This is a genomic window from Frankia sp. AiPs1 (assembly GCF_023716945.1).
GTDB lineage: Bacteria > Actinomycetota > Actinomycetes > Frankiales > Frankiaceae > Frankia.
The window spans coordinates 1-53,479 of record NZ_JAMQQF010000005.1 but is presented as its reverse complement, the minus strand read 5'-3'; the positions used below and the strand labels follow the sequence as shown (position 1 = coordinate 53,479).

The following is a 53,479-nucleotide window of genomic DNA, read 5'->3' as shown; positions in this document are numbered from 1 at the left end:
GGACGTCGAGGCTACGGGCGGGACGAACCGGGATCAATCCTTACCGTTGTTTTTTCGCTGGAAGCTACGGGCGGGCCGAGATCCCCGGCCCACCGCCCGCCTGGCCGGACTGGGCGCAGTGGGCGGCCGAGCACTGGCCCACCTGCACCGACAGCTAGAACGCGTATACATTTGCGACCGTTTGCGGACGGGTCTTGTGAGACACCGATCGTGCTGGTGGCGTGATCCACGATCGGCCGCGCGGCGGTGTTCGTAGAACGGTCCCCCAACGAACACCCGACCGCACCCGACCGCAGCCGACCGACGCTGACCGTCAGTGACCGCCACCCCGGGGCCGCCACCACGCGCCCTCGGTCGCCGGCCAGCGGATCGGCACCTCGGTCCGGGCGACCAGGTCCGTCGGCGGTCTCCGCTGAAGCTGTTATCGCGGCCCAGAACGGACCGGACCCGACCGACCCGGCGCCGATCCTCGGCTTACGGCTGCGTCCACGACGCCGGCCGGACGATCCCCGCCGGAAGACGGGTCCGATCGTTGCCCCGGGCGGCGTCCACCTGCTCCTGGATCAACCCCTGGGCCCTGGTGAGGTGCGCCCCGCCCAGCTCGGCGCCGGTGAGGTTCGCCCCGACCAGCCCTGCGCCGGTGAGGTTCGCCCCGTACAGCGCGGCGTCGGTGAGGTTCGCCTGGTCCAGCCGGGCGCGGGTGAGGTTCGCCCCTTCCAGCAGGGCGCCGGAGAGGTTCGCCACGGACAGCCGGGCGCCGGAGAGGTTGGCCCCGCCCAGCCGGGCGCCGGAGAGGTTCGCCCGGTCCAGCTGGGCGCCGGTGAGGTTCGCCCCGGCCAGCCCGGCGCGGGTGAGGTTGGCCTCGGTGAGGTCGAGGTAGTCGAGGCTGGTGGGGCCGGTGAGATCGGCGCCGATGAGGTCGCTGCGGGGAACGCCGTCGCGGTGAGGGAGGCGGGCGAGGACCTGGACGGCGGCGCGGATGTCCGCCGCGGGACGCACCGGCGGCGCCGGAGGCTCGCCGTCGGCGGGAGCGGGTGGGCGCAGCGCGGGATCGGTGCTGCGCGTCCGGATGAAGGCAGAGAGGACCTCAACGACGGTGCGCTGGTCAGGCGGGGAGTCGGTGGCGATGCGTTCCAGGGCATAGATGCCCCCGAGGCGGACCGTGCCGTTGTCCGAACCGAGCTGGTCCACCGCCCGGGTGAACAGCTCCCGGACGTGGGTGTTCTTGTTCGCCTCCCGCTCCCGGGCGTCCGCCGCCTCATTCGCCCGGCGGGTTTCGGTGTTGGCCTGCCGGGTCTCGTCCAGGGCGATCAGCGCGCCGGCGACGGCAACCAGAGCGGCGGCCGCGGTCAGCAGACCGCCCTGCAACGCCGCCCGCGCCTGGACCGCGCCGTCACCGGTACCCGGATACATCCGCGCGGGCAGATGCCAGATCCCCACCACCGCGGCCACCGCACCAAGACCGGCGAGCCCAGCCACCGCCCACAACCACCGCCGACCAGCCCGCCGTGCTGATCCCCCGCTGTCCGCCATGAGTGGGTTGTACGCCACCGAGCGGACCGATCCTGTCCGTTATCGCGACCCTGCACTCGTTTCTGCAGGCCGCGCGGGTGCGCGGGCCCTGCGTCGACATCCTGGGCGTCATGACTCCCCCTCGGCCGGCGCCCGGGGTGCTTCCTGCAGCATTTCCCGAAACAGCCGTCCTGTTGGTCCAGGCGAGCGACCGGGAACGAGAGGGTCCCCGTTGCCCGCGGGGGCCTTCTCACGTCAACGACCCGCATCAACCCCGGAAAATCTTCATCAACCGGTACCGGCGCCCTCGGTCGCGAACAGGGCGGGACGACACTCCCGCCGACACGTAGATGTGCACACCGTCGTGCACGACGCTGTGCAACCCGCCGAATGCGCCCCGGCGGCGGGCCGCCTGGCCCTCGCCGGCGAACCGCGCGACGCTGGACCCATGGCCAAGTCAGGCAGCACGAGCAGCACGCCGATGACGTCGGAGGCCGCCTCGCGGATCCAGTCCGCCGGCGACCGCGACCCCGCCAGCCGCACCGGCCAGACCGGGTTCGGCTCCCGGGCGCAGTCCTCGGCCGCCCACAACGACAACGAGCAGGACGACGACGAGGACTGACCGGCGACGGTCGCGGTAGCAGCCCACCCCGAGCGGCGCACCGCCGGATCCGGGTCCTGGACCCCGCCGGCCCGCCCGGCGCTACCGCTACCGTCCAGCTCAGGGCCTGTCCGAACGGTCTCGCGGCCGCTACCCGGTAGCGGACCCGCCGCTACCCCTCACCGTAGGCACGGCCACCTCGTGATCGTTTCTAGGGGTCCACTTTTGCAAGATCTTTAGAGGACGTCACGATCGTCACGCGTGACGATCGTCAGAGGATCGTGTCCCGTGAGTCGTAGGCGTCCGGTCCCGGGCCGGCCGCGTCGACCAGGACCGGGTCGGGGGCGCAGTCCTGGCACAGCTCGCGGCCGTACGCCTCGCCCGGGACGTGGTTGTAGCCCGGGATGATCGGATCCCCGCTACCCGGTTGACCGCGCACGTCTCGCAGAGTTCGCGCCGGCGCGGCGTGCCCCACGGCAGCGCGGTCACCCCGCCGACGATCACGTCCCCGCAGCCGCGGCACTGCGGCGGAATCTCGTCGTCCTCGTCCCGACAGTCCAGATCCGGCCCGTACAGACAGGCCGCGCACTCCGCCGTCCCCGTGGCGGTCGTGCCGGGCACGAGCAGCGCCCCGCACCGGGTGCACTCCGCCGTCGCCGCCTGGTCCTGGTCCACGGTGCCCCTCCCCGTCGTCGTCGCAGTCCTCACCGCGATGATCCTCCGGTCCAGACCGGCCGGGCGGGGACACCCGTAGGCCCAGCCCCGGCCGGTGACCGGGCCCCTGGCGGAGACGATCGATGCTCCTATGGATGTCAAGGCCATAGGTGGATAGCGATCAAGGATGGGGCTGGATGCTCAACCAGTCGATCGTGGCCGTCGACGGCGTGATTCCGTTGCCGCAAGGCACACCAGCAAGCTGCTGGCGATCGCCAGGATGACGCCGGCAGCGGTGCAGGCAAGGTTCAGGTTCGGAGAGGCGTCGGCCAGGCGCGGGACCGTGTTCAAGGGTGCTACGGAGTAGATCAGGAGCGCGCTCCAGCCGCGCAGGCGTACCGGTGCCAGCCTGGCGCGCAGGCGGCGGGGCACCCGGTCGGCGGCCATCGCCAGTCCGGCGGGCAGCAGGGTGAGCGAGAACAGAACCAGGCCGATCCACTGCCATTTCATGATGCGGGCCGCTCCTCTGTCGGGACACGGGGCATGGCTCTGCCGTGATCCGGGACGCGGGGGCAGGGGCGTTCATCCTCGACGATGGAGGTTCCCACACGATGTCAGGCGGCCGCAGGGAAATCGGCTGGTGTGGCAGGGGCGGTGAGGATCGTGTAGATCTCCCGGGCGACGTAGCGTTTGAGGCAGCGGATGATCTCTTTCTTGGTCTTGCCTTCGGCGGTGCGGCGCTGGGCGTAGGCCTGGGTGGTCGGGTCCCAGCGCAGGCGGCAGAGCACGACGCGGTAGAGCGCGGCGTTGGCCTGGCGGTCCCCGCCGCGATTGAGCCGGTAGCGGTGGGTGCGCCCGGAGGAGGCGGGTAGCGGGGCGACGCCGCAGAGCATCGCGAACGCCGCCTCGGAGCGCAGCCGGTCGGGGTTGTCGCCGGCGGTGACGAGCAGTTGGCCGGCGCTGTCAGCGCCGACACCGTTCACGGCGAGCAGCTTCGGGGCGATCGCGGTGACGAGACGGCTGATGACCTTGTCGAGATCAGTGATCTCACCGGACAGGTGCTGGACGCGGCGCGCGAGGCTGCGCAGGGCCAGGCGGACCGCGACCGCCGGGTCCCCGACCTGGCCGTCCGGGACCTCGATGTCGGCGCACGCGCCGATCAGCCGGGTCGCGGTCAACGTGGACAGCTCGGCGCGGACCGATTCCGGTGCGGTCACGATCAGCGCCTTCATCTGCTTGACCACGTCGGCGCGGTGGCTGACCGCGCCGCGACGGGCGACCCGCAGGGCGCGTAACGCCTCGACCTGCCCGTCCCGGTCCTTCGGTGTCCCGGTGCGCCGGCCGGCCAGCGCCGCGCGTGCGGCGGCGTCGGCGTCGACCGGGTCGGACTTGCCCTGCCAGCGCCGCGTCTTGCGGTCCGGACGGTCGATCTCGACCACCGTGACGCCCGCCGCGCTCAGATGCCGGGTCAGGTTGGCACCGTAGGAACCGGTCCCCTCGACCCCGACCTTCACCACCGTCCCCAGCCCGCGCATCCACTCCAGCAGCTGGCCATAGCCCGCCTCGGTCGCCGGGAACTGCGCCGAGCCGAGCTGACGCCCGGCCGCGTCGAGCACCGCCGCCGTGTGGGTGTCCCGGTGGGTGTCGACACCACCGACGACGCCGACTGCCTGCCGCTGCTGTGCCATCGTCGTCACAGCCGTCCCTTCACCTCGATCAACAGGGGCGGCACGCACCAGCCGGGCAGCGGACAAGACAGTGACGGGGCCTCTGGCCAGGCTCCTATAAAGTCACCCGCCCGTCCGGTGAGCGCACACGAGCCCCGCACCGACACAGCCGGCAGATCGATCGAAGGACACTCTGGTCAATCACGTGACGGGCCAGACCGGCCGGTGCGGGGCTCACCCACATCCTCACTATCACGTGACGGGCCAGACCGGCCGGTGCGGGGCTCACCCACATCCTCACTGTCACGTGATGATCGTCGTTGGCCCGACCCAGGGCCGCGGGGCTGTACGCCCTGCTGTACGCCTACTCGGCGATATCCGCCCGATTTTTCTCCGGTACTACGGCGACCCCGTGTAGGGCCACCGCTCTCGAACATGCTCTGACATCAGGGAGCGGCGGCCGCCCCACCGTGCGGACGGGCCGCGCCGACGGCGCGAGCGAGGGCCGCGACGGCCAGCGACGTGCTGTGGGCGGGCCAGCCGAGCAGCAGGGTGACGGGCTCGGCGTCTGTGACCGGCACACAGGCGAGGTCTTCGCGTAGTGAATTAGTCACGAAACGTGGGACCAGGGCAACCTTGTGGCCCAGTGCGACGAGTTGCAGCAGTTCCGTGAGGTTGCCCGGCTCGGGACCCGTGGCCGGCCCGTGCCGCGGGTGCACGTTCTCGTTGTGGAGGTCGGCGGTGCGCAGGCTGGCCCGCGCGGCCAGTGGGTGCGCGGGTGGAAGCACCGCCATCAGCGGTGCGGTCAGCAGCGGCTCGGTGTCGAGGCCGCGCAGGTCGTCGGCCGGGCTGTAGAGCAGGGCGGCGTCGGCCTGCCCGTCGTGCAGCAGCCCGACCCGGTCGATCTGGAAGACCACCCGCACCGGCAGCGAGCACGGCTCGCGCTCGCAGGCGGTGAGGATCGCCGGGAGCAGGCCTGCGTCCCCACCCGCCTTCATCGCCAGGACCAGGTGCGGGTCATCTGCGCTCGCCCGCCGGGTTCGCCGCGCTGCGGCGTTCACCGCCTCCAGGGCACGGCGCGCCTCCCCGGCGAGCACCTGCCCGGCCGAGGTCAGTGCCACTGCGCGGCTGCTCCGCTCGAGCAGGACGACGCCGAGGCGGCGCTCAAGCTTCTGGACGGTCCGCGACAACGCCGGCTGGGCGATGCCGAGCCTGGCGGCGGCCCGGCCGAAGTGCAGTTCGTCGGCTACCGCCAGGAACTGCATCAGTTCCCGGGTCTCCAGCGGACGGTCCATGCCGCCAGGTTATCGATCACGACCCAGCTGGTCCTGGACGCGCCCCGTCGCCGGTGGTGATCTAGGGCGGCCGGCTCTCCGTGCCGGCAGCAGCGAAAGAGGTGCGCTCCCAACATGGATCCGATTGACCCGACCGCGGACCCGCGCGACGTCCTGGAGCAGTGCCGCCGGGCCGCGGTCAACCAGGCCGTCGACGCCGTGCGACGTCTCTACGCCCTCGACGCGGTCCACGAGTTCCCGTTCACCCCGCCCGGCATGGCGTCCCGGCTCACCGGCCGCGACGAGATCGTGGGCTGGATAGCCGCGGGCTGGCGAACCCTCCCGTTGCGCTACGAGCGGTACCGCACCCTCGCCATCCACGACACCAGGGACCCGCGGACGATCATCGTCGAGCAGGAGGCGATCGGGAGAAACACCTCCACCGGCCGCGAGTTCGCCCTGCCCAATATCGTCGTACTCACCGTCCGCGACGGCCAGATCGCCCACCTGCGCGACTACGTCAACGTCCTGGTGGCGGCGGATGCCGCCGGGCTCGCCGCCGACGCCCTGGGCTGACCGGGCGCAGGGACCACGCTCGACCTTCGGGCGCCGGGGCCGGGGTGCAGGGTCCGTCACGCGCTGCCCAAGCCCTCCGCTGGCCAAGAGGGGCGCGGAGCGCGACTGGAGCAGATGTGTCGCCCGCCGACCCTCTCATGTGGCTCGTGGCCGTACCCGTTGCACTCCTGGGCGCTGTGGGCTGGCGGGGGTCTCCGCCCATGAACACCTCACCACGTCAGGACCCGCGGCCCGCGGCACCGTCCCAGACCGCCGAGCAGCCCCTGCTCCCTCTGCACACGGCGGTGGTCCTGCTCCTCGCGGTCACGGCTGCGGTAGCAGCCGCCGGACTAAGGAACCCGCGGAACCTGGGTCGCCACCTACCGGCGGGCCCACGCCGGCGAGGCGCCGCCACCGACCGCGGACGAAAGCGCCCGGCTGCATGAATTCCGCGCCACCGGCCGGACCCGCCACCAGATCGACGCCGCCCCGCCGCAGACCAGCTAGATCATCGCCGTTTGCGGCTGGTGACACGTTTCCTACCGGCACCCCGAGTACATGTCAGCGCCGCAGCGATCCGACGCACAGGCACAGTGCCAGGAGCCCTTCCCACACCCGTCCGCGGCCGTACCCGCCGAGCAGCGGCGTGGCCTGTTCGCGGAGCCCGATCCGCGCGCCGCCACGATGATCCTGATGGTCGGTCCTCCCGGGGCCAGGAAGACCACCCGAGCCAGGCACGGCTCAGGGGCGGTTCAGGCGAGCCAGCGCAGCACCAGAGGGTTATCCGGTAGCTCGTTGTCGATCAGTACGTCGGCGTGTTCGCGGGGCGCGGCGATGGTCTGGTAAAGCTTCTGGGCGGGCAGGCAGCGCGCTTCGTAGCGTTCCCGGACGGCGGCGGGCGAGCCGAACAGCGCGACGTCGCGGCGCAGCGCTCGGCGCAGTGACTCGGCGGGGCTGATCTGAAGGAACAGGCTGAGCTCCCAGCAGTCGCGGAGTTCTTCGCGCAGGAGGAAGACACCGTCGAGGAGAAGCACGGCGTTGTCCGGCGCCCGGCGCGGCGGCCGGTCCAGCGGGGTGTCGCTGCGGTGGTCGAAGCAGGCGTCGCGGTAGCGACGGTCACCAGCCGGTCCGAGCGGGTCGAGCAGGAGGCGTCGCAGGGCGGTGTAGTCGAACGCGTCGTGGAAGTAGCCCTCGGCGGAGACGGGTCCGCGTTGCCGGCGCATGGCTGCGGGCTGGTGGAAGTCGTCGACGCAGGCCCGCACGACGGGTCGGCCTCGGCGGGCGACCGTGTCGGCGAGTTCGTTGGTTAGCGTCGTCTTTCCCGCGGCGTCCGGCCCGTCGATCGCAACGCGTAGAGCCCGGTCCCCGACCGCGTTCACCAGCAGATCGGCAAGGGCATTCACGACGTGGGTGCGCGACGGCGCCGGACCAGGCTCGCTGATCACGTCAGACGCCTTTTCGCCGAGCAGGCGAAAATATTCTCTGTGTCCATTTGACTGGTGTCTCGCTGGGCTTGGCATTCTTGCGCTTGCAGCCAATGGCTGCCCTTTGGGCTCGACAACACACCGGAAGAAGGATTGTCCGGTGTCGATGTCGCATCGCTGACAATAGCCGACTCCTATTCCAAAGTTGGCTCGCGCCAACGCGGATCGCGGCGCTCCCGGCTCGGCTCGGTCGGCGTTGCGCCAGACGTCGCCGACCGGGCGGCGATCGAGACCGTCGCGGGAATCATGACCATCACCCCGCCCGCCGGCGACCCCGACTCCGACATTCCCGCGGAATTCACCTACCTCGGTCAGGACGGCGCCAGCGGCTGTACGGATCCTCCTCGACCCCCAGATCGGCGGGGCGGGACCTGTGGCCCGCGGCGCGGCGGGCCACAGGTCAGGATTGGCTGATGTCAGCGTCCGCTGTACCGTTGGGGCATGGTCAAGGTCGCGTCGCAGGCCGAGGTGCTCGCCCGGTTCGGTCACGCGCTGTCCGATCCGACGCGGGCGCGGCTGCTGCTGGTGCTGCGGGCCGGCGGGGCCTACCCGTCGGAGCTGGCCGAGATCCTCGGCGTGGGCCGCACGAACCTGTCCAACCATCTCGCCTGCCTGCGCGGATGTGGGCTGGTCGTCGCGACCCCGGAGGGTCGCCGCCAGCGTTACGAGCTCGCCGACGACAAGCTCCGCCACGCGTTGGACGACCTGCTCGACGTCGTCCTCGCCGTCGACACCGAGCACGTGCACTCCGACGGCCGCGCCGTCGCCGCGGCGGTGGTGGCGGCACCGGCCGGGCCCGGGACGGGCGCGCCCGCCGAGGCGTCCCTGGCGGGGGTGGGTGAATCATGACCACGCCCAGCCACGGCCACGGCCACGAGCCGCACGATGACCACGACACGGCCCACGTCCACGAGGCCAGTCACGTCCACGAGGCCAGTCACGGTCACGGGGTCGAGCCCGCCGACGACGGCCGCGGGCCGGGGCGCGGGCACGACCCCGGCCACGATCACGTGCTCGACCACCGGCCTGGGCACCGCCGCCCACACGGCCATGGAGCCGGGCACGGTCACGGAGTCGGGCACAGTCACGGGGTGCCGGCGGGGCGGGGGAGCGCGCGGCAGCGGCGCCGGCTGTGGCTCGCGGCCGGGCTGAACCTGGCGATCGTGGTCGGCCAGGCGGTGGCCGGGTTCGCCGCGGGGTCTGTCGGCCTGCTCGCCGACGCCGGGCACAACCTGACCGACACCGCCGGGGTGGTCCTCGCGCTGGTGGCGCTGACGTTGTCGCAGCGTCCGCCGTCGGCGCGGCGCACGTTCGGCGGGGTGCGCTGGCCGGTGCTCGCCGCGCAGGCGAACGCCGCGGCGGTGCTGGTGGTGACGGCGCTGCTGGCCGTCGAGTCGCTGCGCCGCCTCGGCGAGCACGGCCCGGTCGACGGCCCGGTGGTCGTCGCCGTCGCGCTTGTCGCGGCGGTCGTCAACGCGGTGAGCGCCCTGGCCGTCCACGAACGTGACGCTGATCTGAACACCCGCGCCGCCGTGCTGCACCTGGCCGGGGACGCGGCGGTGTCGGTGGCGGTCGCCGCGTCCGGTCTGGTGATCTGGCTGGTCGGCGGCTGGTACTGGCTGGACCCGCTGGTCTCCCTGCTGATCGCCGTGCTGATCGCCGGGCAGGGGGTGAAGCTGCTGGTCAGCGCGTCGCGGGTGCTGCTGGAGGCGACGCCGGAGAGCCTGGACGTCGCGGCGGTGCGCGCGGACATCCTGCGCGACACCCATGTCCTCGACGTGCACGACCTGCATGTGTGGAGCCTGTCCGACCGGGTGTTCGCCGCCTCGGTGCACCTGGAGCTCGGTCATCTCGACGGCGTGCAGGACGGCCATCCCAGCCTGGCGCAGGCGCGGGCGGTGTCCGACGGGATCAAGGCGATGCTCGCCGAGCGGTACGCCATCACCCACGTGACGATCGAGTCCGAGTGCGAGCCGTGCACCCCCCCGGACGACGACCCGTGCGGCATCGCCCGCGACCGGTCAGCGGCCGGCGAGCCGAGGATGTCCGGAGCTGGCCGCGACTGATCGACCGCCGTCACCGGCCGCGTCCGCGGCGGTTGAACCCGAGGCGGTGGGTGTCGAACCGGGCTCACCGACGAGTCGGTCCCTACGGCTGCTCAGCAGCTGGTTCGATGATCATCCCGCTGTCGGGGCTCACCAGGGCAGGGTTCCGTCGGCGTCGACGTAGGCGCCGGTGGGGCCGTCCGGGCCGAGCATCGCCATGCGGGCGATGATCTCGGCGCCCTGTTCGACGGTCTGGGTGCCGGTGTTGGCGTTGAGGTCGGTCCGGGTGAAGCCGGGCTCCACCGCGTTGATCCGCATCGTCGGGAACGCCTTCGCGTACTGCACGGTGATCATGTTGAGGGCGGCTTTCGACGCCGGGTAGGCGACGCCGGGGTAGGCGTGCCTGGGAGTGCCCGGTGTGGTCAGCGCCGTCAGCGAGGCCAGGCCGCTGCTGACGTTGACCACGACCGGGGCGGCGGAGCGGGCCAGCAGCGGGAGAAACGCGTGGGTGACGCGCACCGTGCCGACGACGTTCGTCTCGAACGTTGCGCGCATCACCGCGGCGGTGACGTCCGCGGCGCCGGGGTCACCGCTGTGCGCGATGCCGGCGTTGTTCACCAGCACGTCGAGCCCTCCGGCGGCGGCGACGGCGCTCACCGCGGCCTGCACGCAGGCGTCGTCGGTGACGTCGAGCTGGACCACCTGGACCCTCCGCGCGCCGAGCCGCTCGGCGGCGAGGCGTCCCCGTTCGGCGTCCCGGCAGGCGAGGTAGACGGTGTGGCCCGCGGCGAGCAGGCGGCGGGCGGTCTCGAAGCCGAGACCCTTGTTCGCCCCGGTGATCAGTGTGGTGGTCATGTGCTCAGGGTGCGGCGCGCCGACGCGTTCAGGCAGGCGTCGGATCTTCCTGGGACTGCCAGTACCAGGACGGACGGTCCGCCGCGGTGCGGTGCACAGTGGTGTCATGGCGCCCGCGGAGTTCCGGCACCCGACGTTCGGGCGCAGGCAGTTCGAGCACAGGGCGTTCGAGTGCCTGGAGGCCAAGCAGGCGGCGGAGGCCGGGCAGACGGAGTTCGAGCAGACGGAGTTCGGGCGCACGGTGCGGCGCTGGCGCGACCGGGTCTCCCCGCAGGCGGCCGGGCTGCCCGCCGGTGGCCATCGGCGGGTGCCCGGGCTGCGCCGGGAGGAGCTTGCTCTGTTGGCCGGGATCTCGGTCGACTATGTCACCCGGCTGGAACAGGGCCGGGCGACCAACCCGTCGGAACAGGTCGTCGAGGCGTTGGGGCGGGCGTTGCGCGTGTCCGCGGCCGAGCGTGAGCATCTGTTCCGCGTCGCCGGGCTCGTGCCGCCGGGGAGGGGCACGGTGCCCGCCCACCTCACCCCGGGGGTGCAGCGGATGCTCGACCGGCTGACCGGGATCCCGGTGGCGGTCAGCGACGCGGCGTGGACGCTGCTGCTGGCCAATCCGCTGTACACGGCGTTGATGGGGCAGCGCCGTGGCAGCGAGCGCAACGCGGTGTGGCGCACCTTCCTCGGTCCGCCCAGCCGCGTGCGCCACACTCCGCAGTCTCAGGAAGACCTCGAGGTCTCGCAGGTCTGCGCGTTGCGGGCGGCGGCGCGCCGGTATCCGGCGGACCAGCGGCTTCGTCGGCTGGTCGCCGAGCTGCGCGCGCGCAGTGAGCGGTTCGCGCAGCTGTGGGATTCCGCTGCGGTGGGCCGGGCCGAGGCGGGGCGCAAGACCGTCGATCATCCGCAGGTGGGCGCCGTGACGCTGGACTGCGACGTGCTCAGCGTCGCGGGCAGTGACCTGCGCATCCTGGTCTACACGGCCGAGCCCGGCTCGCCCGACGCCGAACGTCTCGCGCTGCTCGCCGTCCTCGGCACCGAGATGCTTTCTCACCCGCAGGGCAGGGAAGAACCGCGCGGGGGCGGGGCGGTCGGCGGCGGCTCGGAAGTCGCCGGGAACGTAGGTGACGGGGCGGGAACGGGCGGAGATCGGCGGCTGCGTGCGGTGGGATAGCGTGCGGGCTGTGTTCGACTGGAGTCACAACGCCTACTACCATCGGCTGCTGCTGCGTCAGCTGCCGCAGCCAGGCAGACGGGTGCTGGACGTCGGCTGTGGCGCCGGGGCGTTCGCGGCCCGCCTCGCCGAGCGCAGCGAGCAGGTCGACGCCGTCGATCGCAGCGCGGACATGATCGAGCAGGCGAGGCGTCGCACCCCCGGCAACGTCCGTTGCGTTCTCGCCGATGTGCTGACCGATCCGCTGCCCGGCAAGGACTACGACGCGATCTTCTCGATCAGCGCCCTGCACCACATGCCACTGCAGGACGCACTCCCGGTGCTCGCGGCCGCCCTGCGGCCCGGCGGGGTCCTCGCCGCCGTCGCCCTGCCGCGCGTGGACCTGCGCCACGAACTACCGGTCGAGCTCGTCGCCGCGGTCGGACACCGCCTGCTGGGCGCGATGTTCTTCGCGACCAGGCTCCTGGGACGCGCAGGCCCGTTCGCGAAGGACCCGGCGCACGCGAGCATGCCCGTGGTCATGAACCCACCGCTGACCACCCGCCAGGCCGCCCGCGAGGCCGCCGCCGTGCTTCCCGGCGTGCGCGTCCGGCGGCTGCTGTTCTGGCGTTACCTCCTGACCTGGCACAAGCCGATCACCTCGGAGGGCTGACGAGCAGGGCTCGGTCACTGCTCAGGGCAGGGGGGTGAGCGCGTCCTGCAACGCTGCCCGCGCGCCGCGCAAGGTGAGACGGAGCTGGTCCGATGTACGGCGGACCTGGGCCAGCAGGAGGCCGCCGCGGCCAGGTGGGTCGAAGCGGCCCGGAGGCAGGTCGCGAAGTGCGGGTGGTCATGGCGTAGGCTCGGCCGCATCGGGGTAGAAACGTGTTCTGGTGCCGAGCGGACAGCCGGCCGCAGGCACGCGCGCACGCGGTAGTCGGACAATCCGCCACTCCTTCCGTCGAGGGAGTGCGTCGTGAAGGCAGTACAGTTCAGCCGGTTCGGTGGCCCGGAGGTCCTTGAGATCATCGATCTCCCCGATCCACGTCCCCGCGCCGCAGAGATACGCATCAGGGTCCGTGCCGCTGGCATCAACGCCGGCGACTGGAAGAAGCGTCAGGGCCTGTTGGACGAAGAACTGCCGCAGACCCTGGGCTACGAGGCTGCGGGCATCGTCGACGAGATCGGCGACGACGTCCGCGGCGTCGCGGTGGGCGACCGGGTCTTCGGAGCTTCACCGTACGGCGCCGCCCAGGCGGAGCTCACTGTGCTGTCCCACTGGGCCCCCATCCCGTCCTCGCTTGACTATGTGAGAGCAGCAGCGATCCCCGTCGCGGCCGAGACCGCAGCACGCTCGCTCGACCAGCTCGGCGTGACGGCGGGCAGCACCGTGCTCGTCAACGGGGCATCCGGCAGCGTCGGGAGTGCCGCCGTCCAGCTCGCGGTGCAGCGCGGCGCACGCGTCATTGGGACGGCCAGTCCAGGCATGCACGAAACCCTCCGCTCGCTTGGCGCCGAGCCGGTGGCATACGGCGAGGGGATGGGCGGACGAGTCCGGGCGATCACACCGTCGGGCGTCGATTGTGCGCTGGACGTCGCTGGCAGCGGTGTTCTTCCCGAACTCGTCGAGCTCGCGGGCGCACCCGAGCGTGTGATCACGGTCGCTGACTTCCTCGGCGCGCAGCGGACTGGCGTCCGCTTCAGCCGCGGCGACAGCGGCCGCGCCACCTACGCGTTGGGTCAGGTTGCTCGCATGGCCGAAGCGGGGCGATTCTCCATCAGGATCGGCCGGACCTTCCCGTTGGCCGAGGTGGCCCAGGCGCATCGGGTCGGTCAAGCTGGAACGGTGCGCGGCAAACTCGTGCTACTCGTGGACTGACCCGTCTTCGGGCGACGAGTCGCGCATAGCTTGGATGTTATCCTTATAATCGCTCCGGCTTGCTCCTCGGCTCTGGACACGGCATTCCCCGAGGACCCTTCGACAAGGGCCGAGAAGCGTTTGCAGCGCCTACCTCTCCGGCGGGCCTCCGGCACCGATGTCATCGGTGTTCTCCTCGGTAATCGAGACGAGCCCTGTCCGATCGACCCTCATGCTGCTCGAGTACGCGCCCATGGTCTGATCCGTCCATGTCCTTTCAACCCAGAAAGCCGGATAATTAGTGTTCCGATGGCCCCGGATGACCGCCGGACCCGAACGTCTCATGTTGGAGGGCTTTCTTGACCGCAACCGGCAGGCGCTCATCGACACCGCGCGAGGGCTGTCCGAGACCGATGCACGGCGGCGCCTGGTCGTCTCCCTGACCACACCGATCGGGCTGATCAAACACGCCGCCACCGCCGAGCGCATCTGGTTCCAACGCACCCTGCTCGGCCTGGACGAGTCCGCATGCGACGGCTACGCCACCGGTGACGACGGCAGTTTCGTCGTCGCCGACGGCGAAACGCTGGCCGACGTGATCGCCGAGTTCGAGCGTGCCAGCGAGCGTTCCCGCGTGATCGCCGCTGACTTCGAGCTCGACGACACCAAGGCGCACCCCCGCGCCGGTGATGTCAGCCTGCGGTTTGTCTACCTGCTCCTGATCGAGGATTTCGCCCGTCACGCCGGCCATGGTGACGTTCTCCGAGAACAGCTCACCGCCGCACGATAGGCGTTGGCAGGGTTGCGCACGATCTGGTTGCAACCAAGCGTCGATCCGGGTGGTCGTTCGTCGGGTGGGCGCCAGAGTTCGGCGGACGGCCCGGCGCCGGCGGCCCCGATGGTGTTCGTGGCCGCGGGCGCCGCGGATTGGTCGGTCGCCCCGCCTGCGGTGCGCGGGGTCGAGGGACCGCAGGGTCGTCGGGGGCGGGGGAAAGGCAGTCCGGGTCCAGGGGGCCGGGGGTCAGGCGGCGGTGAAGACCAGGGTGGCGTTGTGGCCGCCGAAGCCGAAGGCGTTGGCGACGGCGGCGTGGACGGTGTCGTGGCGGGCGGCGCCGGTGACCACGTCGAGTTTGATCGCCGGGTCGAGGCGGTCGAGGTTGCGCACGGGGGGGATCGCGCCGTCGCGCAGGGCGCAGATCGCCGCGATCGCGCCGATGGCGCCGGCGGCGCCGAGGGTGTGGCCGGTCATCGACTTCGTCGCGGTGACCGCCGGATGGGTGCCGATGGTGTCCGCGATCGCCTGGGCTTCGAGCGGGTCGCCGACCGGGGTGGAGGTGGCGTGGGCGTGCACGAGGCCGATGTCGGTGGGCACCAGGCCCGCCCGGGCCAGGGCGGTGCTGATGGCGCGGGACTGCCCGGCGGGGTCGGCGGTGACGATGTCGAGGGCGTCGGAGTTGACCGCGGCGCCGGCGGCGACGGCGTGCACCCGGGCGCCGCGGGCGGCGGCGAAGGACTGCCGTTCCAGCACGACGATGCCGGCGCCCTCGCCGAGGACGAAGCCGTCGCGGTCGGCGTCGAAGGGGCGGGAGGCGGCCTCGGGGTCGTCGTGGCGGGTCGACAGGGCCCTCATCTGCGCGAACGCGGCCAACGGCAGGTTGTCGATGGCGGCCTCGACGCCGCCGGCGACGACGACGTCGGCAAGGTCGTGCTGGATCATTTCCATGCCGACGGCGATCGCCTCGGCCCCGGAGGCGCAGGCGCTGATCGGCGTGCGGGCGCCGGCGCGGGCGCCGAGGTCGATGCTGACCCAGGCGGCCGGCCCGTTGGCCATCAGCATGATGATCGCGTGGGGGGACATCTTGCGAGCGTTGCCGGCTTCGACGATGCGGTGCTGGCTGAGGGTGGAGGCGACCCCGCCGTAGCCGGTGCCGATGACGACGGCGAGGCGCGTCGGGTCGACCTCGGGCCGGCCGGCGTGCGCCCAGGCCTCGCGGGCGGTGACGATCGCCATCTGCTCGCAGCGGTCGAGGCGGCGGCTTTCCTTGCGGGGCAGCGACGCGCCGGGGTCGACGGGCAGCGGGGCGGCCAGTCGCACGGGCAGGTCCGCCGCCCAGGCGTCGGTGAGGACGGTGATGCCGGAGCGGCCCGCGAGCAGCCCGCTCCACGTGGTGTCGAGGTCGCCTCCGAGCGGGGTCATCGCACCGATCCCCGTGACCACGATTGTGTCGTGCACCACCTTGTGTCCCCTTCCGTTGCCGTGGCGGCGCGGGACGGTCATGTCACCGTCCCACTGCCGTTGTTCGGGGTTCACCTTCGCAGCCGCGTCGCGGCGGGCCCAGCTCTGACGGCGCCGAGGTCAGCGGCCTGTCCTTGTGGCTTTCCCACAAAACACGACTGCGAGCCCCGGCGGTGTCGTGCGCAGGTTCCCGGCAGGGGCGAGCGGGACGGTGCCGGGTCGTGTTCGTCGTGGTAGTCGATCCATGCCACTCGGTGGCCGATGGTGTGTCACGGTGGTGGTCATGACGGTGCGGTGTTGGTTCATGACGGTGCGGTATTGGTCATGACGGTGCTGGGAGACGCGCTCGAAGCGATGGTCACGTCCACGGGCCGGTGGACCTCCCTGCGGGCCGAGTTGCACTGGCGGGTCGACGGCGAGGCGCGCAGCGCGGCGCAGAAGGCGACCCAGGCGGCCCTCGGACTACCCCCGGTGATTTTCCCGCCCGGCGCCCCCTGGCCGAGTGCGGCGGCCGGCGCGGTCGAGCAGCGCAGCGGTTCCCTGCTGGCCGCCCCGGACCTGCTGCGCATCGACTGGCATGACGGCGACGCGGTGACCGTGGTGCGGGGCGACCAGTGGCGGCGGCGTCGCGACGGTCAGGTGCAGGGTTCATACCCCGGCGAGCCTGGCAATCGGGCTGTCGCCCTGTGGATTTCCGAGCTTGTGCTGGTGCGGCCCTGGCAGGTGCTGGCCGCCCTGTCGATGTCCGTGCGCGGCGTGCAGGACCGTCAGGGGCGGCGGGCGACCTGGCTGCGCGGGGTGCTGCGCGAGCCGGGGGCACTGCGTCAGATCCACGGCCTTCCCGCGGGCGACGCCTACGACCTTGTCGTCGACGACGCCACCGGGCTGCTGGTGGAGCTGACTGCGTGGTCCGGCGAGCGGGAGGTCGAGCGGGCCACCCTGGGTCACCCGCAGGTCGACGGGCCGCTGGAGGCGGGCCGCTTCGAGCTGGACACCGTCGGTCCCGTCGAGGACTCCGAGCCGGCCTCGCCCGGCCGCCGGCCGCGGCGGCTGGCGGCACTGGCCGGTGAGGTGGACTTCACCCTGCTCAGTCCCCGCGACGAGGCCTACTTCGGCAGCGTCGATGCCGACGAGGACGGGATCGCGGTGATGGCGTACCCGTCCGGGGGACGCCCCCTGGACCGTCGCCTGTGGTTCGTCCAGTCCCGGGGGGCGAGGATGGCGGACCCGGCGCAGTGGGAGACGATCGTGTTGGCGGATGGCACCCCGGCGCGTTGGTGGTCGCCGGCCGCCGACCCCGAGCAGGGCCACCTTCGGTTCGAGCGCGCCGGCACCCAGGTCTGGATTCAGGGCCGCGACCACCAGGGCATCCACGACCTGGCCGCCGGCCTCGCACCGGTGCGGCCCTGAGCCGCACGGCGATCCTCGTGGTCTGCGCGCCGCGGGTGTTCCGCAGCGCCGCGATGTCAGGCCCGACCGCCGCTTTTTTCCTTTTCGGCTTCGGCGACGGCCAGGGGGGTCTGGTGGCGCTGGCGCCGCCAGGCGGAGATCAGCCGCCACATCCGTCCGGCGGTGAAGGCCCCGGCGAACATGAGCACGTAGACCAGCGGGGTCCAGGCCCCGCCGTCGGAGGTGTGCGTGCCGTCGAGATAGGTGAAGGTCCCGTCGCTGATCAGGTAGGGCACGCCGGTCCAGTGGAAGGTGCCGGTGGCATGCGGGGTGGTCGTGGTGATCCCGGCGTCGAAGGCGGCCCTGGTGGCGTAGTCGAGCAGCGTCATCACGGCCTCGACGAGGAAGATGGTGACGGCCGCGGCCGTCCAGGACGGCCGCCGGGACAGCTCGCCGTACTCGGCGGCGAGGTAGCCGGCCGCGAGGATGCGCAGATCGCCGAGCTGATCCACGGCGCGGCCGACCCCGACGTCCTCGGCCGCGGCCCGCAGGTTGTCGCGCAGTTCCCGCCGCCGGGCGATGCGGGATCGGCGCGGCAGGTCCTGCAACCGGGTGTCCATCGTCCACACGACGCGTTCGATGCGTAGCCGGTCGAGGGTTGCATGCGGCGTGGCCATCTCAGGTGTCCTCCGGTGAGGTGGGCGGGTCGGGGGGGCGTCGGACCAGCACGGGATGGACCACCGCGACCAGCGACAGCCAGCTTGTGGTGCCCTCCGCCAGGGCCCGGGTACCGGCCGCGGTCGGCCGGTAGTACTTGCGGGCCGGTCCGGATCGGGAGGCCACCAGGCGTGTCTGTACCCGGCCCTCGCGTTCCAGGCGTGCCAGGGCCGGGTACACGCTGCCCTCGCTGATGTCCGACAGTCCGAGTGCGCGCAGCCGCTGGACGATGTCGTAGCCGTAGGACTCGCGTTCGGCGAGCAGTCGTAGCAGCAGCAACGACAGGACGCCCTTGAGCAGCTGGGGATCATGCGTCGGCGCCATGGAGGAAAGCTAAGCCAGGTACCTGGCGATGTCAAGTAGTGGTGATGTCACGTAGTGGGTGCCGGTCGCTGCTGGTCAGTCGCTGCGGGCGGCCTCAGGGCCGGTGATGCGGCGCAGCATGGGCGCCATCCCGGACCCGCAGGGGCGCCCGGCCTGCCAGGCGCCCCTGGTCGATGTTCCAGCCGTGGTAGGCGGCCCGGGACTCGTGGGCAGGTGGCGGCAGAGGGTGGCGCGGCTCCTCGGCGACCTGGGCGACGGGCTGACCGGCGGCGACGGCGGCGGCCGCGGCGAGCCCGCCGGCGCAGCCGGACATTTCGCGGCCGGGGTCTGCTGCCCAGACCGTTCCTCCGGTGCGCCACGGCGGCGCAGCGCACCGTGCGGTGTGGCTGTGGTCGGTGGATCGTGGCGTCCTATCCTGTCCGGATGCAGGAATCCACGGCGGGTCACGGACGTCCGGCGCGCGGCTTCGAGCTGATCTGCGAGATCGAGCCGCCGACCCGACCGGACCTGACCCACGCCCGCCACCAGATCGGCGTCCTGAGCCCGGTCACCGACGCGTTCCTGATCCCCGACAACCACATCGGACGCGCGACGGTGTCGAGCATTGCCGTCGCCCACGAGGTGCAGGCGATGGGGGGCCGCAGCATCGCCTGCGTGAACTCCCGCGACCGTAACCTGCTGGGCTTTCGCCGCGACCTGCTCACCGCCGCGGCCTACGGCGTCGAGGAGTTCCTGTTCGTCCACGGCGACAAACCCACCGCCGGGAACCGGACCAGCGACCTGACCGTGCGCGCGATGATGGACGAGGCCCGCGCGGCCGGCGAGGATCCGGTCTTCGCGGACAGGCCGGCGTTCCGGGTCGGCGCCGCGGCCGGCCTACGTCCACTGCCCGCCTGGAAACGAGCGGCCGACTTCCTGTTCGTACAGGTCAGCTACTCGGTGGACGCCCTGCTGCGCTGGCGCGACGCCCATCCGGTCGACCTGCCGGTCTACGCCGGCGTGATGGTCCTCGCGAGCGCCGGGATGGCCCGCCGCCTCGCCACGACCATCCCCGACATCGACATCCCCGACGACCTCGTCGACGCGGTCGAACGGGACCAGGCGGCCGGGGTCGAAGCGGCCTGCGACCAGGTGCTCCGGCTGCGCGACAGCGGCGCCTTCGCCGGTGTGCACCTCGTTCCGGTCAGCCGCTACCGCCAGGTCGCCACCCGACTTGAGGACCTTCTCTGACCCCCCGGGCCGTTTCTCGCAGGTCGTTCTCAAGGTCCTGGTACCCCCTGCCGGATGGCGCGGCCGTAACCCCCCGCGCCTGGCTACCCGGTAGGAGAATCACGCCATGGCCGCCCTGCACGCCTTCCCCTTGGAGCCCACCCGGATCCATGTGTCCGACGACGTCCTCGACGACCTGCACGCCCGTCTGAGTCGGACCCGTCCGCCGCTGGACGAGGGCAACGAGGACTGGTCCTACGGCGTCCCGGACAGCTACCTGCGTGAGCTGGTCGCCTACTGGCGCGACGACTACGACTGGCGCAGGGCCGAGGCCGCCATCAACGCCCACGAGCACTACCAGGTGAGCGTCGCCGGGGTCCCGGTGCACTTCCTGCGCACACCCGGCCGCGGCCCCCGCCCGATCCCGTTGATCCTCACCCACGGCTGGCCGTGGACGTTCTGGCACTGGTCGAAGGTGATCGACCCGCTCGCCGACCCGGCCGCGTTCGGCGCCGACCCCGCCGACGCGTTCGACGTGATCGTGCCGTCCCTGCCCGGCTTCGGTTTCCCCGGCCCGCTCACCGGCTTTCCCGACGTCAACTTCTGGAAGGTCGCCGACCTCTGGCACACCCTGATGACCGAGACCCTGGGCTATGAGAAATACGCCGCCGGGGGCTGCGACATCGGCGCGATCGTCACCAGCCAGCTCGGCCACAAGTACCCGGGCGAGCTGTACGGCATCCACATCGGCTCCGGGTTGCCGCTGGACTTCTTCACCGGCCCCCGCGCCTGGGACCTCGCCCGCAACCGGCCCCTCACCGACGACCAGCCCGCCGACGTCCGCGCCCGGATCATCGAGCTGGACCGCCGCTCGGCGTCCCACCTCGCCGTGCACACCCTCGACGGCGCCACCCTGGCCCACGGGCTCGCCGACTCACCCGCCGGGCTGCTCGCCTGGCTGCTGGAACGCTGGAACGCCTGGAGTGACAACGGCGGCGACGTCGAGTCCGTCTTCGCCAGGGACGACCTGCTCACCCACGCCACGATCTACTGGGTGAACAACTCCATCGCCACGTCGATGCGGTACTACGCCAACGCCAACCGCTACCCCTGGGCCCCCGCCCACGACCGCACCCCGGTCGTGCAGGCCCCGGTCGGCCTCACCCTCGTCACCTACGAGAACCCGCCCGGCATCCACACCGCCGCCGAGCGCGTCCAGGCGTTCACGACCGGCCCGCAGGCCGACTGGTTCCACCACGTCAACGTCAACGCCCACGATCACGGCGGCCACTTCATCCCCTGGGAGAACCCCGACGCCTGGGTGGGCGACCTGCGCCGCACCTTCCACGGCCGCAGGCCCTGAACGTCCCCGCGGGCTCGTCTGGCGACGGGCCTGGGGGACGGGGCCTGGGGGACCGGGGCCGCCGGCCGGCTCGCCGCCTGCTGTTCCAGTCCCCTGGGTGGAAGGAACAGTCCGGTGCAGGCTCAGGTCTGCTGCGGGCGGCGGGCCAGCAGCTGTGCCTGTCGGCCTCGTTCTCCCTCTGCCGGCGGGCGCACCAGCTGGGCGACCTCGACCAGCCCCGCCTGCCCTGCCAGCTCGGTGAGATGGTCGGGTGGCCAGCGGTAGGCGCCGGTGACCCGGTGGTCGTAGGGGTGTACTCCGGCCGCGGGCTCGTCGGTGGCCAGGAAGCCGAGCAGCAGATGGCCGCCGGGTGCCAGGACGCGGTGGACCTCGGCGAGGATGGCGGGGATGTCGGCGGGTGGGGTGTGGATGAGCGAGTAGCGGCACACCGCGCCGCCAAGGACGCGGTCGGGCAGGTCCAGCGCGGTCATCGTGCCCACCTCGAAGCGCAGCTGGGGATGTGCGCGTCGAGCGACGGCGATCATCTCCGGCGACAGGTCCACCCCGAACACCGCCAGCCCCGAGCGGTGCAGGTGGGCCGTCGCGTAGCCGGGCCCGCAGCCAAGGTCCGCGACCGGGCCGGGCAGGGGGCGCACGAGGTCGGCGAACGCGCAGAGCAGCGCACGCTCCAACGGTTGGCGCTCGAGCACGTCGGCGAAACGCTCCGCGTACACCTCGGCCACGTCGTCATAGGCCGCCGCGACGGTCGCCAGATAGTTCGGGGCAGACTCGGTCATGGCCGATCACCCTAGGCCGTGCGCCACACGATCAGCCAGCGTGGGCGGGCACCGTTCACGATCACGATTTCCGGGCGACGCCGCCGTAGATGCCGACCTGGGCGTCGCGCAGGCAGGTGGGCCGGTCGTCGTCGGGCCGCCAGTGGTGGGCGAGGAGCAGGCCCGGTTCGACCAGCTCCAGTCCGTCGAACAGGCGCTCCACCTGGGTGCGGGTGCGGAGCTGGAACGGCAGACCACGCTTGCGGTAGGCAGCCGCGAACTCCTCGGCTTCCGGGTCGACGTCCCCGGTCCCGTGGGTGAGGACGAGATAGCTGCCCGACGGCAACGCCTCGACGAGGCGACGCACGATCGCGTGCGGATCCTCCTCGTCGGCGACGAAGTGGAGGATCGCGACGAGGGACAGGGCGACCGGCCGGGACAGGTCCAGGGTTGCGCGCAGCTCGGGTGAGTCGAGGATCGCGCCCGGGTCGCGGATGTCGGCGTCGATGTAGGCGGTCCGGCCCTGTGGCGTGCCGGTGAGCAGGGCGCGGGCGTGCGTGAGCACGATCGGGTCGTTGTCGGCGTAGACGACGCGGGCCTCGGAGACGATGCTCTGGGCCACCTCGTGCAGGTTCGGTGACGTCGGGATCCCCGTCCCGACGTCCAGGAACTGGCTGATCCCTGCCGCCGTGGCCAGGTAACGCGTCGCCCGCGTCATGAACGCACGGTTCTCCCGGGCGGTCACCCGCGCGTTGGGAAACGCGGCGATCGCCAGCTCGGCGGCCTCCCGGTCGGCCGGGAAGTTCTCCTTGCCGCCGAGGTAGTAGTCGTACATGCGCGCCGGGTGCGGCAGATCCGTCCGCAGCGTCCTGCCTGCCGAGCCCGTGTCCGCACCTCGGTCCGCCATCGCCCTGCCCCCTCACGTTCCTGCGACCAGATGGTCACCCTATCGGCAGGGAACGGGACGGGTCGGACGAATGGTCACGCATCGCCCCGCATCGGCTTCGGTTCCGTGTCGGGCGGAGGTCCACGGATCGGCGGCTGTCCGCCGCGGGTCGTGCGGGCCGGACAACACGCGGGGAATGCCGTCCTGCTCTACCGCCGGGTCGTGCGTGCCTAGCCTTGGGGGCCGCAGCGCCGAGTGGGTTCGTGCGCCGGTCCGATGGAGCACCGTGAACGCCGGTGTGCGCGGTGGCGGAGCCGTCTGGTTCGGCAACTCCGCCGTGAACGTCGGAACACTCGGCGGCACGCGGAGCTCCGCCACCGCCATCAACGACCGTGATCAGGTCGTGGGCGAGAGCACGCTGGCCGACGGTGACACCCACGCCTTCCTCTGGCAGCGGGGCCGCCTCACCGACCTCGACACCCTCGGCGGCCGCACCAGCCACGCCGTCGACATCAACAACAACGGTCAGATCGTCGGCACCAGCGACACCGCCGGCGGCGCCGAGCACGCCGTCCTCTGGGACCACGGCCGGCTCACCGACCTCGGCACCATCCGCACCGACACCACCAGCAGGGCCGTCGAGATCAACGACGCCGGCGAGGTCCTCGTCAGCAGCAGCGACGGCACCGCCACCCACGCCTTCCTCTGGCGCGGCGGGCGCCGTCAGGACCTCGGCGGCCTCGGCGGCGCCGACACGACACCGACGGCGTTGAACCACCGCGGCGAGGTCGCCGGCCGCGCCACCCTGCCCGACGGACGCACCCACGCCTTCCGCTGGTCCCGCGGCACGATCCTCGACCTCAGCGGCCCGGACGTGGTCGACAGCACCGCCACCGACCTCAACGCGACCGGGCTCGTCGTGGGAAGCGCCCGCACGGCCACCACCACCCCCCACGCGATCATCTGGCAGATCGGCCGGCCCTGACCGGGACCCGCCCCTGACCCGACCTGACCGCGCCCGGCTCCCTGCTGCGGGCGGGTCAGGGACCGTAGATGCGGGTGGGGGTGAGGAACACCGCGGTGCGACGCTGTTCGGCCATCACCCGGTCGTAGGTGTGCCAGTCGTCGTGGGTGCCGCCGGCGGCGAGGAACACCTCACGCAGCAGCAGTCGCAGCCGCACCGTGTCGACCCCGTCGCGCGGATCGTCGGGGCCGATGATCTCGGCGGTGCCCTCGACGGTCGCCCACCGCCAGCCCGAGCGCACGGTGGCGCTGGCCTGCGGGCGGGCCCGCAGGTGGGCGAGCTTGACCGCGCCGTAGGTCACGAACGCGACGACCTCGAGGTCGGTCAGCGGATGGCGCATGAACGCGATGTTGACGACGGATGCCTGGATGCCGCCGTCGTCGCGCAGCGTGGAGATGACGGCGAGTCCGCTTTCGGTGCGGCTGAGGGCGGCGGCGTCCTCGAAGCTGGTCACGGCTTGTTCGCCCTTCGTCGCGATGGCCTGGATCCGACCGTGCGGCCTCGTCACTGTCCGTCTTTGTGGTAACGATTTCCACCGTATAGCTCTGCCCGGGGTGACCGGTGTCGCTTGCCGGTCGCGGGGTGCGCGGTGCCGGTGGCGACGGCGGGCCAGATGTGCCGGTGCCTGCGACGACGTAGAAACATCCGGGTGGAAGGGTGCCCAGGGGGCGAGGTCGGGAGGCTGGGATGAGTGGTGTGCACGGCCCGATCGGTGGGGTGCCAGGCCCACGGGTGGTGTCGGTCAACGTGGGTCTACCCCGCGCCGTCCCCCGCAGCACCGGCAGCACCGGCGGTGACGGCGGCGGCGAGGTGATGACGGCGATCTGGAAGGCGCCGGTGGCCGGGCGGGTCGCGGTGCGCCGCGACAACCTCGACGGCGACCGCCAGGCCGACCTGGTCAACCACGGCGGTCCGGACAAGGCCGTCTACGCCTACACCGCGGAGGATCTCGCCTGGTGGGCGCAGGAGTTGGGCCGAGACGTGCCGGTGGGGGCGTTCGGGGAGAACCTGACCATCGCCGGGCTGGACGCGGCCGGCGTCGTCGTCGGCGAGCGGTGGTCGATCGGGTCGGCGCGGCTGCAGGTCGCCCAGCCGCGCATCCCGTGCTTCAAGCTGGGGATCCGGTTCGCCGATCGCAGCCTGCCGCGGCGGTTCGCCGCCGCCGGGCGGCCGGGGATCTACCTGCGGGTGCTGGTCGAGGGGGAGCTCGGCGCCGGCGACGCCATCGACGTCACGCCGGGTGCGCCGGCGGCGGTCGGGGTCAACGCGCTCGCCCGCGCCTACCACCGGCACGACGCCGGGCTGGCCGCGGCGGTGCTGGGCGCCCCCGACCTGCCGGCGTCCTGGTACGCCTGGGCCCGCGAGCGCACCGCGCCACGCCGGCGCGACGCGGCGCGCTGAGGTCGCAACGTTCATGGGAGGTTCACCGTCACGATCCGCATCACCGCGGCGTCGCAGGGGAACGTGTGATCCATGCCTCTGACTCTGATCACCGGGACCTACCGGGTGGTGGGCGCCTCCCCGGACGGCGACTCGGTCCGCTTCTACCCGCACAGCCCGCAGGCGTGGCGCCGGGCGGGCATCACGGTGAAGGCCAACCGGGCAGGTGGGGTGCAGCTTCGCCTGGACGCCATCGACGCGTTGGAAACGCACTACACCCCGCCGCACGGCCGGCAGTGGCATCAGCGGGCCGAGTTCGGCCGGGGCGCCGGTGACGCGCTGTTGCACGAACTGGGTTTCGCCGAGGTCACCCGCGATGCCGACGGCACCGTCACCGCCGCCTCCCCCACCCAGACCGACGGGTACATCCTGACCCGTTTCGCCGACAAGTACGGCCGGGCCGTGGCGATGGCGTTCGCCGGCGCGCCGCCGGCGGGTCAGACCGACGGCGCGGCGGTGTTCCTCGACGTCGACGGGCTGCACCGGTCGGTCAACCACCGGCTGCTGGCCGCCGGCTGGGTGTACCCGACGTTCTATTCGAAGCTCTACGTGGATCTGCGCGCCGATCTCGCCGCGACCACCGCCGCGGCGCGGCGCGCGGCCAGCGGCATCTGGAAACTCGACGCCACCACGGCCGGATTCACCGTCACCTCCCGCGCCCAGCTCACCGACGATCTGGTCATCCTGCCGAAGCTGTTCCGCCGGCTGGCGGAATATCTGGCCCTCGACGAGACCGGCGGGGTGGACCTGGCCGGTTTCGGGGATTTCCTCGCCGCCGGCGACGATGCGTTGTTCACCGTCCCCGCGGGCCATGCCACCGCCCTGGACACCCTGGTCCGGGTGCGGACCGATCCCGCCTCCGGGCAGGAGAAGGTCACCCTCACCGTCGCCCCGGAGCACATCGTCTTCCTCGAGGGCTGACACGGCACGGCCGCCCGCGAGCCGTCGCCGGTGTCCCTGCGACGGCTACGGCCGCCAGGACAGGTGCCGCATCGCCGGGTCCGGCCCGTCGGTCGGCGGCACCGGGGCGACGGCGGCGCCGCCGTACTCGATGCGCCAGGCCCGGGCCCGGGCGAACGCGTTCGCCTCGCGGACGGCCTCCAGCCGGGTCGGCCAGGTCCGCGCCTCGTCCGGGTTGTCGGTCAGCCGCCAGCCGAACACGTCGGCGACATAGCGATGCTCACCGTCCCAGGCGACCCCGATCCGCCACCGTGCGTCCTGCTCCACACCTGCCAGCACAGCACACCCACCCCCACCCTGTCGAACGTAAGTTCGATGCCGCGCTCCCGGGTCCCTCGCCGCGTCTGAGGATGATTGTGCGCAATGGCCCGCCGCGGTGCGACGGGCCCCCGTCATCCCTCGGGTTTACCCACGGGCAGGGGCGGACGATCGGGGCGGGCAGCCCTGTCGGGTCGAGGCCGGTAAACCCCTCGCGGTGGTGGTCGGGCCGGGCTACGGTCCGCGTCGCCGGAGTCGAACGAGACAGGTGAGTGCCATGGGTGTCCTGCGAGCGAACGTCCCGACGCCCTCATCCGGGTCGCCGACCACGCGGGTTTCCTGCCGCGGCGGCCCGGAGCACCATCACCATCTCCGGAGTCGCACATCATGGCTGGCACCTCCCGACGCCTGAGCATTCTCGTCCTCGGCGGCACCCGTTTCGTGGGCCGCGCCTTCGTCGAGGCCGCACTGGCCGACGACCACCGGGTGACCCTGTTCCACCGCGGTCAGACCAACCCCGGGCTGTTCGGCGCCGCCGAGACCGTCCTCGGCGACCGCACCGGCGATCTGTTCGCTCTCACCGGCCGCCGTTTCGACGTCGTCGTCGATGTCGCGGGCTACGACCCGCAGGTCGTGCGCCGCTCCGTCGACGCCCTGCAGAACCAGGTGGGCCGGTACGTCTACCTCTCCTCGGTGTCCGTCCTGGCCGACCAGAGCACCGCCCAGAACGAGGACGGCGACCTGCTCGTCCTCGATGACAACACGGCGCCCGAGAAGACCTACGGGGCACGGAAGGCGGCCTGCGAACGCCTGGTCCAGGACGCCTTCGGGGCGCGGGCGCTGCTCGTCCGCCCCGGCATGATCGTCGGACCGCATGATCCGACGGACCGCTTCGCCTACTGGCCGCGCCGGTTCGCCCGCGGCGGGCGCATCCTGCTGCCCGGCGACCCGAGTGACCTCGCCCAGTTCATCGACGTGCGCGACCTGGCCGACTGGATCCTGCGGTCGGTGACCTCGGGGCTGGGCGGGGTGTTCAACGTGACCGGCCGCCCCCTGCCGTTCGGCGCGTTCTTCGACGCCTGCCAGGCCCTCGTCTCCACCCCGGCCCCAGCGGCCGCCCCGGCCGCCCCACCGGCCATCCTGGCCCCACCGGCGACGGTGGTCTGGGTGTCCAGCGAGCGGCTGATCGCCGCCGGGGTCGACCCGTGGATGGGCGTTCCCCTGTGGATCGCCGCCCCCGGGTGCGAGGCGGTCAACCGGATCGACGTCTCGCGGGCGACGGCCGCCGGACTGACGACCCGCCCCCTCGCCCGGACCCTGGCCGACACCCTCGCCTGGGACACCGCCCGCGGCGGCCCCCCGGACGGCCACGAGGGTCTCACCGAGCAGGAGGAACACAGACTCCTGGGCACGCCCGCGGTACCCGGTCGGGGGCCGCGGTCACAGCAGGTCGGCCAGGCGGCTCACGGCGAGCACGGATAGCGGCGGGCTCGTGCAGTCGAAAGCGGTCCGGCCCGCAGTCACCGCCCATGACTCCGGGCCGGACCGCCTTGAGCGTGACGGCGAGTCGAGGCATCGGTGGCTGAACATCAGCTGCCGCCTCGCATCTGCCTGTCCAGCAGGGCCCGGAAGGTGCCCGGGGGCCGACCGGTGAGACGGTGGACGGTGTCGGTGATGCGGTCCTCCGCCCCTGCGGCGATGGCACGGTCCATGCCGGCCAGCATGGCGGCGAACTCCACCGGGACCTGCGCCGTGAGGCGATCGCGCAGCTGCTGGTAGGACAGCCGGCGGTGGACGACGCACCGGCCGGTGACCTCGGTGATGATCGCGGCGATGTCGTCGTGGCCGAGCGTCTCGGGTCCGGTGAGGACGAGATCGGTGTTGGGGGCCTGCTCGTCGGTCAGGGCGCGGACGGCCACGGCCGCGATGTCCTCGGCGTCGACGAAGCCGACCCGGCCGATGTCGGTGGCGGTCCAGATGATGCCCTCGTCGCGGATGCTGCGAGCGTGCGCGTGCGTGCCGGTGAAGTTCTGCATGAACCACGAGGGCCGCAGTACCGCCCACTGTGCGAACAGATCGGGCAGGGCCCGGTGCACGGTTCCCACCGCCGGGCCGCCCTCGGGGATGGCTGAGGAGCTCAGCAGCACCGCGCGGTGCACGCCGGCGGTGCGGGCCTGACGCAGGAACGGCAGCATGATCGGCGCAGGGTCGGAGTCGCCCACGGGCGGGATGAGGTAGACGCGGTCGACGCCGTCGAGAGCGGCTGGGTGCGAGGCGGGGTCGTACCAGTCGAAGGGGACCGGCTCGACCCCGGCGACCCCGGCGACCCCGGTGGCCTGACGGCTGGCGGCTTTGACGCGGTGGCCCGCGGCCGTCAGCTGCGCGGCGGTGCGGCTGCCGGTGGTACCGGTGGCGCCGATGACCAGAGTGGTGGTGGTCGTGGTGTTGGTGGTGTTGGTGGTCATCGGCTGCTGGCGGTGAAGTCGGTGCCGGGCTCGAGGACGGCCAGGGGGTTCCAGTAGTCGCGGTAGGAGGTGATGTGACCCTCGTGTGCGGTCACGACGGCGATGTAGGTCATGTCGAAGGGAGCGTCGGTCTCCACCAGGCGGCCGACGCCGCGCATCTCGACCACGATGGTCTGCGGATCGGTGGTCTGGTGGATCCGCAGGTCGGGGAAGTCGTGCAGATCGATGTGGTCGGGGTAGTGGCGCATGTAGGCGGCGACGGCCTGCTTTCCCTCCAGCCGCTGGGGCCAGCCGCTGGGAGCGAAGGGGAACTCCATGAGGCCGTCCTCGGCCCACAGGGCGACCCACGCGGGCATGTTCTTGTCGAGCAGCAGTCGCAGGCTGTGGCGGTAGAGATCCGCCGCACAGGTCGGTGCGGACATGGGTGTCCTCCAGCTCTAGAATCCGGACTCTGAGTCCGTTTCGACGATACGGACCATGGGTCCGGTTTGCAACTGGAGGAGCGGCATGCCCGAGCACAGGTCCCGCAAAGACGCCTCCCGTAACCGGCAGGCCGTGCTCGCCGCCGCCGACGCCCTCTTCGCCCGCCGTGCAAGTCCCGCTGACGTCACCATGGCCGACGTCGCTTCGGCGGCCGGCGTCGGCAAGGGCACGCTCTTCCGGGCCTTCGGCGATCGCGCCGGGCTGCTCCGCGCGCTGTACGAGGCACGGCTCGAACCGATCAGACAGGCCGTCGAGGCCGGCCCACCGCCCCTGGGGCCCACGACCCCACCGCAGGATCGTGTGCCCGCCCTGCTCGACGCCCTGCTGTGCTTCAAACTCGACAACCGGCGCCTCGCGCTGGCCCTGGAGGAAAGCGGCAGCAGCAGCCCGTACCAGGCGGAGCACTACCAGCGGTGGCACAGCACGCTGCACGCCGTACTGGAGCAGATCCCCGGCCTGACCGACAGCGGCTTCACCGCCCACGCCCTGCTCGCCGCCACCCGAGCCGACCTCGTCGAGCACCTGGCCGGCGAGGAGCGCCTTGCACGGGAGGGAATGCGGGCACAGCTGGCGACCTTCATCACCAGAGTCCTGGCCTGCGGTCCACGGCCGGGGTGGACCGCCGAGGCGTGATCGAGGATCGGCGCGCGCCGACGTCGCCGCCCTCCAGGCCAACGCGATCCGGCGGCCCTCGTCCGTCTCTTCCGGGTGCCTGCCGCCGCCGTCAACGGGGTCGCCGAGGCGGGATCCCGGGTCAGACCTCGGTTCGCTCCCACGCCGGGGACACCGGCGGCAGCGCGGGACCGTCGCTGCGCCACGCCACCAGGAAGGTGGCCACGAGCCGTGGCCACGCCTCGGTGGCCGTCGCGGCGTCGGCGGCGAGCAGGCCGTTGACCGCGCGGAAAAGCATGAGCAGGTCGCTGCAGTGCAGGTCCGGGCGCACCACCTTGGCGTCGAGCGCGTTCTGCACGATGGCCTGCAGGTCCCGGTAGGTCCGGTCGAGGTCCTCGCGCAACGCGGGGGTGCCCAGCCGGGGTGAGGAGAGGACCTCGGCGAAGGCACGATCGGCGATCTGGCGTTCCACCACGAAGTGGGTGTACGACGTCAGGGCCCCCCACGGGTCCTGGTGGGACCGGGCCCGTTCTGTCTCGGTCCGGGCGGCGTACTCGGCCAGCTGCCGGCCGAGGACGTCCGCGGCGAGCTCGTCTCTGCTGCCGAAGCGCCGGTAGAGCGTCGCGCTGCCGACTCCGGCCTCGGCGGCCACGTCGTCCAGTGACACCGACAGGCCGTTCTTGGCCAGCAGCCGCGCCGCGGCGGCCAGAATCGCGGACCGGTTGCGTTCGGCGTCGGCGCGCAACGGCCTGTTCGGGCTGCCGCCCTCAGGAGTCACGCGTCCAGCGTAACCCAACCGGACGATCTTCCCCACTTCGTGGTAGCTTCCTATCTGGGGGAAGTCCCCCACATAGCTGGGGAGCGAGATGAGCACGAGATGAGCACTGTGCGCGTCGACATGTGGACCGACCTCGGCTGCCCGTGGGGCTACGTGGGGCGTCGTCGCCTGGAGCTCGGGTTCGAGCAGGCGAACCTGGACGCCACGTTGGACCTGAGGCTGCACGCGTTCGAGCTGGACCCGGGTACCCGGACCACGCCGATCTCCATCCCGCAGATCTTCGTGAAGAAGCACGGCGGCACCATCGAGGACGCCATCGCTGCGGAAAGTCGGGTCGCCAGCCTGGCGAAGGAGGTGGGCCTGCCCTTCACGATCGACCGGCTCGCGGCCAACACCCACGACGTCCTGCGCGTCCTGCAGCTCGCCACGAACCAGGGGCTGGCAGCGTCCTGGTTCGCCCAGCTCCAGCGCGGCTATTTCGGCGCAACCATCAACCCGTTCGATCCCGCGGAGCTGACCAGGTCGGCCGTGGCCGGCGGCATGGACGCCGACGAGGTGTCGGACGTGCTGGCCGGCACCCGCTTCTCCGCCGAGGTGGCACGCGACCGCGACGACGCACTCGACCGGGGGGCGACCGGCGTGCCCTACCTGGTCATCGACAACCGTGTCGCGTTGTCCGGCATCGCGACGGTCACCGACTACGCCCGCGCCTTCACCGCACTGACCGCGCGGGTCTGACCACCCAGGTCCGACCATCCGCCTCCGTGCAGCGCCGCCAGGCCAGGCGCGCAGGGTGGCGGCGGCCTCGGGGCGGGGAACGTGCAGCAGCGCGGCGTTGGACCACAGGCCGTGCAAGGCCCGCGTTTGCCGGAGGGGGGTTCGTCCTCCTCAGCTCCTCCTCGACGGGCACCCGGTGCCACGCCCTATCTCGGTGCCTGGAAGCCGCCGATCTTCTGCTCGAGCAGTTCGGCCAGCCGCAGCGGGGTGCGGTCCTCGAACATCGGACCGATGAGCTGCACGCCCACCGGCAGGCCCGCGGGGGACCGGCCCGCGGGTATCGCGGTGGCCGGCAGGCCCGCCAGGGTGGCCAGGCCGGCCCAGACGAGCTGGTCGAAGTACGGGTACTCGACGCCGTCGATGTCGATCCGGCGTTCCCGCGGATCGGGGTGGTGGTCGTGACCGAACGCGGGTGTCGGCGTGATCGGGCACACCACGGCGTCGAACTCGGCGAACAGCTGCCGCCAGCCGTGGCGGTGCAGTTCGCGACGGTTGTTCGCCTCGATCCAGTCGCGGTGGCTGAACACCATGGCGCGCAGCCGCGCCGCGTCGAGACTGCGGTCGTCTGCGCTCAGTCCGGCGGCGCGGGTCCGCAGCTGCTCGTACGCCTCGACGGGAAAACGCGCGACGGAGCCCGAGAACAGCAGCTGCGTGTAGAGCGTCGCGGCGTCGGTCAGGTCGGGCAGCAGGGGACTGTGCCGTTCGACGCGGGCGCCGCCGTTGACCAGCGCGTCGGCGACCCGGTGCACCCCCGCCCGCACGGCGGACCCGGTCGCCAGCAGCGGGTGCTCCTCGAGGACCAGGACCCGGAAGTCGGCGAGGCGCTCGTGGCGCGCGGGCGGCAGCGTCACGTGGTGCGCGACGCCGAACGTCAGTGGGTCCGGTCCGGCCATGACGTCGAGCAGGAGGCTGAGGTCACCGGCGGTGCGCGCCATCGGGCCGACGACGGCGAGGTCGAGGTCGGTCGGCAGTGCCGGTGCCGATGGCGCGACCATGCCGCGGGTTGCCGCCAGTCCGAGTGTCGGCTTGTGCGCGTAGACGCCGCAGAAATGCGCGGGGGTGCGCAGCGAACCGGCGAGGTCGGAGCCGATGGACAGCGCGCCGAATCCGGACGCCAGGGCCGCGGCCGATCCGCCGGAGGAGCCGCCCGGCGTGCGATCGTGATCCCATGGGTTGTTGGTGGTGCCGTAGATCTCGTTGAAGGTCTGGATGTCCTGCAGGCCCACGGGCACGTTGGTCTTGGCGAGCACCACCGCGCCGGCGGCCCTGAGCCGCGACACCTGCACCGCGTCCTCGGCCGGCAGGTAGTTCGCGTGCTGCGGCATGCCCCAGGTCGTGGGCAGCCCGGCGATGTTGTAGGACTCCTTGACCGTCACCGGAATACCGAGCAGCGGCCGGACCTCGCCGCGGGCGCGCGCCTGGTCGGCACCGCGCGCGGCGGCCCGCGCACGGTCGAAGTCCGGCACACAGATCGCGTTGATCATCTTGTCGTCGCGCTCGATGCGGGCAATCGCCTCGTCGGTCAGTTCCACCGAGGTCACCGCGCCGGCATGCAACGCGGCCGCCGACTCTTCGGCCGTCCGAAGACTCCACTCCATGAATGCGACGCTACCGACCCCTGCAGGAGGCCATGAAATGCCGCTTCGCGCAACGGGACAGCTGTCCCAACTCCGCACGGTGCGCTCCGGTCACAGACGTCGGCATCGTTGTTCGGCATCGTTGTTCGGCCGCCCGTCGATGACGGCGGTGGCCGCCCACGCCCCACCCGGAACGAGGTGGCCGACCAGCGCGATGAAGGAAGTCGCGGTGCATGGTCTGGTCCTGGTGATGCTCCCAACGTGGGGTGTCGGTAAGAAACCTGTCACCAGGTGCAAACGGTGATGATCTAGCTGGTCTGTGGTGGGGCGGCGTCGAGCTGGTGGCGGGTCCGGCCGGTGGCGCGGAGTTCGGCGCTCGCGGATCAGGGCGGCTTCGTACTCCGCCATCAGAGCGAGTCCCGCGATGACGGCGACATCGCCTGCGACCGCCGCATCCGCCCGGGCGGCGCGTGCCGAGTTCGGCGACCGGGTCCCGTCAGGGTTTGCGGGCCCCGCCAGTTTGCGATGACGGCCTTGTCTCCCTGGGTGATCGCGGCGTGGGCGAGCTGGCTGCCGGCCTCACCCGCGCCGATGATTCAGATCGTTCTCCTCAGACGCTCGTGTATCCGCCGTCGATGAGCCACTCGGCGCCGTTGACGTGCGTAGCGGTGTCCGAGGCCAGGAGCAGAGCCGCCGACGCGACATCGTCCGGGTCGCCGAGCCGCCCGCTCGGTAGCATGCTCTCCATCATCTTGGCGAAGTCGTCCTGCTGGTCCTCGGGAACGATGCCGAGCAGGCCGGGGGTCCGGACCGCCCCCGGGCTCAGCACGTTGACCCGGAAACCGTTCTCCCGCGTGTTCAGCGTCCAGCTGCGGGCGAAGTTACGCAGCGCCGCCTTGGTCGCGCCATAGACTTCCATGCCCCGGCTAGGACGCGCGGACGTGCTCGACCCGATGAGGATCACCGAAGCCCCCTGCGACAGAAGGGGCATCGCCTTCTGCACCCCGAAGACCGCGCCCTTCACGTTCGTGGCGAACATGCTGTCGAACTGTTCCTCGGTGATGTCCCCGAGCACGGCCGGCACCGCGCCGCCCGCGTTGGCCACCAGGACGTCGATCCGGCCCGAGCGCTGCCTGATGACCTCGTACAGGGCGTCGAGCTCGGCCAGGTTCCCCACGTCACACCGCACCCCGACGGCCTGCGGCCCGAGCTCCGCGGCCGCCGCGTCGATCTGGGCCTGACGGCGGCCGGTGATGAAGACCAGCGCACCCTCGGCGACGAATCGCCGGGCGATGGCCAGCCCGATCCCGCTCGTCCCACCGGTGACCACGGCCACCTTGCTGTCCAGAAGTCCACTCGTCACCTGATCACTCACTCTCGTCGAAGTCTCGCTCTTGGATGAAGTTCTTGAACGAAGCGTCCATAACGTAGAGGGTTATGGACGATGTAGTCAAGAACGCTTAGACTGGCGCAGTGGCGAGGCCGAGAGAGTTCGACGAGGAGAGCGCGCTGAACGCAGCCCGCGACCAGTTCTGGATGACCGGCTACGCGGGCACCAGCATGGATGCGATCGCGGCAGCCACCGGCCTGGGCAAGGGCAGCCTCTACGGGGCGTTCGGCGGCAAGCGCGAGCTCTTCCATCGGGTGTACGACGATCACTGCAACGCGACAATCGACTCAGCTAACCGCCATCTGAGCGGTGCCGACGAGCAGGCGTTCGAGCGACTCACCGCCTATCTGCTGGGCCACGCAACCGCCTGCGCCGAGCGCCGCCAACACGGCTGCCTGGTGGCCAAGGCCACGGCCGAGCTGGCCGAGCACGACGAGGTGGTCTCGGCTCGCTCGCTGACAACGTTCGAGAACGTCCAGCTGGCCCTCACCGGCAACCTCGAGGCCTGTCAGCGCAACGGCGACATCCACCCCGCCGCCGATGCGCAGCAACTCGCCGGACTGCTGCTGACCGTTCACCGCGGCATCGAGGCCCTCGGCAAAGCCGGGACCGACGAGAGCACCCTGCGGAGCATTACCGAGACGGCCCTGGCCGGCCTTCCACGTCCACCCCGGTAGCGCACGCCGCCGGCTCAGATAGCCAACCAGCAGGTCGCGAACTCCGCCGGCGGGGATGGCGTAGCGGTCACGGGCCCACGTTGCGTTCCCGCGCTGAACCGACGAGGTTGAGCGTTCACCGCGGCGCCACAGATCCAACTGCGACCGGACGCTGCCCTTCCGGCACCCGCAGCACCGACTCCCACGCCTGCGCCTGGCCGGCCGTCACCGCCCCCGCGAGCTGGTCGCCCGGCTCGACACCGACCTGGCGGGCCACGTACTCCACGGCCTCGTCCGTCACCTCGCGGCGGCCCCGCGGGAACCGGCCCAGCTCGGGGAAGAACGTCACCATCACCGTGAAGCCGAGCCGCGTCGGCCCGCGCCTGCCAGCGATCAGCTCCCGCTCGTCCTCCAGCAACGTCCAGTGCTCGACGAGCTCATCACGATCCAGCAACCGGGCCACGGACGAACACCACGGCCCGGTGCGTCAGGCGCCAACACCCCCACGCCCACCAGGAGGCACAACTCAAGATCATCCGTGCTTGTACCTGGTGACACGTTTCTTACCGGCACCCCGACGTCCGGCTGGGGGCCGCGCGGAATGGTGGCGCGGGAATGCCGGTCAGGCCTCGTCGTCGTCGCCGGTGCTCAGGGGCCGGGTGGGGTTGGGGTGCGCAGGGTGCGCAGTTCGGCGGCGAGGTCGTCGGCCTGGCGTTCGGCGCGTTCGGCGCGGGTGCGGGCTTCGGCGCGGGCCTCGCTGATCACGGCGAGGCGTTCGGTGGCGGCGTGACGTTCGGCCTCGAGGCGGGTGTCGGTCTCGGTGCGGATCCGCTCAACCTCGGCGGCGGCCTCGGCGCGGAGGCGGGCGGCCTCGGCGCTGGCCTCCGCGCGCAGCCGGTCGAGCTCGGCGCTGGCCTCGGCGCGCAGCCGTTGGGTGTCGGCGTCGGCGCTCTGGCGCAGGCGCAGGGCTTCGGCGCGTTCGGTGCGGATGTCCTCGCGCAGGGCGTCGCGTTCGGTGCGTAGGTCGGTGCGGATGCGGGCGTCGCGTTCGGCGTCGCGGCGTGCGGTGGCCAGCTCGGCCAGTGCCTGGTCGCGGGCGGCGGCCACCGGCCGGCGGGCCAGCGAGGCGGCGGCGACGGCGGCGTTGTCGACGACCCGGTTGATCGCCATCTCGGTCACGTCGTCGGTGACCTCGACCGGGTCGGCGGCGACCGCCGCGATCTTCCAGGCGAGCTGGTCCTCCCGGCCCAGGCGCTCGGCACTGCGATACACGCGGACCTCATGGTCGATCATGCGCTCAGACCTTCTTCCCGGTGGACCCAATTGCAACAACGTTGCAAGAGCGAGATAGTTGCATCGGTACCGATGCCGGGGGGTCGACGGCGCCCTCCCGGCAACCAGGATGCTGCGCAGTGAGGAGACACCTGGTGGCCCACCCAACCCCCGGCACCGGTGAGCCGTCCCTGTCGACGCGGCTGACCCAGTTCCGGCTCAGCCTCACGGGGGCGGACAAGCGGTCCCTGGCGGGAATGGTCACCTTCATCGTCCTACTGCACGCCGTGGGGTTCATCGTCCTGCTCACCCTCGTCACCCCGCACGACTACCATCTCGGCGGCGACCATCCGGTGTTCACCGCCGGCGTCGGCGTCCTGGCCTACACCTTCGGGTTGCGGCACGCCTTCGACGCCGACCACATCGCCGCCGTCGACAACACCACCCGCAAGCTCATCGCCGACAACCACGCGCGACAGGCCGACGGCGCCGGCCCCCAGCGCCGACCGCTCTCGGTCGGGTTCTGGTTCTCCCTCGGCCACTCGACGATCGTCTTCGCGCTCGCGTTCCTGCTCTCCGTCGGCGTCAAGTCCCTGGTCGGCCCGGTGGAGGACGACTCCTCCAGGCTCCACACCATCACCGGGGTGATCGGACCGTCGGTCTCGGGTGTGTTCCTGTGGGTGCTGGGAATCCTGAACTTCGCCGCCCTGCTCGGCATCCTCAAGGTCTTCCGCGAGATGCGCAACGGGCGGTACGACGAGCAGGAACTCGAACGGCGGCTGGACTCCCGCGGCTTCATGAACCGCTTCCTCGGCGGCCTGACCAGGACGGTCACCAGACCCTGGCACATCTACCCGATCGGCGTCCTGTTCGGCCTCGGGTTCGACACCGCGACCGAGGTCGGCCTGCTCGTCCTCGCCGGCGGCGCCGCCGCGTTCAACCTGCCCTTCTACTCGATCCTCGTGCTGCCGATCCTGTTCGCCGCCGGCATGTGCCTCATGGACACCATCGACGGCGTCTTCATGAACGCCGCCTACGGCTGGGCCACCGCCCGCCCCGTCCGCAAGGTCTTCTACAACCTGACGATCACCACCATCTCCGTGATCGTCGCCCTCGTCATCGGCACCATCGAACTCGTCGGCGTCCTCGCCGACCGGTTCGCGATCGAATCCGGGCCACTCGCCTGGATCGCCACCATCAACCTCGACTACACCGGATACGGCATCGTCGGTCTGTTCTTCCTCGCCTGGGCCATCGCCCTCGCCGTCTGGTACTTCGGCCGCATCGAGGAACGCTGGACCGCCAACCTCGCCAGCGAAACGACACCCTCAGCCGAATCCACCTGACGACGCCGACACGTCCTGACCTTCGGCGAGCTCACCACGGCCGCTCGCCACCGTCGGCGGGTCCGGTCGCGGTCCACAAGCACGGGGATCATCCGACAGCCGCCATCCCGCGGCCTCCAACGCCTGCCAGGGTGGGTTCATCGGACCGTCCGCCGATGCCGTCGATTCCGGGCGAAGGGAAGCACCTCAGGGTGCGGGTGCCGTCGATGCGGGGGCCGCCGACGCAGGGGTCGTCGGTGCGTGGGTCGTCGGTGCGGGGATCGGTGGGCCGGCCGGGACGCGGCTCGCGTCGGCGTCGGCGTGGCGGCGGCGGTAGTTGGCGGAGGCGGTGCGTTCGCCGCAGCGCTTCATCGAGCACCAGCGCCTGGCCCCGGAGGGGGAGCGGTCGTAGAAGGCGAGGCCGCAGCCCTCGCAGGAGCGCAGGCGGCTCGGCTCGCTCGTGGTCAACAGGTGGATCGCGTCGCGGGCGAGAACGGACAGCACGCCGGCCAGATCGGGCTGCGGGACCTCGACCCGCGCCCACGCATCCCCGCGGAGGAAGAACGTCGGCGTCGGCGGCGCGGCGCAGGCGTTGAGGTGCCCGGCGTCCTCGGGGTCGGGGCCGGCGCCGGCAAGCCGGGCCTGGACGAGGCGGTCCACGGCGGCACGCAGTACCTGGACCCGGTCCAGGTCACGCGACGTGAGCCCGGCCGCGGGGGTCGGCAGGTCGAAGGCGTCGAGCCACGCCGTCGTGTCGGCTGCCGTGGCGAGCAGGTCCGGGCCGCCCGGCGTGCGGGTGGCGACGAGGTCGAGGCAGAGGCTGCCGGTGTCGACCGGCTTGGGACGGCCGGACGTGCGCATCGGGGCGGGCTCGGCCGCAACGGAGGTGGACACGTGACTCCTTGGACTGCGGGACCTTGGAGGTCGTCAAGGGATGATGTCATGAGATCTGGGGCGGCGTGGCGGGAAACTGCGGGTGTTGTCTGATCGAAATCATTACAACATGGGTTGACATCGCCGCCTTGGCAAGCTTTGATCAGTCCCGTGACGATCGAGGAACCGAGGGCGGGCGCGGCGGACCTTCGCGCGCCCATGCCGCTCGTCACCTGCCGTGAGGTCGACCTCATGCGTACCGGTAGCGCCCGCTGTCGATGAGTACCGGGGGCCGGTCGGCGCCCCCGAGCGTGAGCGCACCAATCACGACCCATACGTCATCTTCGCGGGGCCGGTCCAGGATCGTCCGCGACACCATCCCTGACGACTCCGAGTAGTCGTCGACCTCGGCGACGGGACTTCTCTCCCGTCGCCCGGACCATCGCGCCCATCGCACCCAGCCTGATCGCACCCAGCCTGATCGCACCCAGCTCCATCGCGGTCAGCCTCATCGCGCCCAGCTCCATCGCGGTCATCCCGCCCGTCATGCCCAACGCGCCCTCGTGCGACGACCGCCGGTGCAGCCACGGCGGTACCCGAACGATCCCCCGATCGGAGAGAAATGATCAGAACGAGGAAGAGACGCTTCGGCGTGCTCACCGCACTGGTAACGGCCGGCGCGCTGCTGGCCGGATGCGGGACCAGCGCGGCCGCCGGCGGGGGGAGCGGCTCGGACACCGTCCACTGGGGGACCAAGCAGATCCCGACCGCCTGGGACCCGGTGGTCACCGGCTCGACCGCGGCGACGAACTACCTCACGCCCATCTACGAGTCGCTGTTCACGCTGAACGAGAAGCGGGAGGTGAAGCCGGCCCTCGCCGAGAGCTACTCGTACAACCAGGCCGGCGACCAGATCACCATCCGGCTCAAGCCCAAGCTGACCTTCCAGGACGGGACGCCGGTCAACGCCGAGGCCGTCAAGTTCAACATCGACCGGATCAAGTCGCAGCAGAACTCGGCGCTGAAGGGCTCGTACAACAACGTCAGGTCGGCGACGGTGCTCGACGACCTGACGGTGCGGCTCGATCTCGGCCAGCAGGACTACCAGATCCCCTACCTGCTCTCCGTGCGCGGCGGCATGCTGCCCAGCAAGGCCGCCGCGCAGGCGGACCCGGTCAAGCTCAGCCAGACGAACCCGGTCGGCGCCGGTCCGTACAAGGTCGTGGAGATCGTCCCCGAATCGAAGATCGTCCTGGCGAAGTGGGACGGCTACTGGGACGCGGCGAACATCCACGTCAGGCGAATCGAGATCAACTTCGGCATCGACGCGAACACGCTCGTGCCGGGCCTGCAGTCCGGGGTGTACAACTTCGCCCAGATCGACGGCTCGCAGATCCAGCAGGCGCGCGGCGCGGGTCTCGACATCCTGGCGGGGGTCAACCGCCAGTGGGGGTCGACGTTCCTGAGCCTCAACGTCAACAAGGCGCCGTTCACCGATCCGAAGGTCGTCGAGGCGATCCGCTACGCCGTCAACCCCGCCGAGTTCGCCACCAAGCTCGGGTTCGGTGAGGGCGAGCCCAGCCACCAGCCCTTCCCCAAGGGGCACCCGGCCTACGTCGACGCGCTGAATTCCGAGCACCCCTACGATCCCGCCCGGGCCCGGGACATCCTGGCGAAGGCCGGCTACGCGGACGGTGCCGTCTCCTTCGAGATCGCCGGCCTCGCGAACAACTTCGACCAGGTCGCTGAGGTCCTCCAGGGGCAGCTCAAGGCGGTCGGCATCCGCACGACGATCAAGCTGACCGACTTCGCCAACTGGAGCAAGGGGTACTACGGCAAGACCCTTGCCGCGTCGATCTTCGGCTACGTCGGCCGTGACTCCCACGTCCAGGCGCTGACCGAGCACTACGACACCGGGGGTGTGCTCAATCTGAGTTCGCCGTACACCTCCGCGCCCTTCCAACAGGCGCTCAAGGCGGTCCGGGCCACGCCCATCGACTCGCCGGACTACGCACCCCGCCTGCAGGCCGCCGCCAAGGCCGGCTACGAGAACGGCTCCACGGTGTCGCTCTACACCTACGCCTCCGCCATCGCGAAGAAGAAGTCGCTGTCCGACCTGCCCGCGATCGACGGCTTCCTGAGCTGGAAGGGCGTCACGTTCAACCACGGCGACTGAGCCGACTTCAGCGGTGAACGAGTAGCCCGCACGACGCACGACGAACGACGCACGACCAACGCCGCAAAGGCACGACGGGAGTAGAAGCCAGTGTCCGCACCGCCACCCGCGCTCACCGCGCCGCCTGCCGCCCGCCGTGGCCCAGCCGCCCGTCGGGGCCCCGCCACCCGTCGTGACGTGGTCGCCCACCGAATCGGCCGGGCGGTCGCCTCGACCGCCCGGCTGCTCGCGATCCTCGTCCCGGTCTTCCTGCTCGGCACCTTCCTCACCTACCTGCTCGGGCATCTCAGCGGGCGCAGCCCGGCCTACCTGCAGCTCGGCGACGCGGCCTCCCCGCAGGCCGTCGCAGCCATCGAGCACAAGTGGGGCCTCGACCGCCCCTTCCTCGTCCAGTACGGGGACTGGCTCGGTTCGGTCCTGCACGGCGACCTGGGCACGAGCTGGTACAACGGGCTCAGCGTGGCGCACGCGCTCGGCCAGCGGGCCGCGATCACGCTCTCGGCGGCCGGGGTCGCGCTCGTCCTCGGCATCGTGTTCGGGTTCGCACTCGGCGCGCTCGCCGCCCACTTCCACACCCGTTGGCCCGACCGGGCGATCACGACCTTCACCACGGTCATCTCGGTGCTCCCGCCGTTCATCGTGGGGATCGGGCTCGCGGCGGTGTTCGCGGTCGGCCTGCAGCTGCTGCCCGCCGCCGGTTACGTGCCGATCCAGGCCGGGCTGGGTCCGTGGCTGAGCCACCTGATCCTCCCCGCGATCGCGCTCAGCTTCGACACGGCCGCCGACGTCGCCCGGCAGTTGCGCAACGGCCTGGTGTCGGCCTACCGCGGGAACTACGTCACCGGTGCGATCGTGCGCGGCCTCGACCCGCGCCGGATCTTCTTCGTGCACGTGCTGCGCAACGGCATCGCGCCGGCGTTGGCGGTCCTCGGCCTGAAGTTCCCCAATCTGCTGGGCGGCGCGGTGATCATCGAGGCGATCTTCGGGCTGTCCGGCTACGGCGTGTACGCCAGCCAGGCGGCGGTCCGCGGCGACGTGCCGGCCGTGCAGGGCGTGCTCGTCGTCTCGGTCGTCCTCGTCGTGGTGTTCAACCTGCTCGTCAACATCGTGCTCAACCGCGTCACCCCCGACGCCGACCGGGGGGTCTGAGGCGTGATCAGGACAGTGTTGCGGCTCACCAGCGCGCGGGTCGCCCTCGTGCTGCTCGCGATCATCGCCGTCGTGGCCGCGCTGGGCCCCGTCCTGGCGCCCCACGACCCGCTGAAGGGGAGCGACCGGACGCTCGCCGGGCCCTCGGCCAGCCATCTGCTGGGCACCGACTACATCGGCCGCGACGTGCTCAGCCGCATCCTCGCCGGCGCGCCGCTGAGCATTCTCAGCGCGCTGGAGGTCGCCGGGATCGCCCTGGTGCTCGGGACGATCCCCGGCATCCTGTCGGTCTACCTCGGCTCGGCGTTCGAGTGGCTGAGCCTGCGGATCGTCGACACGTTCATCGCCCTGCCGTTCCTCGTCTTCGCGGTCGCCATGACGGCGCTGCTCGGCAACGGCATCACCCAGGCCATGATCGTCGTCGGCATGCTCCTGGCGCCCGTGTTCTACCGGGTGAGCCGGGCGGCGACGATGACCGTCGCCCGGTCGCAGTACGTGGAGGCGGCCGCCATCGCCGGGGCGTCGACGAGCTGGATCGTCCGCGGTCACGTGTGGTCCAAGGTGCTGCCGTCGATCGCCGTGACCGTGGCCAACACCCTCGGCATCGGACTGGTGGTGATCTCGAGCCTGACCTTCCTCGGGATCGGGATCCAGCCGCCCACCCCGACCTGGGGCGGGATCCTCGCCTCCGACCTGGGCTACCTCGCCCAGACGCCGTACGCGCCGATCTTCCCGACCGTGCTCATCCTCATCGCCGTCCTGGCCTGCAACCTGCTCGCCGACGCCATCCGGGACGCCGCCGGCGAGACCGGCCGCGCCCTGATCGGCGCGAAGACCGCCAGGTCCAACCGGACCCGGCGGCTCGCGGTCCTGGCCGACCCGGCCGACCCGGCAGATTCGGCCCGGCCATGACTGACGTCCCGGCCATCACTGACGTCCCGGCCATGACTGAGGAGCAACCGATGACGCCGAGCGCACCTGGTCCCGCCGACCGCGTCGCGGTGCTCACGCTGACCGACCTGCGGATCCACAACGACGCCGCGGACGAGGAGCTGGTGCACGGGGTGAGCCTGCGCCTCGCCCGCGGCGGGGTCGTCGGCATCGTCGGGGAGTCCGGCAGCGGCAAGTCCCTGACCTGCAAGGCCGTGCTCGGCGTCCTGCCGAAGCACATCGAGGTCGCCGGCGGTTCGATCGAGCTGCTCGGCCGCGACGTCGCGGGCCTGTCCCGGCCGCAGTGGACGGCCCTGCGCGGCACCTCGATCAGCGCGGTCTTCCAGGACCCGGCGTCGTACCTCAACCCCTCGATCCGGGTCGGCAAGCAGGTCCAGGAGGTGCTGCGGGTCAAGCAGGGGCTCGGCCGGGCCGCCGCGAAACAGCGGGCCATCGAGCTGCTCGACGCCGTCCACCTGCGCGATCCCGGGTACGTCTACGAGCAGTACGTGCACGAGCTGTCCGGCGGGATGCTGCAACGCGTCCTCATCGCCATCGCGATCTGTCTCGATCCCGAGGTGCTCATCGCGGACGAGGCGACGACCGCCCTCGACACCACGGTGCAGGCCGGCATCCTCGACCTGCTCGTCGAGCTGAAGGAGCGGATCGGGCTGTCGCTCATCGTCGTCTCGCACGATCTCGCCGTCGTGGCCCAGCTCTGCGACGAGGTGCTGGTCATGCGTGCGGGGCACGTCGTCGAGCAGGGCCCCACGGCCGAGATCCTGCACGCCCCGCGGCACGAATACACCCAACTGCTGGTCGCCGAGCACGAGCAGTACGGCCTGCGCGCGGCTGGCACCGGTGCGCACCTGCCGGCAGCGGCGTCGGTGGCGGCAGCGGCGCCGGTATCGGCGTCTGGGCAGGTACCGGTGCAGGTGCAGGTGCAGGTGCCGGAGCCGAGGAGTTCGAGCGCGCCCGAGTCGGTGGAGCCGGTCCTGCGGGTCGACGGGCTCGGCGTCCAGTTCGGCCGCGGCCGCGGCCGCAAGCAGGCGCTCGAGGACGCCTCCCTGGTGATCCGCCCGGGCGAGACCGTCGGCGTCATCGGCGAGTCCGGGGCGGGCAAGTCCACCCTCGCCCGCGCGGTGCTCGGCCTGGTGCGGGCCTCGACCGGCTCCGTGCACGTCGGCGGGCGGGACGTCACCGGCCTGTCGGGACGGCAGCGGCGGGCGTTCGGCCGCGAGGGCGTCGTCCAGTACGTGTTCCAGGATCCGCTGCGCAGCCTCGATCCGGAGCACACCGTCGCCGCGTCCGTCGCGGAACCGCTGCGCATCCGGGGCGGGCTCGACCGGGTGGCGATCGACGACGCCGTTCGTCGCCAGTTCCGCGCCGTCCGGCTCGACGAGTCGCTGCTCGACCGGTTCCCCGGCGAGCTCTCCGGCGGCCAGCGTCAGCGGGTGGCGATCGCCCGGGCGCTCATCGGTGAGCCGCGCCTGCTGATTCTCGACGAGCCGGTGAGCGCGCTGGACTCGGCCAACCGCGTCGCGATCCTCGAGCTGCTACGCGAGCTGCGCTCCACTCTCGGCGTCGCGATGCTGTTCATCTCCCACGATCTCGGCTCGGTCGCGGGCATCTCCGACCGGACGATCGTGCTCTACCGCAGCCGGATCGTCGAGGCCGGCGACACCGCGCGCATCGTCAACGCGCCGTCGCACCCGTACACCCGGCTGCTCGTGGAGTCGGCGCCGACCCTCACCTCCCGACCGGCCGACCGCGAGCAGCGCGAACGCCTGCGAGCCGGCCTCGCCGTCTCCTGACGCCGACGACCTCCTGACGCCGACGACCTCCTGACGCCGACGACCTCCTGACGCCGCGACAACCACAAGGAAGGCCCCCGTGACACGACAGGTGCGACTGTGCCTGAACCTGCAGGCGACCGGCCGCCACGACGCGGCCTGGAAGACCCTGCCGCCGACCTCGGACTGGATCGCCGGCATCGACTACTACACCGAGATCGCCCGGCTCGCCGAGCGGGCCCGCTTCGACGCGATCTTCATCGCCGACCGGCTCGGCTCACTCGACGCCGCCTCCTACCGCCGGCCGTGGCGCGGGACGGATCCGACCGTCCTGCTCGCCGCGCTGGCATGCGAGACCGAGCACATCGGGCTCGTGTCGACCAACCCGGCGATCCACGGCAACCCGTTCCTGCTCGCCCGCTCGATCGCGACCCTCGACCACGTCAGCAAGGGACGCGCCGGCTGGAACATCATCACCAGCCAGGAGGACGTCACCCGCGCCGCGCTCGGTGTCGACGAGCTCCTCGAGCCGCAGGCGCGCTACCGCAAGGCCGAGGAGTTCATCGCCGCCGTCGACGCGCTGTGGGCCTCGCTGCCCGAGGACGCGGTGGTCGCCGACGCCGCCGCCGACGTCTACATCGACGCACGGCGCACCCGGCCGGTGGACGTCACCGGCGAGTTCTACCGGACCTCCGGGGTGCTCCCGCTGCCCGGTGGCTACCAGGGTCGCCGCCCGGTGCTGTTCCAGGCCGGGGCGTCGAGGCAGAGCAAGGAGCTGGGCGCCCGCTGGGCGGACGCGCTGTTCACCTCGCAGCGGCTGCCGGAGCTGTCGCGGGAGTTCTCGGCCGAGGTCAAGGGGCTCGCGGCGGCGAACGGTCGCAATCCCGACGACCTGCTCGTCCTGCCGGGCCTGTTCACCGTCCTCGGGGCGACCGAGGCCGCCGCCCGCGAGCGCAAGCGGGAGCTCGACGAGCTGCTCGCCGTCGGGCCACTCGTCGAACTGCTCACCGCGCAGTTGGAGTTCGACGTGTCCAGGCTCGACCTCGACGCGCAGCTTCCCTACGCCGAGCTGGCGCAGCGTGCCGCCGCACCGGCAGTGACCGCGCGCCGGGATCAGCTCGTCGCCGAGGCGCGGCGCCGCGGGCTCACCATCCGTCAGCTGCTGTTCCACAACCTCTCCGGCGGCCAGCGGCTGATCGTGGGCACCCCGGAGCAGGTCGCCGACGACATCATCGAATGGGTCGACACCCGGGCGTCGGACGGCTTCGTCATCAACATCGACGTGCAGCCCGCGGGCTTCGTCGAGTTCATCGACGGCGTGGTGACGCAGCTGCAGGACCGCGGTCGCTTCCGGCGCGAGTACGCCCACGACACCCTGCGCGGCAACCTCGGGATCGCCGGTGCGCTCCCCGGCGGTGGTGCCGGTGGCGGTGGCGGCGGCGTGACCGCGACGGGGGAGTCCCGCGGTCCGGTCCACGACGGGGAGCGACGGTAGCCATGCCCGCACGCAACGAGATCACCCGGGGAAAGCGGCAGGTCGACGCCCTCGCCTTCCCGCGGACCGAGCCCGCCGAGTGGGTGGACGTCCTCGTGGTCGGGGCCGGACCCAACGGCCTTGGCACCGCGCTCGAACTCCACCGGCACGGGGTACAGGCCGCGGTGGTGGACGCCGCACCCGGCGCGACGCTGGTGCGGGCCGGCGCCGCGGGCTACACACCCCGCGCGCTCGAGGTCATCCGCGGCTGGGGGCTGCTGCAGCGGATCCAGCACGCGTGGACCTTCCCGCCGGAGTGGAGCACCGGCAATCTCCTGCTCACCTCGCTCGCCGGGCACCAGCTCGCGGGGACCACCCTGCGGTCCTTCGGGCTCGGCGGGACCGGCCGGTACTCGACCGAGACGATGCTGCGCCGGCCGCAGACGGTGCTGCAGCGCGTCTTCCTCGACCGGCTCGCGGAAGTCGGCACCCCGGTCTCGGGCGGCTGGCGGGTCGAGGAGCTGGCGAGCGACGCCGACGGTGTGACGACGACGGTGGTCGAGGTCGAGACCGGCCGGCGGCGCACGATCCGCTCCCGGTACGTCGTCGGCGCCGACGGCGGGACGAGCACGGTCCGCACGCTGGCGCGGATCCCGCGCTCGGGCAGCTACGCCGAACAGCGGCACTTCCGGTTCGTCGTGCGGACCACCTCGGACACCTCGGCCGCGCTCGGGGCGTTCCCGCCCGCCACCGCGGTCATCTACAACGACCGCTACTCCGGCTTCCTCGCGGCCCTGAACGAGACCGACTGGCGGGCGTACGCCGGGCCGTACCCGCTCGACCGGGACCCGACCACGGACGAGCTGATCGCGCAGGCCCGGGCGGCGTTCGGCTTCGACGTCGAGCTCGAGGTGGTGTCGCTGACCCCGTTCTTCAAGAGCACGCGCATCGCCGACACCTTCTACCGCGACCGGATCGCGCTGGTCGGTGACGCGGCGCATGTCCGCACGCCGGGAGGCAACCTGTGTGAGGGCTTCGGCGACGTGGTGAACCTCGGCTGGAAGCTCGCGGCCGTGCTGCGCGGCCAGGCCGGTGAGGCGCTGCTCGACTCCTACGACGAGGAACGACGCCCACACAACTGGCGGATCGCCGACTACGCCCTGGCCGATGACCGCCGGCACACGGCCGCCTACGAGCGCGTCCGCGCCCTCGGGGTCCCGGACGACGCCGACACCAGCCCGGACGCGGCGCGGCGGCGCGCCGAGATCGGCGCGATCCTCGGGGAGGGCCGCAGCCTGCCGCTCGGAGTCGTCTTCGACGAGCGCTACGACGTCTCGTCGGTCATCCGGTACGAGGACGGGCAGCTCGAGGCCGAGGCGCCCTGGGACGCCTTCGCGTACGCCGACGACGCGCGACCGGGACACCGGGCGCCGAACGGCAACCTCGACCCCTTCGGGTTCACCCTCTACGACCGGATCGGCTCGCACGTCGCGCTGCTCGTCCTCGCCGACGACACGACCGCCGTCGGCGCCTTCGAGGCGGCGGCCGATGCCCGAGGCATCGAGCTCGAGGTCATCCACCTGCCGGATCCGGCGGCGCGCGAGCTGTACGGCGCCCCCTACGCGCTCGTCCGGCCGGACCATCACGTCGCCTGGCGCGGCGACGGCGACGGCCGCGGCCTTGACGGCCTCGACGGCCTTGACGCGGGCGCGGTGCTGGACCTGGTCTACGGCCGCAGCCAGCTCCCGGCCCAACCGCCGGCCCGGACCCGCAGCGCGGGCTCGCGCCAGCTCCTCGACTCGCCCGAACGGCAACTCGTCGACTCGACCGAACGGTAGAACGCCCGCCGCTCGCGGTCCGTTTCCCGGGCGCAGGTCGGCGGCCCGCACTTCACCACAATCCCGCATTGGAGGTCCCGACGGTGACTGTCGACGTGACATCGCATCCGGTGACATCGCATCCGCAGCGCGGCCTGTCGCTGTTCCTGACGATCCCCGCGGACGGCGAGCCCGCCCGCACGTACAGCCAGTCGCTTGAGGTCATCCGCCTCGCGGAGGAGCTCGGCTACGAAACGGCGTGGGCCGCGGAGGCGCACTTCACCCTCATCGGTCTCCCGTCCGCGCTCACCTTCCTCGCGGCGGCGTCGCAGACCACGACGACGATCAGGCTGGGAACCGCGGTGGTCCCGCTGACCTTCGACAACCCGATCCGGTTGGCCGAGACGGCGGCGCTGGTCGACGCGCTGAGCGGCGAGCGGCTGGAGTTCGGCGTCGGCAAGGGTAACGGCGGGGGCTTCTCCACCGTCGCCTTCGAGGCCTTCAGCCTGTCCGAGGACGACCGCGAGTCGCTGTACGCCCACGCGCTCGACGATCTGCGCCGGGCCCTCGGCGGCACGATCGCCGCCGGGGACAAGGAGGTGAGCCTGTACCCGCCGCCGGCCGGGCTGCTGCCGCGGCTGTGGCAGGCGACCGGGAACCCGCGGACGGCCGCCGAGATCGGGCGCGCCGGTGACCGGCTGCTCCTGCACCGCCTCGTCCCGTCCGGGGACGCCGGCGAGGTCCAGGCGGGTCTCATCGGCGACTACCTCGGCGCCCACACCGGCGAGCGCAGCCCGCGGATCGGCATCTCCCGCGTCCTGCTCCCAGCGGACTCGCAGCGCGACGCGATCTCCCTGCTCGACTCCGAGCTGCGCCGCAACCCCGCCCAGTTCGTCACCCCCGGCGGCCCGCCGGCCACGGCGGAGGAGTTCCTGGCCAGGTCGAACGTGAAGTACGGCGCCCCGAACGACATCGTCGAGCAGCTCCTGGCGGACGCCGCGTTCACGCGGTCGACCGACTACCTGTTCAGCCTCCCGCTGCCGCAGTCCTCCCCCCAGTTCCGCGCCGGACTCCGGCTGATCGCCCAGGAGATCTTCCCGCGCCTCCCCGCGCACGACCGGGCAACGAGCGCGTGACCGCCCACCACGCCACCGCACTTGGACCATCGAGAGTGAGGACCCGACCATGACCTCCGCAATCGAAACCGCGCCCGAAACCGCGCCCGAAATCGAGACCGCGACGGCGGCCGTGACCGTGACCGAAACCGCGACCGAAACCGCGACCGAAACCGCGACCGGGACGGCGTCTGGCAGCGCGGCCGCCGTCGCGGCCGCGCGAGCGGAATGGGACGCCGGGCGGGAGACCTCGGAGCAGCAGCGGCGCGAGCCGTACGGCTTCCTCGCCTACAGCGCGCTGCACTTCCTCGACGGCGAGCCCCGCCGCGTCGAGGGCTTCCCGGGACGGTGGGCCACGGGCGAGCAGGGGCCGGTCGTCGATCTCGACGCCGGGGAGTCCCTCACCGTCGACGGCGAGACCGTGACCGGGCGCCATGTCTTCGGCCCCGTCCGCGAGCGGGAGTTCCGCCGGGCGGCGTCGTTCGGCGACGTCGTCGTTGAGCTGTCCCGCCGCGGCGGGCACGACCTGCTGCGCTCGCTCGATCCCCGGCACCGGCTGCGCGAGACCTACGTCCGGACGCCGGCGTTCGACTACGACCCCGCCTGGGTGATCCCGGCCGAGTTCGCGCCCTATCCTGCCCCGCGCCCGATCGAGGTCGCCGCGGCGGTCGACGGCATCGTGCACACCCACGAGGCCGTCGGCGAGGCCGTCTTCGCGCTCGACGGCGCCGAGCTGCGGCTGATCCTCCTGCGCGCCGAGCATCTCGCGGGCGCCGGACTCATCCTGTTCACCGACGCGACGAGCGGCGTCACCACCTACCGCGCCAGCCGTCGGCTGCTCGTCACCCTGCCCGCCCCCGGCAGCACGCAGATCGTGCTCGACTTCAACCGCGCGGGAAACCTGCAGTGCGCCTACACCCCGTACGCGCCCTGCCCGCTCGCCCCGCCGCAGAACCGCCTCACGATCCCGATCGAGGCGGGCGAGCAGATCCCCACCTTCCGCCCCGAGCCCGCCGAGACCGAGTAGCGCCCCGCGTCCTGATGACCGGAACCGCGCAGGACGGTCACACCATCGTGGCCGCTTTGCGGAGAAGGACCGCTCGTTCGCGGGCGTTGCGGCACAGGCGGGCGGCGAGCTCCAGCTCGGATCGGGCCTCCGTCGTGCGGCCAAGCCGGCCGAGCAGCTCGCCGCGCACGCTCGGGAGCAGGTGCGACCCGGCCAGCCGGTCGGTGGCGACGAGGTCGTCGACGATGGCCAGGGCCTGCTGCGGTCCCTGCGCCATCGCGACGGCGACGGCCCGGTTGAGGTCGACGACGGGGGACGGGGCGACCCGGCCGAGTGCCTCGTAGAGGAGCACGATCCGCTCCCAGTCGGTCTCCGGGACCGATGGCGCCGACGCGTGGCAGCCGGCGATCGCCGCCTGCAGGCCGTACGGTCCAAGGCCGGCGGCCCCGAGCGCCGCGGCCCGGTCGAGGGTGGCCAGGCCGCGGCGGATCGCCGAGCGGTCCCACCGGCGCCGGTCCTGCTCCGCCAGGAGGACGGCCTCGCCATCGGGCCCGGTGCGGGCGGGGAAGCGGGCGGCGGTGAGCTCGAACAGAGCGAGCAGCCCGTGGACCTCCGGTTCGGCGGGCAGCAGGGCGGCCAGCGTCCGGGCCAGTCGGATCGCCTCGTAGGCGAGGTCGGGGCGCAGCAGGCTGTCACCGGTGGTCGCCGTCGAGCCCTCCGTGAAGATCACGTAGAGCACGCTCAGGACACCACCGAGCCGGCCGCGTCGCTCCTCGGCCGGCGGTAGGGCGAACGGCACCCTGGCCGCGCCGAGGGTCTTCTTCGCCCGGGTGATCCGCGCCTGGACCGTCGCGACCGGTACCAGAAACGCCCGGGCGATCTCCTCGCTCGTCAGCCCGCCGACCGCGCGCAGCGTCAGAGCGACGCGGGCCTCGGGGGAGAGCACCGGGTGGCAGGCGACGAACATCAGCGCGAGGACGTCGTCGTCGACCCGGTCGGGATCCCACGGCAGGTCGTCCGACGGGTCGGCCAGGGGCACCGCGCCGCAACCGGAGCCCGAACCCGAACCCGGAGCGGGGCCCGAGCCGCCCGAACTCGTCTCGCCCTCGGCGAGCTGACCGGCGAGCAGCGCGTGGCGCTCGTCGAGGGCCGACCGGCGGCGGAAGCCGTCGATGGCGCGCCGCCGGGCGGTCGTGAGCAGCCAGCCCACCGGGTTCGCCGGCACGCCGTCGCGCGACCAGGTGACGAGCGCCTGGGCCACCGCCTCCTGCGCGACATCCTCGGCGAGGTCGACGTCGCCCGTGTAGCGGGCCAGCGCGCCGACGATCCGGGCGGAGGACATCCGCCAGACGGCCTCGACGGCCCGCCGCGCCGACTCGTCACGGGCCGACTCGTCACGCGCCGACTCGTCCCGCGGCGGGCCATCGACGGCCGCGGGCATCAGAGCTGGCCGGTCCGCTCGCGCCACGTCCGCTCCCTGATGATCCACTCGTTGTCCGGCGGGAACTCGTCGATGGTCGGCACCCGGCGGATCTCGCACTTCGCGCCGGCACTCGCCGGCAGGCGTCGGGCCCACTCGATCGCCTCCTCCTTCGACGCGACGTCGATCAGGTAGAAGCCGCCGAACAGCTCCTTCGTCTCGCCGTAGGGGCCGTCGGTGACCACCGGAGTCTCGCCGCTGAAGTCGACCACCACGCCCTGGGCCGGGTCCTCGAGGCCCTCGGCGGCGACGAGCACACCGGCCCGGATCAGTTCCTCGTTGAAACGGCCCACCGTCTCGAGCATCTCCTCGAAGGGGGTCGACATCATCTTCGCCAGGGACTCGTCCGTGGCCCGCATGATCAGCATGTACTTCGCCATCGTTTGACCTCCTCGATCACGGGTCGCCTCCCGACCCTCTCACCACCAGGTCGAACGGCACAGCCGCCGATCGACACGGCACCCGGACGAAGTTCGACGCCTGCTCCGCGGCCGGTTCCGCGGAACCGCGGAACCGCGGCGAGGCTCAGGTCGGTTCGGGTCGAGCCGCCACCGATCGCCTCCGCCGGTCGAGCGGTCAGCGAGCGGGAAGGGGCCGTCGCACCGGCTGAGAACGTGCCTGCCCGGTTGCTGTGGGGTAGGAAGACGCGGGCCGTGGACGGGGGCCGCGGCCCCCGCGGCCGACCTGGTGCGATTTCCTCCAGGCGGGACACTGACCTGCCAGTTCTTCGTCCGCAGAAGACCGTCAGGTCACGCGGCGCGGCGGGGAGGGCTGGTTCGCGTGGACGAACGGGCCGGCGCCGAGCAGGTGCAGGGTCCGGGCGCGTTCCTCGGCCGTGCCGACCAGGCTCACCAGCACGTCGGTGGCGCCGAGCGCGGCATAGGCGGCCAGCTGGTCGACGACCGCGCTCTCGTCGCCCACGACGGCGATCGCGCCTGGCCGGGTGAAATCGTCGCGGTCGAGAGCCGTGCGGTAAGACGGCAGCGTCGCGTAGTCGGCGTACTCGGCGTTGAGCTCGGTGCGAATCCGGTCCGGTGTGGACGTCACCGCCACCGGCAGCCCGACGACGACGCGCGGCGCCGGCCGGCCGGCATCCCGAGCGGCCGCGCCGATCATCGGGACCACGTGGTCACCGATGGTGCGGGGCCCGGCCAGGAAGGTGATCGTGCCGTCGGTGCGTTCCCCGGCCAGCCGCAGCATCGTGGGGCCGAGAGCGCCAAGCAGCACCGGGACGCGGACTTCCGCGCCGGGCACGGCGCTGCCGGCGGGGTCGGATCCGATTCCCGTGGCGCCGGGAACACGGCGTCCGTCGAGGATCGGCAGCAGGGTGTCGAGGTGGGTGCGCAGCGCGGCGACCGGCCGGTGGAACGGCTGCCCGTAGATCTCCAACAGGCCGGGGTGGCTGACGCCGAGCCCCAGGGTGAACCGGCCGTGCGCCGCGGCCTGCGCTGTCAGCGCCTGCCCGGCCAGCACCCGGGGATGGCGCGGCTGGACGACGACGACGGAGGTGCCCAGCTCGATGCCGGGCACCTCGCGGGCCACCGCGGTCAGTACGCCGATGGAGTCGTAGCCGTAGCCCTGCGGCAGCCAGGCGGTGGACACCCCGGCGGCGGCCACGGTCCGGGCGATCGCCACAAGGTCGTCGATGAGGTTGCCGGAACCGGGAGTGCCGAGGCCGGCAGCAAGGTTGACGCCGATACGAATCACATCCGCCAGCCTGGTCGAAGGTTGGGTACGCAGACCAGGAGCCTGCTGATGGTGCCAGTGGAAGTGACACCTTGGACGGCCACGACGGCCACGACGGCCACGACGGCCACGACGGCCACGACGGCTGCTCGGCGACGAGAGCTCGGGGCCTGCCTGCGGGCGTACCGCAGGCTGGTCGAACCGGTCAGTGTCGGACTCCCCGCCGGTGGGCGTCGCCGCCTCCAGGGGCTGCGCCGCGAGGAACTCGCGTCCCTGGCCGGCGTCAGCCTGACCTGGTACACCGGGCTGGAGCAGGGCCGGGCGACGGCCTCGGCGCAGGTTCTCGACGCTGTCGGCCGGGTGTTGCGCCTCGACGAGGTCGGCCGGCGGCACCTGCGCCGGCTGGTGGCGCCCGAGCCGCCGGCGACCGCCCCGCCC

54 protein-coding genes are annotated in these 53,479 nt (G+C 72.0%); 28 read left to right on the top strand and 26 right to left on the bottom strand.

Annotated features, from left to right (window positions below; all coding sequences use genetic code 11):
* Positions 1–474: 474 nt before the first annotated feature.
* Positions 475–1,533, bottom strand: a complete 1,059-nt coding sequence (locus tag ND748_RS01875) for a pentapeptide repeat-containing protein (RefSeq protein WP_251743636.1) — start codon at positions 1,531–1,533, stop codon at positions 475–477.
* Positions 1,534–1,993: 460 nt separating this feature from the next.
* Here ND748_RS01875 and ND748_RS01870 point away from each other — a divergent pair, with 460 nt between their 5' ends.
* Positions 1,994–2,134, top strand: a complete 141-nt coding sequence (locus ND748_RS01870) for a hypothetical protein (RefSeq protein WP_251743629.1) — start codon at positions 1,994–1,996, stop codon at positions 2,132–2,134.
* 250 nt (positions 2,135–2,384) lie between these two features.
* Here ND748_RS01870 and ND748_RS01865 read toward each other — a convergent pair whose 3' ends face one another.
* The 4 genes from ND748_RS01865 to ND748_RS01850 form a co-directional block, all read right to left on the bottom strand.
* Positions 2,385–2,552 (bottom strand): hypothetical protein, encoded by a 168-nt coding sequence (locus ND748_RS01865; protein WP_251743627.1) that lies wholly within the window; start codon positions 2,550–2,552, stop codon positions 2,385–2,387.
* A gap of 416 nt (positions 2,553–2,968) precedes the next feature.
* On the bottom strand, positions 2,969–3,277 hold the full coding sequence (locus ND748_RS01860; protein WP_251743625.1) for a hypothetical protein: 309 nt from the start codon (positions 3,275–3,277) through the stop codon (positions 2,969–2,971).
* 104 nt (positions 3,278–3,381) lie between these two features.
* A complete protein-coding gene (locus ND748_RS01855; RefSeq protein ID WP_251743635.1) occupies positions 3,382–4,455 on the bottom strand; it encodes an IS110 family transposase in 1,074 nt (357 codons plus the stop codon).
* Positions 4,456–4,880: 425 nt separating this feature from the next.
* Positions 4,881–5,729: a LysR family transcriptional regulator gene (locus ND748_RS01850; protein WP_251743615.1), complete on the bottom strand. Its 849-nt coding sequence runs from the start codon at positions 5,727–5,729 to the stop codon at positions 4,881–4,883.
* A gap of 114 nt (positions 5,730–5,843) precedes the next feature.
* On the opposite strand from ND748_RS01850, the gene ND748_RS01845 reads away from it, so the two are divergent.
* Positions 5,844–6,284: a nuclear transport factor 2 family protein gene (locus ND748_RS01845; protein ID WP_251743614.1), complete on the top strand. Its 441-nt coding sequence runs from the start codon at positions 5,844–5,846 to the stop codon at positions 6,282–6,284.
* A 731-nt stretch (positions 6,285–7,015) separates the two neighbouring features.
* Here ND748_RS01845 and ND748_RS01840 read toward each other — a convergent pair.
* Positions 7,016–7,708, bottom strand: coding sequence for a uridine kinase (locus ND748_RS01840; RefSeq protein WP_251743613.1), 693 nt, complete (start codon positions 7,706–7,708; stop codon positions 7,016–7,018).
* Positions 7,709–8,188: 480 nt separating this feature from the next.
* Here ND748_RS01840 and ND748_RS01835 point away from each other — a divergent pair, with 480 nt between their 5' ends.
* The gene (locus ND748_RS01835) at positions 8,189–8,596 is read left to right on the top strand and encodes a helix-turn-helix transcriptional regulator (protein WP_251743612.1); all 408 of its coding nucleotides are present in this window, start codon (positions 8,189–8,191) and stop codon (positions 8,594–8,596) included.
* Positions 8,593–9,813: a cation diffusion facilitator family transporter gene (locus tag ND748_RS01830; protein WP_251743611.1), complete on the top strand. Its 1,221-nt coding sequence runs from the start codon at positions 8,593–8,595 to the stop codon at positions 9,811–9,813. The genes ND748_RS01835 and ND748_RS01830 overlap by 4 nt, the downstream gene beginning before the upstream one ends.
* Positions 9,814–9,942: 129 nt before the next feature.
* On the opposite strand, the gene ND748_RS01825 is transcribed toward ND748_RS01830, so the two are convergent.
* The gene (locus tag ND748_RS01825; RefSeq protein ID WP_251743610.1) at positions 9,943–10,647 is read right to left on the bottom strand and encodes an SDR family NAD(P)-dependent oxidoreductase; all 705 of its coding nucleotides are present in this window, start codon (positions 10,645–10,647) and stop codon (positions 9,943–9,945) included.
* Positions 10,648–10,753: 106 nt separating this feature from the next.
* Between ND748_RS01825 and ND748_RS01820 the strand changes: the two genes are divergently transcribed.
* The 4 genes from ND748_RS01820 (at position 10,754) to ND748_RS01805 (ending at position 14,436) form a co-directional block, all read left to right on the top strand.
* Entirely contained in the window at positions 10,754–11,809 is a 1,056-nt protein-coding gene (locus tag ND748_RS01820) for a helix-turn-helix transcriptional regulator (protein WP_251743609.1), read from the top strand.
* 10 nt (positions 11,810–11,819) lie between these two features.
* Positions 11,820–12,461, top strand: a complete 642-nt coding sequence (locus ND748_RS01815) for a class I SAM-dependent methyltransferase (RefSeq protein ID WP_374215822.1) — start codon at positions 11,820–11,822, stop codon at positions 12,459–12,461.
* A 303-nt stretch (positions 12,462–12,764) separates the two neighbouring features.
* A complete protein-coding gene (locus tag ND748_RS01810; RefSeq protein ID WP_251743606.1) occupies positions 12,765–13,667 on the top strand; it encodes an NADP-dependent oxidoreductase in 903 nt (300 codons plus the stop codon).
* 280 nt (positions 13,668–13,947) lie between these two features.
* Positions 13,948–14,436, top strand: a complete 489-nt coding sequence (locus tag ND748_RS01805; protein ID WP_308205569.1) for a DinB family protein — start codon at positions 13,948–13,950, stop codon at positions 14,434–14,436.
* Between the two features lie 231 nt (positions 14,437–14,667).
* Here ND748_RS01805 and ND748_RS01800 read toward each other — a convergent pair whose 3' ends face one another.
* Complete coding sequence (locus tag ND748_RS01800) at positions 14,668–15,924, bottom strand: beta-ketoacyl synthase (protein ID WP_285901458.1); 1,257 nt, start codon at positions 15,922–15,924, stop codon at positions 14,668–14,670.
* A gap of 282 nt (positions 15,925–16,206) precedes the next feature.
* On the opposite strand from ND748_RS01800, the gene ND748_RS01795 reads away from it, so the two are divergent.
* On the top strand, positions 16,207–17,292 hold the full coding sequence (locus ND748_RS01795; protein WP_251743601.1) for a hypothetical protein: 1,086 nt from the start codon (positions 16,207–16,209) through the stop codon (positions 17,290–17,292).
* A 56-nt stretch (positions 17,293–17,348) separates the two neighbouring features.
* Here the strand turns inward: ND748_RS01795 and ND748_RS01790 are convergent, their stop codons facing one another.
* From ND748_RS01790 to ND748_RS01780, 3 genes are all read right to left on the bottom strand, one after another.
* Positions 17,349–17,948, bottom strand: coding sequence for a hypothetical protein (locus tag ND748_RS01790; protein WP_251743599.1), 600 nt, complete (start codon positions 17,946–17,948; stop codon positions 17,349–17,351).
* Between the two features lies 1 nt (position 17,949).
* Positions 17,950–18,312, bottom strand: a complete 363-nt coding sequence (locus tag ND748_RS01785; RefSeq protein WP_251743598.1) for a PadR family transcriptional regulator — start codon at positions 18,310–18,312, stop codon at positions 17,950–17,952.
* Positions 18,313–18,406: 94 nt separating this feature from the next.
* Complete coding sequence (locus ND748_RS01780; protein ID WP_251743596.1) at positions 18,407–18,625, bottom strand: hypothetical protein; 219 nt, start codon at positions 18,623–18,625, stop codon at positions 18,407–18,409.
* 110 nt (positions 18,626–18,735) lie between these two features.
* Between ND748_RS01780 and ND748_RS01775 the strand changes: the two genes are divergently transcribed.
* Both ND748_RS01775 and ND748_RS01770 read left to right on the top strand, forming a co-directional pair.
* Positions 18,736–19,542, top strand: a complete 807-nt coding sequence (locus tag ND748_RS01775) for a methylenetetrahydrofolate reductase (RefSeq protein WP_251743633.1) — start codon at positions 18,736–18,738, stop codon at positions 19,540–19,542.
* A 106-nt stretch (positions 19,543–19,648) separates the two neighbouring features.
* Complete coding sequence (locus ND748_RS01770) at positions 19,649–20,884, top strand: epoxide hydrolase family protein (RefSeq protein ID WP_251743594.1); 1,236 nt, start codon at positions 19,649–19,651, stop codon at positions 20,882–20,884.
* A gap of 122 nt (positions 20,885–21,006) precedes the next feature.
* Here ND748_RS01770 and ND748_RS01765 read toward each other — a convergent pair whose 3' ends face one another.
* Together ND748_RS01765 and ND748_RS01760 are read right to left on the bottom strand one after the other, a co-directional pair.
* The gene (locus ND748_RS01765; RefSeq protein WP_251743592.1) at positions 21,007–21,660 is read right to left on the bottom strand and encodes a class I SAM-dependent methyltransferase; all 654 of its coding nucleotides are present in this window, start codon (positions 21,658–21,660) and stop codon (positions 21,007–21,009) included.
* A 61-nt stretch (positions 21,661–21,721) separates the two neighbouring features.
* On the bottom strand, positions 21,722–22,546 hold the full coding sequence (locus ND748_RS01760) for an SAM-dependent methyltransferase (protein ID WP_251743591.1): 825 nt from the start codon (positions 22,544–22,546) through the stop codon (positions 21,722–21,724).
* Positions 22,547–22,811: 265 nt separating this feature from the next.
* Between ND748_RS01760 and ND748_RS01755 the strand changes: the two genes are divergently transcribed.
* Positions 22,812–23,510 (top strand): hypothetical protein, encoded by a 699-nt coding sequence (locus ND748_RS01755; RefSeq protein ID WP_251743588.1) that lies wholly within the window; start codon positions 22,812–22,814, stop codon positions 23,508–23,510.
* Between the two features lie 55 nt (positions 23,511–23,565).
* On the opposite strand, the gene ND748_RS01750 is transcribed toward ND748_RS01755, so the two are convergent.
* Positions 23,566–24,003 carry a TIGR03618 family F420-dependent PPOX class oxidoreductase gene (locus ND748_RS01750; RefSeq protein ID WP_251743632.1) on the bottom strand — a complete coding sequence of 146 codons (438 nt, stop codon included), beginning with the start codon at positions 24,001–24,003 and terminating at the stop codon, positions 23,566–23,568.
* A 233-nt stretch (positions 24,004–24,236) separates the two neighbouring features.
* On the opposite strand from ND748_RS01750, the gene ND748_RS01745 reads away from it, so the two are divergent.
* Together ND748_RS01745 and ND748_RS01740 are read left to right on the top strand one after the other, a co-directional pair.
* A complete protein-coding gene (locus ND748_RS01745) occupies positions 24,237–24,950 on the top strand; it encodes an MOSC domain-containing protein (protein WP_251743587.1) in 714 nt (237 codons plus the stop codon).
* A 72-nt stretch (positions 24,951–25,022) separates the two neighbouring features.
* Positions 25,023–25,910 (top strand): nuclease, encoded by an 888-nt coding sequence (locus ND748_RS01740; RefSeq protein ID WP_251743584.1) that lies wholly within the window; start codon positions 25,023–25,025, stop codon positions 25,908–25,910.
* Positions 25,911–25,955: 45 nt separating this feature from the next.
* Here ND748_RS01740 and ND748_RS01735 read toward each other — a convergent pair whose 3' ends face one another.
* Positions 25,956–26,228, bottom strand: coding sequence for a streptomycin-6-phosphate phosphatase (locus tag ND748_RS01735; protein WP_251743583.1), 273 nt, complete (start codon positions 26,226–26,228; stop codon positions 25,956–25,958).
* A gap of 366 nt (positions 26,229–26,594) precedes the next feature.
* Between ND748_RS01735 and ND748_RS01730 the strand changes: the two genes are divergently transcribed.
* The gene (locus ND748_RS01730; protein WP_251743581.1) at positions 26,595–27,689 is read left to right on the top strand and encodes an NAD-dependent epimerase/dehydratase family protein; all 1,095 of its coding nucleotides are present in this window, start codon (positions 26,595–26,597) and stop codon (positions 27,687–27,689) included.
* A gap of 107 nt (positions 27,690–27,796) precedes the next feature.
* Here the strand turns inward: ND748_RS01730 and ND748_RS01725 are convergent, their stop codons facing one another.
* Together ND748_RS01725 and ND748_RS01720 are read right to left on the bottom strand one after the other, a co-directional pair.
* Positions 27,797–28,672, bottom strand: a complete 876-nt coding sequence (locus ND748_RS01725) for an NAD(P)H-binding protein (protein WP_251743579.1) — start codon at positions 28,670–28,672, stop codon at positions 27,797–27,799.
* Positions 28,669–29,094 (bottom strand): nuclear transport factor 2 family protein, encoded by a 426-nt coding sequence (locus ND748_RS01720; RefSeq protein WP_251743577.1) that lies wholly within the window; start codon positions 29,092–29,094, stop codon positions 28,669–28,671. The genes ND748_RS01725 and ND748_RS01720 overlap by 4 nt, the downstream gene beginning before the upstream one ends.
* An 85-nt stretch (positions 29,095–29,179) precedes the next feature.
* Between ND748_RS01720 and ND748_RS01715 the strand changes: the two genes are divergently transcribed.
* Entirely contained in the window at positions 29,180–29,788 is a 609-nt protein-coding gene (locus ND748_RS01715; protein WP_251743575.1) for a TetR/AcrR family transcriptional regulator, read from the top strand.
* A gap of 121 nt (positions 29,789–29,909) precedes the next feature.
* On the opposite strand, the gene ND748_RS01710 is transcribed toward ND748_RS01715, so the two are convergent.
* Complete coding sequence (locus tag ND748_RS01710) at positions 29,910–30,641, bottom strand: TetR/AcrR family transcriptional regulator (RefSeq protein ID WP_251743574.1); 732 nt, start codon at positions 30,639–30,641, stop codon at positions 29,910–29,912.
* 3 nt (positions 30,642–30,644) lie between these two features.
* Here ND748_RS01710 and ND748_RS01705 point away from each other — a divergent pair, with 3 nt between their 5' ends.
* Complete coding sequence (locus ND748_RS01705; RefSeq protein WP_251743572.1) at positions 30,645–31,283, top strand: DsbA family protein; 639 nt, start codon at positions 30,645–30,647, stop codon at positions 31,281–31,283.
* A gap of 185 nt (positions 31,284–31,468) precedes the next feature.
* On the opposite strand, the gene ND748_RS01700 is transcribed toward ND748_RS01705, so the two are convergent.
* Positions 31,469–32,920, bottom strand: coding sequence for an amidase (locus ND748_RS01700; RefSeq protein WP_251743570.1), 1,452 nt, complete (start codon positions 32,918–32,920; stop codon positions 31,469–31,471).
* 589 nt (positions 32,921–33,509) lie between these two features.
* The gene (locus ND748_RS01695) at positions 33,510–34,262 is read right to left on the bottom strand and encodes an SDR family oxidoreductase (RefSeq protein ID WP_251743568.1); all 753 of its coding nucleotides are present in this window, start codon (positions 34,260–34,262) and stop codon (positions 33,510–33,512) included.
* Positions 34,263–34,372: 110 nt separating this feature from the next.
* Between ND748_RS01695 and ND748_RS01690 the strand changes: the two genes are divergently transcribed.
* On the top strand, positions 34,373–34,966 hold the full coding sequence (locus ND748_RS01690) for a TetR/AcrR family transcriptional regulator (RefSeq protein WP_308205568.1): 594 nt from the start codon (positions 34,373–34,375) through the stop codon (positions 34,964–34,966).
* A gap of 115 nt (positions 34,967–35,081) precedes the next feature.
* On the opposite strand, the gene ND748_RS01685 is transcribed toward ND748_RS01690, so the two are convergent.
* Entirely contained in the window at positions 35,082–35,408 is a 327-nt protein-coding gene (locus ND748_RS01685) for a DUF4158 domain-containing protein (RefSeq protein WP_251743564.1), read from the bottom strand.
* A gap of 185 nt (positions 35,409–35,593) precedes the next feature.
* Positions 35,594–36,238, bottom strand: a complete 645-nt coding sequence (locus ND748_RS34880) for a hypothetical protein (RefSeq protein ID WP_374215821.1) — start codon at positions 36,236–36,238, stop codon at positions 35,594–35,596.
* A 134-nt stretch (positions 36,239–36,372) separates the two neighbouring features.
* On the opposite strand from ND748_RS34880, the gene ND748_RS01675 reads away from it, so the two are divergent.
* Positions 36,373–37,563, top strand: coding sequence for a HoxN/HupN/NixA family nickel/cobalt transporter (locus ND748_RS01675; RefSeq protein ID WP_251743562.1), 1,191 nt, complete (start codon positions 36,373–36,375; stop codon positions 37,561–37,563).
* Between the two features lie 186 nt (positions 37,564–37,749).
* Here ND748_RS01675 and ND748_RS01670 read toward each other — a convergent pair whose 3' ends face one another.
* On the bottom strand, positions 37,750–38,436 hold the full coding sequence (locus ND748_RS01670; protein ID WP_251743560.1) for an ABATE domain-containing protein: 687 nt from the start codon (positions 38,434–38,436) through the stop codon (positions 37,750–37,752).
* Between the two features lie 601 nt (positions 38,437–39,037).
* Here ND748_RS01670 and ND748_RS01665 point away from each other — a divergent pair.
* The 8 genes from ND748_RS01665 to ND748_RS01630 all read left to right on the top strand — a co-directional run bounded on the left by ND748_RS01665 (position 39,038) and on the right by ND748_RS01630 (position 49,896).
* Entirely contained in the window at positions 39,038–40,591 is a 1,554-nt protein-coding gene (locus tag ND748_RS01665) for an ABC transporter substrate-binding protein (RefSeq protein WP_251743558.1), read from the top strand.
* A 90-nt stretch (positions 40,592–40,681) separates the two neighbouring features.
* Complete coding sequence (locus tag ND748_RS01660; protein WP_251743556.1) at positions 40,682–41,740, top strand: ABC transporter permease; 1,059 nt, start codon at positions 40,682–40,684, stop codon at positions 41,738–41,740.
* A 3-nt stretch (positions 41,741–41,743) separates the two neighbouring features.
* On the top strand, positions 41,744–42,652 hold the full coding sequence (locus ND748_RS01655) for an ABC transporter permease (RefSeq protein WP_251743555.1): 909 nt from the start codon (positions 41,744–41,746) through the stop codon (positions 42,650–42,652).
* Between the two features lie 50 nt (positions 42,653–42,702).
* The gene (nikE, locus tag ND748_RS01650) at positions 42,703–44,484 is read left to right on the top strand and encodes an ABC transporter ATP-binding protein (protein WP_251743553.1); all 1,782 of its coding nucleotides are present in this window, start codon (positions 42,703–42,705) and stop codon (positions 44,482–44,484) included.
* Between the two features lie 79 nt (positions 44,485–44,563).
* Positions 44,564–45,958: an NtaA/DmoA family FMN-dependent monooxygenase gene (locus ND748_RS01645; protein WP_251743551.1), complete on the top strand. Its 1,395-nt coding sequence runs from the start codon at positions 44,564–44,566 to the stop codon at positions 45,956–45,958.
* A gap of 2 nt (positions 45,959–45,960) precedes the next feature.
* Positions 45,961–47,775: an FAD-dependent monooxygenase gene (locus tag ND748_RS01640; RefSeq protein WP_251743549.1), complete on the top strand. Its 1,815-nt coding sequence runs from the start codon at positions 45,961–45,963 to the stop codon at positions 47,773–47,775.
* 83 nt (positions 47,776–47,858) lie between these two features.
* On the top strand, positions 47,859–48,890 hold the full coding sequence (locus tag ND748_RS01635; RefSeq protein WP_251743547.1) for an LLM class flavin-dependent oxidoreductase: 1,032 nt from the start codon (positions 47,859–47,861) through the stop codon (positions 48,888–48,890).
* Positions 48,891–48,939: 49 nt separating this feature from the next.
* Positions 48,940–49,896: a DUF1684 domain-containing protein gene (locus ND748_RS01630; RefSeq protein ID WP_251743546.1), complete on the top strand. Its 957-nt coding sequence runs from the start codon at positions 48,940–48,942 to the stop codon at positions 49,894–49,896.
* 37 nt (positions 49,897–49,933) lie between these two features.
* On the opposite strand, the gene ND748_RS01625 is transcribed toward ND748_RS01630, so the two are convergent.
* From ND748_RS01625 to ND748_RS01615, 3 genes are all read right to left on the bottom strand, one after another.
* Positions 49,934–51,316, bottom strand: coding sequence for an RNA polymerase sigma factor (locus ND748_RS01625; RefSeq protein WP_251743630.1), 1,383 nt, complete (start codon positions 51,314–51,316; stop codon positions 49,934–49,936).
* A complete protein-coding gene (locus ND748_RS01620) occupies positions 51,316–51,735 on the bottom strand; it encodes a YciI family protein (protein ID WP_251743544.1) in 420 nt (139 codons plus the stop codon). Before ND748_RS01620 ends, ND748_RS01625 begins: the two co-directional genes overlap by 1 nt.
* 364 nt (positions 51,736–52,099) lie before the next feature.
* Complete coding sequence (locus tag ND748_RS01615) at positions 52,100–53,062, bottom strand: LLM class F420-dependent oxidoreductase (RefSeq protein WP_251743543.1); 963 nt, start codon at positions 53,060–53,062, stop codon at positions 52,100–52,102.
* A 48-nt stretch (positions 53,063–53,110) separates the two neighbouring features.
* Between ND748_RS01615 and ND748_RS01610 the strand changes: the two genes are divergently transcribed.
* A partial coding sequence (locus tag ND748_RS01610; RefSeq protein ID WP_251743541.1) for a helix-turn-helix transcriptional regulator occupies positions 53,111–53,479 on the top strand: 369 nt, incomplete at its 3' end.

Coding starts and splice junctions, on each gene's coding strand:
- ND748_RS01620 (WP_251743544.1), bottom strand. CDS start 51,735: ATGGCGAAGTACATGCTGATCATGCGGGCCACGGACGAGTCCCTGGCG.
- ND748_RS01855 (WP_251743635.1), bottom strand. CDS start 4,455: ATGGCACAGCAGCGGCAGGCAGTCGGCGTCGTCGGTGGTGTCGACACC.
- ND748_RS01790 (WP_251743599.1), bottom strand. CDS start 17,948: ATGGCCACGCCGCATGCAACCCTCGACCGGCTACGCATCGAACGCGTC.
- ND748_RS01625 (WP_251743630.1), bottom strand. CDS start 51,316: ATGCCCGCGGCCGTCGATGGCCCGCCGCGGGACGAGTCGGCGCGTGAC.
- ND748_RS01825 (WP_251743610.1), bottom strand. CDS start 10,647: ATGACCACCACACTGATCACCGGGGCGAACAAGGGTCTCGGCTTCGAG.
- ND748_RS01775 (WP_251743633.1), top strand. CDS start 18,736: ATGCAGGAATCCACGGCGGGTCACGGACGTCCGGCGCGCGGCTTCGAG.
- ND748_RS01745 (WP_251743587.1), top strand. CDS start 24,237: ATGAGTGGTGTGCACGGCCCGATCGGTGGGGTGCCAGGCCCACGGGTG.
- ND748_RS01630 (WP_251743546.1), top strand. CDS start 48,940: ATGACCTCCGCAATCGAAACCGCGCCCGAAACCGCGCCCGAAATCGAG.
- ND748_RS01700 (WP_251743570.1), bottom strand. CDS start 32,920: ATGGAGTGGAGTCTTCGGACGGCCGAAGAGTCGGCGGCCGCGTTGCAT.
- nikE (WP_251743553.1), top strand. CDS start 42,703: ATGACGCCGAGCGCACCTGGTCCCGCCGACCGCGTCGCGGTGCTCACG.
- ND748_RS01705 (WP_251743572.1), top strand. CDS start 30,645: ATGAGCACTGTGCGCGTCGACATGTGGACCGACCTCGGCTGCCCGTGG.
- ND748_RS01770 (WP_251743594.1), top strand. CDS start 19,649: ATGGCCGCCCTGCACGCCTTCCCCTTGGAGCCCACCCGGATCCATGTG.
- ND748_RS01730 (WP_251743581.1), top strand. CDS start 26,595: ATGGCTGGCACCTCCCGACGCCTGAGCATTCTCGTCCTCGGCGGCACC.
- ND748_RS01835 (WP_251743612.1), top strand. CDS start 8,189: ATGGTCAAGGTCGCGTCGCAGGCCGAGGTGCTCGCCCGGTTCGGTCAC.
- ND748_RS01715 (WP_251743575.1), top strand. CDS start 29,180: ATGCCCGAGCACAGGTCCCGCAAAGACGCCTCCCGTAACCGGCAGGCC.
- ND748_RS01720 (WP_251743577.1), bottom strand. CDS start 29,094: ATGTCCGCACCGACCTGTGCGGCGGATCTCTACCGCCACAGCCTGCGA.
- ND748_RS01665 (WP_251743558.1), top strand. CDS start 39,038: ATGATCAGAACGAGGAAGAGACGCTTCGGCGTGCTCACCGCACTGGTA.
- ND748_RS01830 (WP_251743611.1), top strand. CDS start 8,593: ATGACCACGCCCAGCCACGGCCACGGCCACGAGCCGCACGATGACCAC.
- ND748_RS01875 (WP_251743636.1), bottom strand. CDS start 1,533: ATGGCGGACAGCGGGGGATCAGCACGGCGGGCTGGTCGGCGGTGGTTG.
- ND748_RS01850 (WP_251743615.1), bottom strand. CDS start 5,729: ATGGACCGTCCGCTGGAGACCCGGGAACTGATGCAGTTCCTGGCGGTA.
- ND748_RS01725 (WP_251743579.1), bottom strand. CDS start 28,672: ATGACCACCAACACCACCAACACCACGACCACCACCACTCTGGTCATC.
- ND748_RS01640 (WP_251743549.1), top strand. CDS start 45,961: ATGCCCGCACGCAACGAGATCACCCGGGGAAAGCGGCAGGTCGACGCC.
- ND748_RS01820 (WP_251743609.1), top strand. CDS start 10,754: ATGGCGCCCGCGGAGTTCCGGCACCCGACGTTCGGGCGCAGGCAGTTC.
- ND748_RS01765 (WP_251743592.1), bottom strand. CDS start 21,660: ATGACCGAGTCTGCCCCGAACTATCTGGCGACCGTCGCGGCGGCCTAT.
- ND748_RS01785 (WP_251743598.1), bottom strand. CDS start 18,312: ATGGCGCCGACGCATGATCCCCAGCTGCTCAAGGGCGTCCTGTCGTTG.
- ND748_RS01760 (WP_251743591.1), bottom strand. CDS start 22,546: ATGGCGGACCGAGGTGCGGACACGGGCTCGGCAGGCAGGACGCTGCGG.
- ND748_RS01860 (WP_251743625.1), bottom strand. CDS start 3,277: ATGAAATGGCAGTGGATCGGCCTGGTTCTGTTCTCGCTCACCCTGCTG.
- ND748_RS01780 (WP_251743596.1), bottom strand. CDS start 18,625: ATGTCCGGCTGCGCCGGCGGGCTCGCCGCGGCCGCCGCCGTCGCCGCC.
- ND748_RS01845 (WP_251743614.1), top strand. CDS start 5,844: ATGGATCCGATTGACCCGACCGCGGACCCGCGCGACGTCCTGGAGCAG.
- ND748_RS01795 (WP_251743601.1), top strand. CDS start 16,207: ATGACGGTGCTGGGAGACGCGCTCGAAGCGATGGTCACGTCCACGGGC.
- ND748_RS01740 (WP_251743584.1), top strand. CDS start 25,023: ATGCCTCTGACTCTGATCACCGGGACCTACCGGGTGGTGGGCGCCTCC.
- ND748_RS01870 (WP_251743629.1), top strand. CDS start 1,994: ATGACGTCGGAGGCCGCCTCGCGGATCCAGTCCGCCGGCGACCGCGAC.
- ND748_RS01800 (WP_285901458.1), bottom strand. CDS start 15,924: ATGACCGTCCCGCGCCGCCACGGCAACGGAAGGGGACACAAGGTGGTG.
- ND748_RS34880 (WP_374215821.1), bottom strand. CDS start 36,238: ATGATCGACCATGAGGTCCGCGTGTATCGCAGTGCCGAGCGCCTGGGC.